The organism is Enterobacter sp. NFIX58, assembly GCF_900110475.1.
GTDB lineage: Bacteria > Pseudomonadota > Gammaproteobacteria > Enterobacterales > Enterobacteriaceae > Enterobacter > Enterobacter quasiroggenkampii.
In genome coordinates, this window is sequence record NZ_FODW01000001.1 from 913478 (window position 1) to 969586 (window position 56109).

61 protein-coding genes and 2 tRNA genes (2 of these 63 only partly in view) are annotated in these 56109 nt (G+C 53.6%); 28 read left to right on the forward strand and 35 right to left on the reverse strand.

All coding sequences use genetic code 11. The features are described 5' to 3' along the window. On the forward strand, positions 1-237 hold the end of the coding sequence (rnt, locus tag BMW97_RS04420; RefSeq protein WP_023618191.1) for a ribonuclease T. The gene continues 423 nt to the left of window position 1, outside the view; the window shows 237 of its 660 coding nt (coding positions 424-660); the start codon falls outside the window, past its left edge; it ends in the stop codon at positions 235-237. 75 nt (positions 238-312) lie between these two features. Here the strand turns inward: rnt and grxD are convergent, their stop codons facing one another. Further along, positions 313-660: a monothiol glutaredoxin 4 gene (gene grxD, locus BMW97_RS04425; RefSeq protein ID WP_003832760.1), complete on the reverse strand. Its 348-nt coding sequence runs from the start codon at positions 658-660 to the stop codon at positions 313-315. Between the two features lie 338 nt (positions 661-998). On the opposite strand from grxD, the gene BMW97_RS04430 reads away from it, so the two are divergent. Together BMW97_RS04430 and sodB are read left to right on the forward strand one after the other, a co-directional pair. After that, positions 999-1772 carry a C40 family peptidase gene (locus BMW97_RS04430; RefSeq protein ID WP_023327204.1) on the forward strand — a complete coding sequence of 258 codons (774 nt, stop codon included), beginning with the start codon at positions 999-1001 and terminating at the stop codon, positions 1770-1772. A gap of 122 nt (positions 1773-1894) precedes the next feature. Next, positions 1895-2476, forward strand: a complete 582-nt coding sequence (gene sodB, locus BMW97_RS04435; RefSeq protein WP_029739795.1) for a superoxide dismutase [Fe] — start codon at positions 1895-1897, stop codon at positions 2474-2476. Positions 2477-2514: 38 nt separating this feature from the next. Here the strand turns inward: sodB and BMW97_RS04440 are convergent, their stop codons facing one another. Beyond that, positions 2515-3681, reverse strand: coding sequence for an MFS transporter (locus BMW97_RS04440; RefSeq protein ID WP_045910324.1), 1167 nt, complete (start codon positions 3679-3681; stop codon positions 2515-2517). Between the two features lie 163 nt (positions 3682-3844). Continuing rightward, entirely contained in the window at positions 3845-3934 is a 90-nt protein-coding gene (locus tag BMW97_RS04445) for a cytochrome bd-I oxidase subunit CydH (protein WP_008500596.1), read from the reverse strand. A 297-nt stretch (positions 3935-4231) separates the two neighbouring features. Here BMW97_RS04445 and purR point away from each other — a divergent pair, with 297 nt between their 5' ends. Beyond that, positions 4232-5257 (forward strand): HTH-type transcriptional repressor PurR, encoded by a 1026-nt coding sequence (gene purR, locus BMW97_RS04455; protein ID WP_008500597.1) that lies wholly within the window; start codon positions 4232-4234, stop codon positions 5255-5257. Between the two features lie 17 nt (positions 5258-5274). Here purR and punR read toward each other — a convergent pair whose 3' ends face one another. Next, a complete protein-coding gene (gene punR / locus BMW97_RS04460; protein ID WP_045910323.1) occupies positions 5275-6186 on the reverse strand; it encodes a DNA-binding transcriptional activator PunR in 912 nt (303 codons plus the stop codon). Positions 6187-6300: 114 nt separating this feature from the next. Here punR and punC point away from each other — a divergent pair, with 114 nt between their 5' ends. Together punC and cfa are read left to right on the forward strand one after the other, a co-directional pair. Beyond that, on the forward strand, positions 6301-7500 hold the full coding sequence (gene punC, locus BMW97_RS04465) for a purine nucleoside transporter PunC (protein ID WP_045910322.1): 1200 nt from the start codon (positions 6301-6303) through the stop codon (positions 7498-7500). A 298-nt stretch (positions 7501-7798) separates the two neighbouring features. Continuing rightward, entirely contained in the window at positions 7799-8947 is a 1149-nt protein-coding gene (gene cfa / locus BMW97_RS04470; RefSeq protein ID WP_045910321.1) for a cyclopropane fatty acyl phospholipid synthase, read from the forward strand. A gap of 31 nt (positions 8948-8978) precedes the next feature. On the opposite strand, the gene BMW97_RS04475 is transcribed toward cfa, so the two are convergent. Beyond that, entirely contained in the window at positions 8979-9620 is a 642-nt protein-coding gene (locus BMW97_RS04475) for a riboflavin synthase (protein WP_008500602.1), read from the reverse strand. A gap of 225 nt (positions 9621-9845) precedes the next feature. On the opposite strand from BMW97_RS04475, the gene mdtK reads away from it, so the two are divergent. From mdtK to BMW97_RS04495, 4 genes are all read left to right on the forward strand, one after another. After that, entirely contained in the window at positions 9846-11219 is a 1374-nt protein-coding gene (mdtK, locus tag BMW97_RS04480) for an MdtK family multidrug efflux MATE transporter (protein ID WP_045910320.1), read from the forward strand. Between the two features lie 153 nt (positions 11220-11372). Continuing rightward, positions 11373-11449 (forward strand) — tRNA-Val (locus BMW97_RS04485). A 4-nt stretch (positions 11450-11453) separates the two neighbouring features. Beyond that, positions 11454-11530: transfer RNA gene (locus tag BMW97_RS04490), tRNA-Val, on the forward strand. Between the two features lie 119 nt (positions 11531-11649). After that, positions 11650-13245, forward strand: a complete 1596-nt coding sequence (locus BMW97_RS04495) for an FAD-NAD(P)-binding protein (RefSeq protein ID WP_045910319.1) — start codon at positions 11650-11652, stop codon at positions 13243-13245. 28 nt (positions 13246-13273) lie between these two features. Here the strand turns inward: BMW97_RS04495 and BMW97_RS04500 are convergent, their stop codons facing one another. Both BMW97_RS04500 and BMW97_RS04505 read right to left on the reverse strand, forming a co-directional pair. Then, on the reverse strand, positions 13274-13909 hold the full coding sequence (locus tag BMW97_RS04500) for a carbonic anhydrase (protein ID WP_045910318.1): 636 nt from the start codon (positions 13907-13909) through the stop codon (positions 13274-13276). Between the two features lie 72 nt (positions 13910-13981). Then, positions 13982-14764 (reverse strand): MBL fold metallo-hydrolase, encoded by a 783-nt coding sequence (locus tag BMW97_RS04505; protein ID WP_045910317.1) that lies wholly within the window; start codon positions 14762-14764, stop codon positions 13982-13984. Between the two features lie 125 nt (positions 14765-14889). Here BMW97_RS04505 and BMW97_RS04510 point away from each other — a divergent pair, with 125 nt between their 5' ends. Then, positions 14890-15030 carry a hypothetical protein gene (locus tag BMW97_RS04510; protein ID WP_003857665.1) on the forward strand — a complete coding sequence of 47 codons (141 nt, stop codon included), beginning with the start codon at positions 14890-14892 and terminating at the stop codon, positions 15028-15030. A gap of 92 nt (positions 15031-15122) precedes the next feature. Here the strand turns inward: BMW97_RS04510 and BMW97_RS24085 are convergent, their stop codons facing one another. After that, on the reverse strand, positions 15123-15290 hold the full coding sequence (locus tag BMW97_RS24085) for a hypothetical protein (RefSeq protein ID WP_032666818.1): 168 nt from the start codon (positions 15288-15290) through the stop codon (positions 15123-15125). 246 nt (positions 15291-15536) lie between these two features. On the opposite strand from BMW97_RS24085, the gene BMW97_RS04515 reads away from it, so the two are divergent. The 4 genes from BMW97_RS04515 to BMW97_RS04530 are packed head-to-tail and all read left to right on the forward strand — an operon-like array spanning position 15537 to position 18631. Then, positions 15537-16367 (forward strand): ABC transporter substrate-binding protein, encoded by an 831-nt coding sequence (locus tag BMW97_RS04515; RefSeq protein WP_080347292.1) that lies wholly within the window; start codon positions 15537-15539, stop codon positions 16365-16367. Between the two features lie 2 nt (positions 16368-16369). Beyond that, entirely contained in the window at positions 16370-17185 is an 816-nt protein-coding gene (locus BMW97_RS04520) for an amino acid ABC transporter ATP-binding protein (RefSeq protein WP_045910316.1), read from the forward strand. Continuing rightward, the gene (locus tag BMW97_RS04525) at positions 17185-17961 is read left to right on the forward strand and encodes an amino acid ABC transporter permease (RefSeq protein WP_045910315.1); all 777 of its coding nucleotides are present in this window, start codon (positions 17185-17187) and stop codon (positions 17959-17961) included. The genes BMW97_RS04520 and BMW97_RS04525 overlap by 1 nt, the downstream gene beginning before the upstream one ends. Then, on the forward strand, positions 17945-18631 hold the full coding sequence (locus BMW97_RS04530; RefSeq protein WP_045910314.1) for an amino acid ABC transporter permease: 687 nt from the start codon (positions 17945-17947) through the stop codon (positions 18629-18631). The genes BMW97_RS04525 and BMW97_RS04530 overlap by 17 nt, the downstream gene beginning before the upstream one ends. Here the strand turns inward: BMW97_RS04530 and fumD are convergent. The 4 genes from fumD to BMW97_RS04550 all read right to left on the reverse strand — a co-directional run bounded on the left by fumD (position 18612) and on the right by BMW97_RS04550 (position 21451). Then, positions 18612-18821 carry a fumarate hydratase FumD gene (fumD, locus tag BMW97_RS04535; RefSeq protein ID WP_023343959.1) on the reverse strand — a complete coding sequence of 70 codons (210 nt, stop codon included), beginning with the start codon at positions 18819-18821 and terminating at the stop codon, positions 18612-18614. The two genes, BMW97_RS04530 and fumD, sit on opposite strands and share 20 nt — an antisense overlap. A 110-nt stretch (positions 18822-18931) precedes the next feature. Further along, positions 18932-19744, reverse strand: coding sequence for a MetQ/NlpA family ABC transporter substrate-binding protein (locus BMW97_RS04540; RefSeq protein ID WP_008500616.1), 813 nt, complete (start codon positions 19742-19744; stop codon positions 18932-18934). 23 nt (positions 19745-19767) lie between these two features. Further along, positions 19768-20436, reverse strand: a complete 669-nt coding sequence (locus BMW97_RS04545; RefSeq protein ID WP_008500617.1) for a methionine ABC transporter permease — start codon at positions 20434-20436, stop codon at positions 19768-19770. Further along, positions 20429-21451 carry a methionine ABC transporter ATP-binding protein gene (locus BMW97_RS04550; RefSeq protein ID WP_045910313.1) on the reverse strand — a complete coding sequence of 341 codons (1023 nt, stop codon included), beginning with the start codon at positions 21449-21451 and terminating at the stop codon, positions 20429-20431. The genes BMW97_RS04545 and BMW97_RS04550 overlap by 8 nt, the downstream gene beginning before the upstream one ends. A 400-nt stretch (positions 21452-21851) precedes the next feature. Between BMW97_RS04550 and BMW97_RS04555 the strand changes: the two genes are divergently transcribed. The 4 genes from BMW97_RS04555 to lpp all read left to right on the forward strand — a co-directional run bounded on the left by BMW97_RS04555 (position 21852) and on the right by lpp (position 26715). Continuing rightward, positions 21852-23222, forward strand: coding sequence for a pyridoxal-phosphate dependent enzyme (locus BMW97_RS04555; protein WP_024909384.1), 1371 nt, complete (start codon positions 21852-21854; stop codon positions 23220-23222). Between the two features lie 11 nt (positions 23223-23233). Continuing rightward, positions 23234-24379, forward strand: a complete 1146-nt coding sequence (locus BMW97_RS04560) for a trans-sulfuration enzyme family protein (RefSeq protein WP_045910312.1) — start codon at positions 23234-23236, stop codon at positions 24377-24379. A gap of 377 nt (positions 24380-24756) precedes the next feature. Then, entirely contained in the window at positions 24757-26169 is a 1413-nt protein-coding gene (pykF, locus tag BMW97_RS04565) for a pyruvate kinase PykF (RefSeq protein ID WP_045284943.1), read from the forward strand. Between the two features lie 309 nt (positions 26170-26478). Beyond that, on the forward strand, positions 26479-26715 hold the full coding sequence (gene lpp, locus BMW97_RS04570) for a murein lipoprotein Lpp (RefSeq protein ID WP_010430241.1): 237 nt from the start codon (positions 26479-26481) through the stop codon (positions 26713-26715). A 60-nt stretch (positions 26716-26775) separates the two neighbouring features. On the opposite strand, the gene BMW97_RS04575 is transcribed toward lpp, so the two are convergent. The 7 genes from BMW97_RS04575 to sufA form a co-directional block, all read right to left on the reverse strand. Beyond that, the gene (locus tag BMW97_RS04575; protein ID WP_045910311.1) at positions 26776-27789 is read right to left on the reverse strand and encodes a L,D-transpeptidase LdtE; all 1014 of its coding nucleotides are present in this window, start codon (positions 27787-27789) and stop codon (positions 26776-26778) included. A 97-nt stretch (positions 27790-27886) separates the two neighbouring features. Next, positions 27887-28303 (reverse strand): cysteine desulfuration protein SufE, encoded by a 417-nt coding sequence (sufE, locus tag BMW97_RS04580; protein ID WP_039023841.1) that lies wholly within the window; start codon positions 28301-28303, stop codon positions 27887-27889. Between the two features lie 14 nt (positions 28304-28317). After that, complete coding sequence (sufS, locus tag BMW97_RS04585; RefSeq protein ID WP_045910310.1) at positions 28318-29538, reverse strand: cysteine desulfurase SufS; 1221 nt, start codon at positions 29536-29538, stop codon at positions 28318-28320. Continuing rightward, a complete protein-coding gene (gene sufD, locus BMW97_RS04590) occupies positions 29535-30806 on the reverse strand; it encodes a Fe-S cluster assembly protein SufD (RefSeq protein ID WP_045910309.1) in 1272 nt (423 codons plus the stop codon). Before sufD ends, sufS begins: the two co-directional genes overlap by 4 nt. Then, positions 30781-31527 carry a Fe-S cluster assembly ATPase SufC gene (gene sufC / locus BMW97_RS04595; RefSeq protein WP_045910308.1) on the reverse strand — a complete coding sequence of 249 codons (747 nt, stop codon included), beginning with the start codon at positions 31525-31527 and terminating at the stop codon, positions 30781-30783. Before sufC ends, sufD begins: the two co-directional genes overlap by 26 nt. Positions 31528-31536: 9 nt before the next feature. Then, positions 31537-33027, reverse strand: a complete 1491-nt coding sequence (sufB, locus tag BMW97_RS04600; RefSeq protein ID WP_021241107.1) for a Fe-S cluster assembly protein SufB — start codon at positions 33025-33027, stop codon at positions 31537-31539. Between the two features lie 8 nt (positions 33028-33035). Next, positions 33036-33404 carry a Fe-S cluster assembly scaffold SufA gene (gene sufA, locus BMW97_RS04605; protein ID WP_090392560.1) on the reverse strand — a complete coding sequence of 123 codons (369 nt, stop codon included), beginning with the start codon at positions 33402-33404 and terminating at the stop codon, positions 33036-33038. Positions 33405-33874: 470 nt separating this feature from the next. Between sufA and BMW97_RS04615 the strand changes: the two genes are divergently transcribed. Genes BMW97_RS04615 through BMW97_RS04625 form a run of 3 tightly spaced genes read left to right on the forward strand, consistent with a single transcriptional unit; the run spans position 33875 to position 35133 of the window. Further along, positions 33875-34399 carry a DUF2778 domain-containing protein gene (locus BMW97_RS04615; RefSeq protein ID WP_045910306.1) on the forward strand — a complete coding sequence of 175 codons (525 nt, stop codon included), beginning with the start codon at positions 33875-33877 and terminating at the stop codon, positions 34397-34399. Further along, positions 34371-34637 (forward strand): hypothetical protein, encoded by a 267-nt coding sequence (locus tag BMW97_RS04620; RefSeq protein WP_072052292.1) that lies wholly within the window; start codon positions 34371-34373, stop codon positions 34635-34637. Before BMW97_RS04615 ends, BMW97_RS04620 begins: the two co-directional genes overlap by 29 nt. 4 nt (positions 34638-34641) lie before the next feature. Further along, positions 34642-35133: an Hcp family type VI secretion system effector gene (locus BMW97_RS04625; protein ID WP_045910305.1), complete on the forward strand. Its 492-nt coding sequence runs from the start codon at positions 34642-34644 to the stop codon at positions 35131-35133. Between the two features lie 182 nt (positions 35134-35315). Here the strand turns inward: BMW97_RS04625 and BMW97_RS04630 are convergent, their stop codons facing one another. Continuing rightward, a complete protein-coding gene (locus BMW97_RS04630) occupies positions 35316-36044 on the reverse strand; it encodes a MerR family transcriptional regulator (RefSeq protein WP_039266180.1) in 729 nt (242 codons plus the stop codon). A gap of 188 nt (positions 36045-36232) precedes the next feature. Beyond that, complete coding sequence (locus tag BMW97_RS04635) at positions 36233-37453, reverse strand: diguanylate phosphodiesterase (RefSeq protein WP_045910304.1); 1221 nt, start codon at positions 37451-37453, stop codon at positions 36233-36235. Positions 37454-37792: 339 nt separating this feature from the next. On the opposite strand from BMW97_RS04635, the gene ycgZ reads away from it, so the two are divergent. The 4 genes from ycgZ to fdhF all read left to right on the forward strand — a co-directional run bounded on the left by ycgZ (position 37793) and on the right by fdhF (position 41006). After that, positions 37793-38032, forward strand: a complete 240-nt coding sequence (gene ycgZ / locus BMW97_RS04640) for a regulatory protein YcgZ (RefSeq protein WP_008500634.1) — start codon at positions 37793-37795, stop codon at positions 38030-38032. Positions 38033-38036: 4 nt separating this feature from the next. Next, on the forward strand, positions 38037-38357 hold the full coding sequence (locus BMW97_RS04645; protein WP_045910303.1) for a hypothetical protein: 321 nt from the start codon (positions 38037-38039) through the stop codon (positions 38355-38357). 29 nt (positions 38358-38386) lie between these two features. Further along, the gene (locus BMW97_RS04650) at positions 38387-38665 is read left to right on the forward strand and encodes a biofilm development regulator YmgB/AriR family protein (RefSeq protein ID WP_023327185.1); all 279 of its coding nucleotides are present in this window, start codon (positions 38387-38389) and stop codon (positions 38663-38665) included. A gap of 190 nt (positions 38666-38855) precedes the next feature. Then, the gene (fdhF, locus tag BMW97_RS04655) at positions 38856-41006 is read left to right on the forward strand and encodes a formate dehydrogenase subunit alpha (RefSeq protein WP_045910302.1); all 2151 of its coding nucleotides are present in this window, start codon (positions 38856-38858) and stop codon (positions 41004-41006) included. 66 nt (positions 41007-41072) lie between these two features. Here the strand turns inward: fdhF and BMW97_RS04660 are convergent, their stop codons facing one another. The 8 genes from BMW97_RS04660 to BMW97_RS04695 all read right to left on the reverse strand — a co-directional run bounded on the left by BMW97_RS04660 (position 41073) and on the right by BMW97_RS04695 (position 48303). Further along, positions 41073-41714 carry a LuxR C-terminal-related transcriptional regulator gene (locus tag BMW97_RS04660; protein ID WP_045910301.1) on the reverse strand — a complete coding sequence of 214 codons (642 nt, stop codon included), beginning with the start codon at positions 41712-41714 and terminating at the stop codon, positions 41073-41075. A gap of 3 nt (positions 41715-41717) precedes the next feature. Then, complete coding sequence (locus tag BMW97_RS04665) at positions 41718-42404, reverse strand: EAL domain-containing protein (protein ID WP_072052291.1); 687 nt, start codon at positions 42402-42404, stop codon at positions 41718-41720. 43 nt (positions 42405-42447) lie between these two features. Continuing rightward, a complete protein-coding gene (locus BMW97_RS04670) occupies positions 42448-42957 on the reverse strand; it encodes a fimbrial protein (RefSeq protein ID WP_045910299.1) in 510 nt (169 codons plus the stop codon). Positions 42958-43011: 54 nt separating this feature from the next. Then, positions 43012-43521 (reverse strand): fimbrial protein, encoded by a 510-nt coding sequence (locus BMW97_RS04675; protein WP_045910298.1) that lies wholly within the window; start codon positions 43519-43521, stop codon positions 43012-43014. 11 nt (positions 43522-43532) lie between these two features. Further along, a complete protein-coding gene (locus tag BMW97_RS04680) occupies positions 43533-44456 on the reverse strand; it encodes a fimbrial protein (protein WP_072052290.1) in 924 nt (307 codons plus the stop codon). An 8-nt stretch (positions 44457-44464) separates the two neighbouring features. Continuing rightward, entirely contained in the window at positions 44465-47005 is a 2541-nt protein-coding gene (locus tag BMW97_RS04685; RefSeq protein ID WP_045910297.1) for a fimbria/pilus outer membrane usher protein, read from the reverse strand. A 40-nt stretch (positions 47006-47045) separates the two neighbouring features. Continuing rightward, positions 47046-47723, reverse strand: a complete 678-nt coding sequence (locus BMW97_RS04690; RefSeq protein WP_045910296.1) for a fimbrial biogenesis chaperone — start codon at positions 47721-47723, stop codon at positions 47046-47048. Positions 47724-47784: 61 nt separating this feature from the next. Further along, complete coding sequence (locus tag BMW97_RS04695) at positions 47785-48303, reverse strand: fimbrial protein (protein WP_045910295.1); 519 nt, start codon at positions 48301-48303, stop codon at positions 47785-47787. Between the two features lie 405 nt (positions 48304-48708). Here BMW97_RS04695 and BMW97_RS04700 point away from each other — a divergent pair, with 405 nt between their 5' ends. Continuing rightward, entirely contained in the window at positions 48709-49371 is a 663-nt protein-coding gene (locus BMW97_RS04700; RefSeq protein WP_045910294.1) for a winged helix-turn-helix transcriptional regulator, read from the forward strand. An 88-nt stretch (positions 49372-49459) separates the two neighbouring features. Continuing rightward, a complete protein-coding gene (locus BMW97_RS04705) occupies positions 49460-50098 on the forward strand; it encodes a winged helix-turn-helix transcriptional regulator (RefSeq protein ID WP_045910293.1) in 639 nt (212 codons plus the stop codon). Positions 50099-50113: 15 nt separating this feature from the next. On the opposite strand, the gene BMW97_RS04710 is transcribed toward BMW97_RS04705, so the two are convergent. The 6 genes in view from BMW97_RS04710 to BMW97_RS04735 are tightly spaced (at most 57 nt apart) and all read right to left on the reverse strand, a layout consistent with a single transcriptional unit that may run on beyond the window. Then, complete coding sequence (locus tag BMW97_RS04710) at positions 50114-50755, reverse strand: helix-turn-helix transcriptional regulator (protein ID WP_045910292.1); 642 nt, start codon at positions 50753-50755, stop codon at positions 50114-50116. 41 nt (positions 50756-50796) lie between these two features. Continuing rightward, entirely contained in the window at positions 50797-51309 is a 513-nt protein-coding gene (locus tag BMW97_RS04715; RefSeq protein WP_045910291.1) for a fimbrial protein, read from the reverse strand. A gap of 11 nt (positions 51310-51320) precedes the next feature. Beyond that, positions 51321-52268 (reverse strand): fimbrial protein, encoded by a 948-nt coding sequence (locus tag BMW97_RS04720; RefSeq protein ID WP_045910290.1) that lies wholly within the window; start codon positions 52266-52268, stop codon positions 51321-51323. A gap of 1 nt (position 52269) precedes the next feature. After that, positions 52270-54807: a fimbria/pilus outer membrane usher protein gene (locus BMW97_RS04725; RefSeq protein WP_045910289.1), complete on the reverse strand. Its 2538-nt coding sequence runs from the start codon at positions 54805-54807 to the stop codon at positions 52270-52272. Between the two features lie 42 nt (positions 54808-54849). Further along, complete coding sequence (locus BMW97_RS04730) at positions 54850-55527, reverse strand: fimbrial biogenesis chaperone (protein WP_045910288.1); 678 nt, start codon at positions 55525-55527, stop codon at positions 54850-54852. A gap of 57 nt (positions 55528-55584) precedes the next feature. Then, positions 55585-56109: the 3' portion of a fimbrial protein gene (locus BMW97_RS04735; RefSeq protein WP_045910287.1), read on the reverse strand. It continues 6 nt past the right edge of the window; only the last 525 of its 531 coding nucleotides appear in the window; its start codon lies beyond the right edge, outside the window; the stop codon is at positions 55585-55587.

The window sequence follows — 56109 nt, forward strand, 5'->3', positions numbered from 1 at the left end:
CCCTTCCACCCTTTTGTCACCTTCGACACCGCCGCGCTGAGCGGCCTGGCGCTGGGACAAACGGTGTTATCAAAGGCCTGTATTACGGCTGGCATTCCGTTCGACGGCACGCAGGCACACTCCGCGCTGTATGACACGGAGCGTACCGCAGAGCTGTTCTGTGAGATCGTCAACCGCTGGAAGCGTCTGGGCGGCTGGCCGCTGCCGATGGGTGATGAGGCCGAGCGCCAATCGTAGTTCGGATAAGCGCAGCACCACCCGACAAAAAAAAAGCGACCACATAGCAGGTCGCTTTTTTATTTCCGCAGTAAATTACTCTGCGTCCGGCTCTTCCGTTTTGTACTTCGCCGCGGTTTCTTTGATCAGCTGCTGCAGTTCACCGCGCTGATACATTTCAATCAGAATATCGCAACCGCCAACCAGTTCACCGTCTACCCACAGCTGTGGGAACGTCGGCCAGTTCGCGTACTTCGGCAGCTCAGCGCGGATGTCCGGGTTCTGCAGGATATCAACGTAAGCAAAACGCTCACCACAGGCAGACAGCGCCTGAACCGCTTGCGCGGAGAAGCCGCAGCTTGGCAGCTTTGGAGAACCTTTCATATACAGCAGAATCGGGTTTTCAGCGATCTGGCGCTGGATTTTTTCAATAGTGGTGCTCATGTCTTGCTTCCTTTAACTTCTGTTACGGCATTCGTCTGACATTGTAGCGGTTCAGACTGGCATCGGAAAATAACATTTTTGTCACGTATAGACATTTTACGCCGAGTCACGAAAAGTTGCATTGCAAATGGTGTTTACCCCTGCGGCGGCCAGGGTTTTGCTTAGGGAATGGGCAAATGTACAACAGAACGATGAATTTTTTTGCACTTGCTAACGAAACAGGATTAGAGATTGAAAAATGGTATTAACTTTCTGGCTTTTTATGGATTAGAATCGACGGGCTTTGTAAATCACACGCGGGTATTATTGATGACCTGCATTTATCAGGGGACTGCCCAGTGGCGCGGATAAATAAAATCTCGATCACGCTCTGTGCTTTACTGTTTACTTCACTCACCTTCACGCCAGTGGCGAATGCCTCTCAGCAGGCGCGGCATTCTGCTGTACAAAAAAACCATCTGGTGAAAGCCACAGAACGTAAGAAAAAAACCACCGCTAAGAACGACAAGAAAAAGACAAACACACAGACTAAAAAAACCGCTTCCAGCAAGACGAAAACCACTTCTTCCCGCACTGCCCACACCGCCAAAAGTAAAGCTTCGCAAACCGCCGCTAACCTCGTGACTGAAAAATGCATCGCGCGTAAAGGCCATAAGGCGAAATGCACCAAGGTCACCAAAATAGCGGAAGTGCATAAAGTACGCGTCCAGAAAGCGCAAAAAACCGCAATGAACAAGCTGATGGGGCAGATTGGCAAACCTTATCACTGGGGCGGGACTTCACCGCGTACCGGTTTTGACTGCAGCGGCCTCGTCTATTACGCCTATAAAGATCTGGTCAAGTTCCGCATTCCGCGCACCGCCAACGAAATGTACCACCTGCGCGACGCGTCCCCGGTCAACCGTGGAGAGCTGGAGAACGGCGATCTGGTCTTCTTCCGCACGCAGGGCCGCGGGACAGCTGACCACGTTGGCGTCTATGTCGGCAACGGAAAATTCATCCAGTCACCGCGTAGCGGCCAGGATATTCAGATCACCTCTCTCAGTGAAGACTACTGGGTACGCCATTACGTCGGCGCACGCCGCGTGATGACGCCGAAAACCATTCGCTAACCCCTGCCCTGCCACACCCGTGGCAGGGTAAGTTCCTCTTTTGCATACCCTTTCAATTTGCTATCCTGTCCTTGTTGTCTGTGTGGTTATTGACAACACAAAATACAATAAGGAGAGAAGCAATGTCGTTCGAATTACCTGCACTACCGTATGCAAAAGACGCCCTGGCCCCGCACATTTCTGCGGAAACCCTGGAATATCACTACGGCAAGCATCACCAGACGTACGTCACCAACCTGAACAATTTGATTAAGGGCACCGATTTTGAAGGCAAAACGCTGGAAGAGATCGTGCGCAGTTCTGAGGGTGGCGTATTCAACAACGCCGCTCAAGTGTGGAACCACACCTTCTACTGGCACTGCCTGGCGCCAAACGCCGGTGGCGAACCTGTCGGTGAACTGGCTACCGCCATCAATGCCGCCTTTGGCAGCTTCGCGGATTTCAAAGCGAAGTTCACCGATGCCGCCATCAAGAACTTCGGTTCGGGCTGGACGTGGCTGGTCAAAGAGGCGGATGGCAAACTGGCTATCGTGTCCACCTCTAACGCGGGCACCCCGCTGACCACCAGCGCTAAGCCGCTGATGACCGTGGACGTATGGGAACACGCTTACTACATCGATTACCGTAACGCGCGCCCTAACTACCTGGAGCACTTCTGGGCACTGGTTAACTGGGACTTTGTGGCGAAGAACTTCGCCGCGTAAGAGACACGCAGAAGGGTTCGCCCTTCTGCGTTTTTGGTTTATTCCGCAGCGCAGGCTGCTTCTGGCTGTTTACGACCCGACATCATCACCAGCAGCAGGCCGAGCGCGGCAATAATCGCCCCCATCACCGGCACAAAACTGTACCCCAGCCCCCCTGAAATCACGGCCCCACCGGCCGCCGCACCGAGCGCATTGCCCAGGTTAAAGGCACCAATATTGACCGAGGATGAGAGGCCCGGCGCTTCATGCGCGACGCGCATCACGCGCATCTGCAGCGGTGGCACCACAGCGAACGTTGCAGCCCCCCAGACGACCATCGCCACCGCGGCGCCAAACTCGTTACGCGCCAGCCACGGAATGGCGATCATGATAACAATCAGCAGGATTAAGAAGCCCTTCAGCGTTCCGCTCACCGAACGGTCGGCAAATTTCCCGCCGAGATAGTTGCCAATCGAGAAGCCCACGCCAATTAGCACCAGCATCGCGGTCACAAAGAGAGGCGTTGCGTGGGTGATGTCATGCAGCACAGGTGAAATATATGTGTAGAGGGTAAACATCGCCCCTGCCCCCAGCACGGTCGTAAGCAGCGCAGAGAGCACCTGCGGGCGCACCAGCACCGACAGCTCTCTGCGTACGTCAGGGCGTTCACCCGCGCTGCCTTTTGGCAGGGAGAAGAACAACGCCACCATCGCGACTACGCCCAGTCCGGCCGTCGCCAGGAAGGACATCCTCCAGCCAATGACCTCGCCCAGCCAGGTTGCCGCAGGAACGCCGCCAATGTTAGCAATGGTCAGGCCCATAAACATGGTGGCCACGGCGCTGGCCTGCTTATGTTTTGGCACCACGCTTGCCGCCACAACCGACCCCAGCCCAAAGAACGCGCCGTGGTTGAGGCTGGTCAGAATACGCGACAGCATCAGCGTGGTGTAGTCCGGCGAAATGGCCGAAAGCACGTTACCGAGGGTGAAAATCGCCATCAGGAAAATGAGCGCATTGCGGCGCGCGCGGTGCGAAAGGAGAAGCGTCATTAGCGGCGCCCCCACCATCACGCCGATAGCGTAGGCGCTGATTAACATGCCTGCCGCAGGGATCGAGACGTCCACGCCGCGGGCGATGACGGGCAGTAACCCCATCGGGGAGAATTCAGTGGTGCCAATCCCAAAAGCGCCAATCGCCAGGGCCAGCAGGGGAAAATTGATTTTCATGCGTCAACTCCGGATGCCGTGTCATGTGGTGACACAGAACAAAGAAGCGGAAAGCATGACATCAATCACAAAAAATGAGAAGTTAACAAAATGGCAAAAGATTTTTGCCTTAGGAGTAACAATCGGGGTGAGCGGGAGGGAGAAGGCTCTCCCTCCGCGTAAATCAGTGCAGTGCGGCCGTCAGACCCGCCGCGACAATCAGAGCCAGCACAACAACGGTGGTGAACAGCGAAAACTTCAGATCGGAACTCATCAATTTTTCTCCTTTTAATCCCCCCACGAAAAGTGAGCCTGCTCATTTTTGCATAATTTACGTCAAAAATCTTCCTGGATTTAGGCTGATAAACACTTTACCTCTTCCCCTTTTCATCAAGATAGGACAAAATTCCACGCTAAATTTATTAGCGTACCGGCCATTGACCCCCTCCTGACGTCCCGTGTCGTTTTCCCGGCGTGCCGCAATTCAAGATTGCGTGATAAGGGTGAGAGAAGGCAAACGTTTACCTTCAAGTTTTTCAGGAGTTTAGGATATGGTCTGGAGTGACATTTAATGGCAACAATTAAAGACGTAGCAAAACGCGCAAACGTTTCCACTACAACCGTATCACATGTAATTAACAAAACCCGCTTCGTGGCGGAAGAGACGCGCAACGCCGTCTGGGCAGCGATCAAAGAGCTGCACTATTCCCCAAGTGCGGTTGCGCGCAGCCTCAAGGTTAATCACACCAAATCCATTGGATTGCTGGCCACCAGCAGTGAAGCGGCCTATTTTGCCGAAATCATTGAAGCGGTAGAGAAGAACTGCTTCCAGAAAGGCTATACCCTGATTCTGGGCAACGCATGGAACAGCATAGAAAAACAGCGTGCCTACCTGTCGATGATGGCGCAGAAGCGCGTGGATGGCCTGCTGGTGATGTGTTCCGAGTACCCGGAATCCGTGCTGTCGATGCTCGAAGAGTATCGCCATATCCCCATGGTGGTCATGGACTGGGGTGAAGCGCGCGCGGACTTCACCGACTCCGTTATCGACAACGCCTTTGAAGGCGGTTACATGGCGGGTCGTTACCTGATCGAACGCGGTCACCGCGAGATTGGCGTGATCCCGGGTCCGCTGGAGCGTAACACCGGCGCGGGCCGTCTGGCCGGTTTTATGAAAGCGATGGAAGAAGCGCTGATCACCGTGCCGGAAAACTGGATCGTGCAGGGCGACTTTGAGCCGGAATCAGGCTATCGCGCAATGCAGCAGATCGTTTCCCAGCCGCACCGCCCGACCGCCGTTTTCTGCGGGGGTGACATCATGGCCATGGGTGCGCTCTGCGCCGCCGATGAGCTGGGCCTGCGCGTACCGCAGGATATTTCCGTGATCGGGTATGACAACGTGCGTAACGCGCGCTTCTTCACCCCGGCGCTGACAACCATTCACCAGCCAAAAGATTCGCTGGGCGAAACGGCCTTCAATATGCTGCTGGACAGAATCGTCAACAAACGCGAAGAGTCGCAGTCCATTGAAGTTCACCCACGCCTGATTGAACGCCGTTCCGTTGCGGATGGTCCGTTCCGCGACTACCGTCGTTAATCCTTTGACGGGGCCAGCTACGCTGGCTCCCGTAACCATTCCCGGTTTAGCGTTTCGCTGTCTCCCAGATAATCCAGCAGCCAGGCCATGGCGGGCGAGACATCATTTTGTTGCCAGGTCAGGCAGCAGGCCGCGTCCGGGAACGGATTCTCCAGCGTCAGTTCAACCCATTCTCCGGTATCGATGCGCGGACGCGCAAAATGAACGGGCACCATCGCGACGCACAGCCCGGCGCTGAGGCACGTCGCCGATGATTCCCAGTCAGGAGCCACCACCCGCCGCTGGTTGTCCAGAAGCCAGGTGATACGCTTGGGCAGTGAACGGGACGTATCCTCCAGCACCAGCGAGGGCCAGTTACGCAGCGTATCGTCGCTCAGCGGCCCGTCCATCGCCGCCAGGGGATGATCGCGTGCCACCACGCATTTCCAGCTCAGCATCCCCATGTCGCGAAAGGCGTAACGTCCCCCAACCGGGATCGCCTGCGTAGCGCCAATCGCCATCTCCGCCCTGCCGTCCGCCAGCGCATCCCACACCCCGTTGAACACCTCCTGCGAGACCCGCAGCTCAACGTCAGAGAAATGACGATAGAAATCCACGATCATCTGCCGGGTGCGTTCCGGCTTCACGATGTTATCCACCGCGATGGAGAGATGTCCCCGCCAGCCGTTGGCGATCTGCTGGCACTGTTCGCGGGTGATCTGCATTTTTTTGATAACAGAACGCCCTTCCTTCAAAAACCACGCGCCTGCGGGCGTTAATTCCACGTCGCGATGCCGCCGTTCAAACAGCGGAACCGCCAGCCACTCCTCAAGCTGACGCACCGTGTAGCTGATGGCCGAAGGGACGCGGTGCAACTCCTGCGCTGCACCGCTAAAGCTGCCGTTACGCGCAACAGCATCGACCACTTCAAGAGAATAATCTGACCACATTTTCTGCCTGCAAAAAATTTGAATGCACCCGCCAAATATTAGCGTTTCACAAGCCGCTTTGCACTCCCTACACTCTGCGCCAACGTACACCTGCCTCCTCAGGAGAATAAGAGAATGCAACCCAGGAAAGGATTTTTAGTCTGGCTCGGCGGCTTAAGCGTGCTGGGCTTTTTGGCCACCGACATGTACCTGCCCGCGTTTGCCGCGATGCAGGAAGACCTGCAAACCCCTGCGGCGGCCATCAGCGCCAGCCTGAGCCTGTTCCTTGCCGGTTTTGCTTTCGCGCAGCTCCTGTGGGGACCGCTCTCGGATCGCTTTGGCCGTAAACCGGTACTGCTGCTGGGTCTGGCCATTTTTGCCGTGGGCTGCCTGGGGATGTTGTGGGTGCGCGATGCTACCTGGCTACTGGTGCTGCGCTTTATTCAGGCCGTGGGCGTCTGTGCTGCGGCGGTGACCTGGCAGGCGCTGGTGACCGACTACTATCCGGCTAACCGCACAAACCGTATTTTCGCCACTATTATGCCGCTGGTGGGTCTTTCCCCTGCCCTGGCTCCGCTGCTGGGCAGCTGGATCCTCGCACACTTTGACTGGCAGGCCATTTTTGCCACGCTGTTTGCTATCACGCTGGTGCTGATGCTGCCGGCGTTTGCCCTTAAGCCCGCGCATAAAAAAGAGGCGCATGCCGACGCGAAGCCGATTACCTTCACCTCCCTGCTGAGCGCCAAGGCGTATCGCGGGAATGTCCTGATTTATGCCGCCTGTTCGGCCAGCTTCTTCGCGTGGCTCACCGGCTCGCCGTTTATTCTGCACGATATGGGCTACAGCCCGGCGGCCATCGGTCTAAGCTATGTTCCGCAGACCATCGCGTTCCTGGTGGGCGGGTACGGCTGCCGCGCGGCGCTGCAAAAATGGGAAGGCCAGCAAATGCTGCCATGGCTGCTGGTGCTCTATGCGCTGAGCGTCATCGGTACCTGGGCCGTCGGGTTTATTCCGGGCGCGGGCCTGGCTGAAATTTTGATTCCCTTCTGCGTGATGGCCGTGGCGAACGGGGCGATTTACCCGATCGTGGTGGCACAGGCGTTACGTCCGTTCCCGCAGGCGACAGGCCGCGCCGCCGCGCTGCAAAATACCCTGCAGCTGGGTCTGTGCTTCCTGGCAAGCCTGGTGGTCTCGGCGCTGATTGCGACACCGCTGTTAACCACCACCAGCGTGATGCTGGTCACCGTTGCGCTGGCGGTATTGGGTTACCGCATGCAGGCGTCCGCGCAGCGTGAGCAGGATAGCGGTGCGCAGGTGGAAACCTCGCATGCCTGATTGCGCCAGAAATCATGTTACATTTCAGTGATTAGGTTGCTAACAATTTTCTATTGAATCACCAAATTTTGAGGCCTATACTAAATTTGGTTCGATTAAATACGATAAATATTAAGTGTTAACGGGAGCCGGAGTGCTTCCGTTTTACCATGGAAGGCATTTCGGCAAGGGTTATCTCCCTTCCTCTGTTCTACGTCGGATACTAGCCTCGCGGTATTTACCGTGAGATTTCTCACAAACCAAAAAAAGCGTCTACGCTGTTTGAAGGTTCTGATCACATCAGGGTGATGGAGAAGCTATGAGTTCATCGTGTATAGAAGAAGTCAGCGTTCCGGACGACAACTGGTCCCGGATCGTCAGTGAACTGTTAGGTCGAGCAGGCATCACTATCAACGGATCTTCGCCATCCGATCCCCAGGTTAAACATCCCGACTTTTTTAAACGCGTGTTGCGGGAAGGGTCGTTAGGCCTGGGAGAAAGTTATATGGACGGCTGGTGGGATTGTGAACGGCTGGATATCTTTTTTGCCAGCGTGTTGCGTGCCGGTCTGGAAAATCAACTCCCCCGTAATCTGAAAGACACCCTGCGTGTCGCCTCTGCCCGACTGTTTAACTTGCAAAGTAAAAAACGCGCCTGGATCGTCGGCAAAGAGCATTACGATCTCGGCAATGACCTTTTCAGCCGCATGCTGGACCCTTTCATGCAATACTCCTGCGCCTACTGGAAAGACGCGTCGACGCTTGAGGAAGCACAGCAGGCCAAGCTGCGTCTGATCAGTGAAAAGCTGCAGCTACAGCCCGGCATGCGCGTGCTGGATATCGGCTGCGGCTGGGGCGGGCTGGCGTATTTTATGGCGAAGCACTATGGCGTCAGCGTGGTCGGCGTGACGATCTCAGCGGAACAGCAAAAAATGGCGCGAGAGCGCTGTCAGGGTCTTGATGTGGATATCCGGCTGCAGGACTACCGTGACCTGAACGAGCAGTTCGACCGGATCGTTTCCGTCGGCATGTTCGAGCACGTGGGGCCAAAAAACTACGATACCTACTTTGAGGTGGTGGATCGTAATCTGAAACCGGACGGGCTCTTCCTGCTGCACACCATCGGCTCTAAGCGGACCGACAATAATGTTGACCCGTGGATCAATAAATACATCTTTCCGAATGGCTGTTTACCGTCCGTTCGCCAGATCGCCAACGCCAGTGAATCCCATTTCGTGATGGAAGACTGGCATAACTTTGGCGCGGACTACGACACCACCTTAATGGCGTGGCATGAACGTTTCCAGAAAGCCTGGCCCGAGATTGCGGACAACTATTCAGAACGATTCAAACGGATGTTTAGCTATTATCTGAATGCCTGCGCGGGGGCGTTTCGCGCACGGGATATTCAGCTCTGGCAGGTGGTATTCAGCCGGGGGATCGAACACGGACTGCGTGTCGCACGCTAAAAAAATAACCCCGGATAGCCGGGGTTATTTTTTATTCTTCTTCTGCGGTCTTTATTATTGCGGCTTCTTTAGCTGCCAGCACGCGTTCAACCGTATCCACCACCGCCTGGGTTTGCGGATCGATTTCGATATTCACGCGATGCCCCAGTTTTTTGGCGCCCAGCGTGGTGCGCTGCAGCGTTTCAGGAATTAAATGCACGCAAAAACGCGTTGGCGTCACTTCTCCCACGGTCAGGCTAATCCCGTCAATGCCAATAAATCCTTTATAGAGGATGTATTTCATTAATGACGGGTCCTGCATTTTAAACCAGATTTGACGGTTATTTTCCGAGGTCACGATTTTCGCCACTTCGGCAGTGGTCATGATGTGCCCCGACATCAAATGGCCGCCAATCTCATCGCTGAACTTCGCCGCGCGCTCAACGTTGACGGTATCGCCTACCACCAGCTCGCCCAGGTTAGTGATCCGCAGCGTCTCTTTCATTAAATCAAAGCTAATCTGGTTGCCGTTAATTTCGGTCACGGTCAGGCAACAGCCGTTATGGGCAATCGAGGCGCCGGTTTCGATACCCTCAAGCATATATTCCGGCAGCTCAACAACATGAGTACGGAAATTAGGTTTTTCATCAATGGACACTACTTTGGCAGTGCCCTGCACAATACCAGTAAACATGCTTACAACTCCTGTTTTTTCCGAACGGTGATGACACCGTTTAATCCCTCCACAATAACAGTTGGAAAAACAGGTTGCCAGCGGAGCGCATTTTCTGGCGATTTTTTCACTAGATAAATAGCTAAAGCCCGCTACAATAGCTGGCACCCCCCTGCATTTTCTTCTTGCTGCCCGTTTCGGCGGCTTTTTTAGTCTCTCAAATAACTACAAAATAAAGGTGTTCACGTGCAGAAGTACATGAATGAAGCGCGCCAGTTATTGGCACTGGCTATACCAGTGATCATCGCGCAAGTGGCCCAGACCGCAATGGGATTTGTGGATACGGTAATGGCAGGTGGCTACAGCGCCACCGACATGGCGGCCGTGGCTATCGGCACGTCAATCTGGCTTCCGGCCATCCTGTTCGGTCACGGTCTGCTGCTCGCGCTCACGCCTGTTATCGCTCAGCTCAATGGCTCAGGCCGTCGCGAGCGCATCGCCCATCAGGTTCGCCAGGGTTTCTGGCTGGCAGGGTTTGTCTCCGTGCTGATCATGGTGGTGCTCTGGAACGCGGGCCATATCATTCGCGCTATGCATAATATTGACCCGGCGCTGGCGGACAAAGCCGTGGGCTATCTGCGCGCGCTGCTCTGGGGCGCGCCGGGCTATCTCTTTTTCCAGGTGGCGCGTAACCAGTGTGAAGGCCTGGCGAAAACCAAGCCCGGCATGGTGATGGGTTTTATCGGGCTGCTGGTCAACATCCCGGTTAACTATGTCTTTATTTACGGTCATTTCGGGATGCCGGAGCTGGGTGGCGTCGGCTGCGGCGTGGCAACGGCAGCCGTTTACTGGGTCATGTTCTTCTCGATGCTTACTTTCGTGAAGCGCGCCCGCTCCATGCGCGATATTCGTAACGAGAACAGATTCAGCACGCCGGACTGGAGCATCATGACGCGTCTGGTGCAACTAGGGTTGCCGATTGCCCTTGCGTTGTTCTTTGAGGTGACCCTTTTTGCCGTGGTCGCCCTGCTGGTCTCCCCGCTGGGCATTGTGAACGTCGCCGGGCACCAGATTGCGCTGAACTTCAGTTCCCTGATGTTCGTCCTGCCGATGTCGCTGGCCGCGGCAGTGACGATCCGCGTGGGCTTCCGCCTGGGGCAAGGCTCGACGCTCGACGCGCAAACCGCCGCGCGCACCGGACTGGGCGTCGGCGTCTGCATGGCCATTTGCACGGCGCTTTTTACCGTTGCGCTGCGCGAGCAGATTGCCCTGCTCTATAACGACAATCCGGAAGTCGTCGCGCTGGCATCGCACCTGATGCTGCTGGCCGCGATTTACCAGATTTCGGACTCCATTCAGGTGATTGGCAGCGGCGTGCTGCGCGGCTATAAAGACACGCGCTCCATTTTCTTTATCACCTTCATCGCCTACTGGGTGCTGGGTCTGCCGTGTGGGTATATTCTGGCCCTGACCGACCTGGTGGTGGACCGCATGGGACCGGCGGGGTTCTGGATGGGCTTTATCATCGGCCTGACGTCGGCGGCGATTATGATGATGATGCGCATGCGCTTCCTGCAGCGCCAGCCATCCACGATCATTTTGCAACGCGCTGCACGTTAAATACGCAGTAGCCGCCACCCGGCGGCTACTTTCTCTTCACTTTGCGCGGTAATACAGCAATCGCGTGAAATCAGAGAGAAAATTGCATTTTCCCTCTTGCCACCTCGGTGCTGTGCCGCTAATATTCGTCCCCGTTGTCACCGACAACACGTTGCGTTCATAGCTCAGTTGGTTAGAGCACCACCTTGACATGGTGGGGGTCGTTGGTTCGAGTCCAATTGAACGCACCATTCTGCGTCCGTAGCTCAGTTGGTTAGAGCACCACCTTGACATGGTGGGGGTCGGTGGTTCGAGTCCACTCGGACGCACCATTTCAGTCCTGAAATGGTGCAAATTCTCCTCTGATAGCCTGAATTTTCTTAATCCTTTATTTTCATCATTATTCTCCTGCTACGCTTTTCCTATGGAAAAAAACACAGGAAACGTGTCGATGAAGAAGATCGCGATTATCGGCTCCGGCCCCACAGGGATTTACACCTTTTATCACCTGCTTCAAAACAGCACGCCGCTCTCCGTTTCCGTTTTCGAACAGGCTGATGAAGCCGGCGTGGGCATGCCCTATAACGACGACGATAATTCCCGACTGATGCTGGCGAACATTGCGAGCATTGAAATCCCGCCTATTTTTATGACCTATCTCGACTGGCTTAAGGAACAGAGCGACGCCCATCTGGCACGCTTTAAGGTGGATAAAGCCAGCCTGCATGACCGACAGTTCCTGCCCAGGCTCCTGTTGGGAGAGTACTTTCGCGACAGTTTTCGTTCAATCGTAAAAGAGGCGAAAAAGCTGGGGTTCGAGGTTAAGGTCCATGAATCCGCGAAGGTCACCAACATCATCCCTTCGACAACCGGCGTGACGATTTCGGTCAACGACCGCACCTTACCGGATCAATTCGACCTGGCGGTTATTGCCACCGGCCACGTCTGGCCAGAGGAGGATGAAGCCACGCGCACGTTCTTCCCAAGCCCGTGGTCCGGTCTGATGGACGCCCGCATTCCCCCTTGCCGCGTGGGCATTATGGGCACCTCCTTGAGCGGCCTGGACGCGGCTATGGCGGTGGTGATGCAGCACGGTGCGTTTCGTGACGGTAAATTCATCCTCGACAAAAGCAGCGAAGGGTTACACATTGCACTGATGTCCCGGACGGGCATTCTGCCGGAAGCCGATTTTTACTGCCCTATTCCTTACGAGCCGCTGTCGGTATTGACCGAATTCGTGGTGGAAAGCGAGATCGCCAAAGGACCGGATGGCCTGCTTGACCGCATTTTTGCCCTGATGGTCAAAGAGCTTCAGCTTGCCGATCCGGCGTGGTGCGAGAAGATTTCTCTGCATACGCTAAATGCGGACACTGTTCGTGAGGCCTGGTTTGAGGATCGTCAACGCCACGGCCCCTTTACCTGGGCGGAAGAGAATCTCAACGAGGTTGAACGCAATAAACGCGAACGCCGTACCGTGGCGTGGCGCTACACCGTGCTGCGGCTGCATGAGGTCGTTCAGGAGATCGTTCCCCATCTCAGCGAGCAGGACAGAAAACGCTTTAAGCAGGGCCTGGCTCGGGTATTTATCGACAACTATGCCGCCATTCCTCCGCAGTCTATCCGCAGGCTGCTCGCACTTCGCGAAGCCGGCATCATCAGCGTGGCCGCGCTCGGTGACGACTACACGCTCGACGTTGGCAGCGATCGAACGGTGATAACCACAAAAGAGACCGTCTATCGTTTCGACGTATTTATTGACGCACGCGGACAAAAGCCGCTCAAAACGAAAGATCTGCCCTTCCCGACGCTGCGAAAACAGCTGGAAGCGACCGGCGATGAGATACCCGATATCGGCGAGGATTACACCTTAAAAGCGCCTGACACCGTTCGCGGGCGCATCGCCTTCGGTGCGATACCGTGGCTGATGCACGATCGTCCCTTCGTTCAGGGGCTGGTGGAGTGTGCAGAGATTGCAGAGGCGATGGCGAAAGCGGCGGAAAAACCCGCGTCACGCGTGCGGCGGAGATTACCCTATTTTGAATACTGACAGGGCATCCGTGCCCTGCTGTTGCGGGTTACTCGAAGAAGACTTCCGGGTTTTCCGACAGCGAGACGAAGCTTTTCGTCGTTTTATCCAGCGCGAGGATTTCGCCGCTTTCAATGTCGTACACCCAGCCGTGCAGTCGGATGGAGTTATTACGCAGGCCCACCGCGACGGACGGATGGGTCTTGATGTTGCTCAGTTGCGCAAAGACGTTTTCCTGCACCATCGCATTCACTTTATCGATCGGCTTATCCCAGGTTTTCTTCTCTACCACGGCTTTTGCCGCGTCGGAATAGCGCAGCCAGTGTGACACGGCAGGCATCGGCTCCAGGTTCGCGTTATCGGCAATCGCCTTCATCGCACCGCAGTTGGAGTGACCGCAAATCACGATATCCGTGACGCCCAGCGCCACGACGGCGTATTCGATGGTAGCGGACACACCGCCTGGCTCCGGTCCGAACGGCGGCACAATGTTGCCAGCATTACGAATGACAAAGAGTTGTCCTGGCTCTTGCTGGGTGACCAGTTCCGGGACCAGACGGCTGTCGGAGCATGAGATGAACAGCGCTTTGGGATTCTGGCTGGACGCTAAACTGCGGAAGAGTTCTTTACGTTGCGGGAAAATCTCTTTTTGAAAGCTGAGAAAACCTTCAATGATATGTTGCATAGCAATGTCTCTTTTATCTGTTTTAGTTTAGGTATGATCGAGATCACACTCGTAAAGTTTACCCATCGTGGTTTACTTCAGACAAGCAATATATTTCTGGCCCGACCGCTGCACAATCTCGTCCGCGTTAGCGAGGATGTTCTGCCCTTCGAACGCGCCGTACAGACGTTCAAACGTTCTGCCTTCCAGATGACTCACGACGGACGCCACGGTGCGGGCCGGCAGCGGAAGATAGTTCGGGTAGCTCCACATAAACGAGACGGCGTCTTTACCCGGCGTGACCTGCAGAATATCGCCCACCAGCAGCACCCCGTCCCCCTCCTGCCAGTGCAGTACCGTTCCCCCGGCAAAATGCCCGCCCAGACGCAGCAGGGTAACCGACGGGAAAATCTCCAGCGCATCGCCTTCCCAGAAATGAATGGCCGGGCTGTCGCGCATCACCCACTCTCTGTCGCTGGCGTGCAGGTACACCGGCGCGTCAAACGCCGCAGCCCACTCCTGCATCGTGGTGTAATAATGCGGGTGTGAAATCGCAATCGCGCTGATGCCGCCAAGGGCGTTAATAAGCGTTTTGGTTGCCGGGTCAATGTTGGCGATGCAGTCCCAGAGGATATTGCCGTGCGGCGTTTGCAGAAGCAGTGCCCGCTGGTTGATAGCAAACGCCGGGACCGTTTTGATACCGAACAATCGCGGCTCCAGCTGCTGCCATTTGTTGCTGTGCGTCGCGTTGACGGTATCGAGATCGGTCCACGCCTGCCCCGTGATGGGCACATACTGGCGTTCATCCTCACAAATTGGGCATCTGTCCGGCTGCATATCGTAGGCGGTTCCACAGGTTTTACAGAGTGTAATCATGTGCTCTCCTCAGCGATAAAGCACTGAGTATGGCAGGGATTATCCTTATGTGCTGCGAGGTACATTGCTGGCTTTTTTTGCCCTATACTGTGCCAGTATCGAAAACTGAACAGAGCAGGTGCAACATGGAAATTGATCTCGATAACTTAGTGTTTAACGGTCTGGATGAAGCAGAAGAGCGTAATGCAGAACGTCTGGACGACGCGGATAAAAAAGCGCAGGCGATTGTCGCCGACGACGACTGCGGCGACGCCTGCAAGATCTAATAAAAAAGCACCGGGAAACCGGTGCTTTTTTATTTCACTCGTTAAACGTCACGCACACTTCGTTCCAGTACGTTTCGCGCGTGCGGCGCAGTTCAGCGTGGCGTTTTATCATGGAACCACTCCGGGTCAATGTTGGCAACGTCTACGCCATACAGGCTGGCGACAGGCAGTATCGACTCAAGAACACGTTGCGCGCTGTTCTCCGCATTCGCTGGCCGGGCCGCAAAAAACCGCCGTAACGTGCTGATCCATTTTTTCATCGTCTTACCCTCTCTCGCCGTATCTGCCTTCAGTTAAGCACCCCTATCCCGTGCAGGGGAAATACCAAAATCCACTGTCGATGTGCAGGATCTGCAAATAGCACCCTCGTCCTTTTCACTCTTCATTAACACCTTGTTCACTAATGCTTTTTTGCTCATAGCAAAGAACGATTTCTTATTTGGCGATAGCTTTCCCTTATGGGAGCGTAACGGGGTAAAACAAAAACAACGGGATGGCGAATGACTATGGCAGCAAAAATGAAAGGGTTTAAAAAACGGACGCTGGCTCTGGGCGTAGTGGCAGCCTGGGGCCTGTTTTCAGCGCAGGCGCAGGCCGATCAGCTGGCGGATATCAAGGCAGCAGGGGTGGTGAAAGTGGCCACGTTTGATGCCAACCCGCCGTTTGGCTCGATTGATGCCAAAACGCATGAGATCGTGGGTTACGACGTGGACTTCGCCAAAGCGCTGGCAAAATCGCTCGGCGTGAAGCTTGAACTGGTTGCCACCAATCCGGCCAACCGCATTCCGCTGCTGCAGTCCGGCAAGGCCGACCTGATCGTGGCGGATATTACTATCACCCCGGAACGCGCACAGGTCATTGATTTCTCGACGCCTTACTTCGTCACTGGCCAGCAGTTCCTGGTTCCGGCGAAATCACCGGACAAGCTCGATGACTATAGCCGTGCGCGCATTGGCGCAGTCAAAGGCACAACGGGCGAGCAGGCGCTGCACCAGCGTTTCCCGCAGTCCCGCGTCCTCTCTTATGACGACATTCCCCTGGCGCTGACCGCACTGCGCAACGGCAACGTACAGGCCATCACTCAGGACAGCACCATTCTGGCCGGTCTGCTGGCGCAGGCGCCGGACAAAGCCAACTTCAAAATCCTGCCCGACCTGCTCAGTAAAGAAGAGATCGGCGTGGGGGTGAAGAAAGGTGAAACGGCACTGCTGAAAGCCGTCAACGACGAGCTGGTTAATCTCGAGAAGACCGGTCAGGCGGCAAAAATCTATGATGTCTGGTTTGGTCCTGGCACCCCTGCTCCACAGCCTCGCGGCTTTAAAATAGAAGCCAGGTAATTATGCTCTCAGGTTTATTTTCACACTCCGCGGCCGGTGCCGCGGATTTTTCACATCTGGAACAGGCCAGCGTCGAGTTTCGTCATGTGGACAAACGCTACGGTGACCATCAGGTTTTGAACGACATTAACCTCACCATCACGCCCGGTGAAGTGGTTGCTATCCTCGGCCCGTCGGGTTCCGGTAAATCCACCCTGATTCGTCTTATCAACCAGCTTGAACCCCTGAGCGGCGGAGAGATCCTGGTCGACAACAAGCCTACCGGAAAGCTCTCCGGTAGCGGGCTGCGCCAGCTGCGAAGCCGCGTGGGGTTTGTATTCCAGCAGTTCAACCTTTATGCCCATCTCACCGCCAGCCAGAACATTACCCTGGCACTGGAGCACGTTCACGGCTGGAAGCCAGAGCCAGCCCAGGCGCGCGCGCTGGCCCTGCTGGAGAAAGTCGGGATGCTGGAAAAGGCCCACCATTTCCCGGCAGAGCTATCCGGCGGACAGCAGCAGCGCGTGGCGATAGCCCGCGCCCTCGCCTCTTCACCGCAAATCATTCTTTTCGATGAACCCACCTCCGCGCTGGATCCCGAGATGATTGGTGAGGTGCTGTTTGTGATGAAAGCCCTCGCCCACAGCGGGATCACGATGATCGTGGTGACCCATGAGATGCAGTTTGCCCGGGAAATTGCCGACCGGATTGTCTTTATCGACGGCGGGCAAATTCTGGAAACCGCGCCGCCGGCGCAGTTTTTCAGCCAGCCAGCGCATCCTCGCGCGCAGCGGTTCCTGCAAAAGGTGCTGGACCCGCTGCATCAGGAGCATCTGTAATGCCCGCGCTCGACTGGCAGGGAGTACTGACCGGACAGCCTCTGCAGTGGATACTTTCCGGATTTCTTACCACCCTGTGGGTGACGCTGGCGGGGATCGCGCTGGCCAGCCTGCTCGCACTGCTCTTTATGCTTCTGCGCCTTTCAGGCGGACGCGTCGGGAAAGCGATCGTCAGCGGCTGGGTATCACTGTTTCGCAATACGCCGCTGCTGGTGCAGCTGCTGTTCTGGTATTTTGCTGCCTGGAACGGGCTGCCGCAGGCGTTTCGCGACGTGGTCAACGCCGATCACAGCTGGTCCATTCTGCCCGGCGACGTCTGGTGGTTTACGCCCGAATTTTTATGCTCTGCCTGGGGGCTGGGCGTTTTTACCTCAGCGTTTTTAATCGAAGAAGTGGAAGCCGGGTTGCGTTCTGTGCCAGTCGGGCAACGGGAGGCGGCGCTCGCCCAGGGATTCTCGGCATGGCGCGTATTTCGCTACATCCTGCTGCCGCAGGGGCTGGCTAACGCCTGGCAGCCCGTTGTGGGCCAGTATCTCAACCTGATGAAGCTCTCCTCGCTCGCCAGCGGGATTGGCTTTGCCGAGCTCACCTACCAGGTCAGGCAGATCGAAAGCTTTAACGCGCACGCGCTGGAGGCATTTACCCTCGGTACTGCACTCTATCTGCTGATCGGTCTGGTCATGGGAATGGTGCTGGTCCGCCTTGGGCCGCAGGCGAAACGTAAACGCCCGATCGTCGCCACCACAGGGAGTGAAAAACATGATTGCCGGACTTAATGTCATCACCGATAACCTCGATTATCTGCTGTGGGGACGCGCGGCAGCCGGTGAACCGGGAGGCGTACTGCTTTCGTTAATGATGGCAGCAGGCGCTGCGGTTATCGCTCTGCCCGGAGGGATACTGCTCGCGTGCCTGGCCTGGCGCTTTACCGGGCTCGTGCGAAAAGTCCTCTTTTTATGGGCAGAGCTGATTCGCGGGATCCCGCTCATCTTCGTGATTTTCTGGATGTGGTATCTCCTGCCGCTCATGGCCGGGGGCGATCTGCCCGGGGCGCTGACCGTCACGCTGGCGCTGGCCTGGTTTACGGCGGCCACCGTGATGCACTCAGTGCTGGCCGGACTGAGCGCGCTGCCGACCGGGCAGTTCGAAGCCGCGCTGTCACAGGGATTCAGCACGCAGCAAACCCTGTGGCGCGTGCTGCTGCCGCAGGCGCTGAGGAATATTCTGCCGTCGCTGGTGGGGATTTTTATCAGCCTGCTGAAGGATACGTCGCTGGCGTTTATCGTGAACGTCCCGGAGCTGACCACGGTGGCGGGACAGGTCAACAACCGGGTGCAAATCTACCCGGCGGCCATTTTTATCTTTACGGGCGTGGTCTACTACCTGCTCTGCTGCTCGCTCGAGCAGCTTGCGAAACGCTGGCGCCTTACCCGGCCAGCGCTTTAACCACCGTTTCCATTGCCTCGGTTGTCAATGCACTGCGTTTCACGCGCTGGTTCGCCAGCGCGGTACGCAGTACCCCGGCAATGACAATATGCTTTGGCTCCTGCCCTAAATCACGCATCTCAAGCACGACCTTCCCGACCACCCGGCACATCTCCTGATACAGCGCTTCATCTTTGGTCACGTTACCCATCGTCATCACTCCATTGCCTGTTAAACGTTGAGCTTAAATGATTCTCCTGCCGGATACAAAAAAGAAGCCCGGCGAGGAACTCGCCGGGCTTCATCTGTAAAATCAGCTAATTAGTTGTTAACTGGAATGACCGCGCCTTTGTACTTGGTGCGGATCCAGTCCTGAATCTCTTTCGAGTGCAGCACGTTCACCAGCGCAACGATGTCTTTCTTCTTCTCGTCACCGCGATGCACGGTGATGATGTTGGCATACGGGTTGTTTTCACCGCTCTCAACCGCAATCGGGTCGTGAACCGGATCCAGACCGGCGTCAATCGCGTAGTTGGCGTTAATCACCACCGCATCGCCTTCGTTGTTGTTGTACATCTGCGGCAGCAGAGACGCTTCAACGTTAGGCGTGAACTTCAGCTTTTTCGGGTTCTCGACGATGTCGCTGATGCGCGCGGTCACTTTATCGATGCCCGGCTTCAGCTTGATCACGCCCTCTTTCTCGAAGATGGAAAGAATACGACCCTCTTCAGAAACCGCGTCACGCATGATGATCTTGCCACCTTCCGGCAGGTCTTTCAGCGACTTGTATTTTTTGGAGTAGATGCCGATTGGCTCAATGTGGATCGCGCCCGCACTGACAAAATCGTAGTCCTTATCGCCCGCATGATCTTTCAGCACGCTGTTCAGGTAAGGAATGTGCTGGAAATAGTTCGCATCGATGTCATGACCCGCCAGCGCGGTGTTCGGCAGAATGTAGTCCTGGAACGGTTTAATCTCCAGGTCGATACCCTGCTTCGCCAGAATCGGCTTTGCCTGCTCCAGAATTTCGGCGTGCGGCGTATTGGATGCCCCCACGGTCAGGGTGTCGGCCCAGGAGGCGAAGCTCAGGGCGCTCAGGGTTGCAGCGGCGATCAGTGTCAGTGTCTTTTTCATGATGTGGTTCCTGTGTGTATTTATTAGCGTTTATCTAACAGTGAAGTAATGACATCGCCGCAGAACTGGATAATGAAAACGATGATCAGAATGGTCACCGTTGCCACCAGCGTGACGTCACCATGGTTGCGCTGGAATCCTTCCAGATAAGCCAGATTTCCCAAACCACCGGCGCCAATCACCCCCGCCATGGCGCTGTAGCTCACCAGCGCAATCAGCGTTACCGTAATACCCGATACCAGTGCAGGTGATGATTCCGGCAGTAAAACCCGAAACACGAGCGTGCTCAGTCGTGCGCCCATCGAGCGCGTCGCTTCAATCACGCCTTTATCCACTTCACGCAGGGCGATCTCAACCAGGCGTGCGTAGAACGGTGCGGCACCCACAATCAGGGCCGGCAGCGCCGCGTTGGCGCCAAGAATGGTGCCGACAACGGTCTTGGTGAACGGGATCAGCAGCACAATCAAAATGATGAACGGAATCGAGCGGAACACGTTCACCACAATCGAAATGACGCTATACACCGTGCGGTTGTGGAACAATCCGCCGCGCGCGGTTAAAAACAGCGCCAGACCCAGCACGATGCCTAATACAAAGGTCGCCACACCGGAAAGCGCGGTCATGTACAGCGTCTCCAGCGTTGCCGCCCAGAGCTGATCCCACTTGAGATGCGGAAAGAGATTCTCAGCCATGTTTAATCACCTCGCCTTCAATATCGCTGTGCTGCAGGTCGGCGAGGATATTGTTCAGTTGTTCATCAGATGCCACGACGTGCACCCAGAGTTGACCAAACACGCCGTGAGCGGTTTGGGTCATTTTTCCGTGCAGGATGTTAAACGGCAGGCCGTAGCGCAGCGTCAGTTCGCCCACAATCGGTTTGTGCGTGCTGTGCCCAGTAAAGGTCAGCCTGATGACCGTACCTTCCAGATCGTTTGCCAGTTCGGTATTGAAGGTTTCTTCTTCAGCGTACTGGCTCACCTGACGAACAAACTGCTGCGTAATCGGCTGCTGCGGATGGGTAAAGACGCTCAACACGTCGCCCTCTTCCACCACTTTACCGTTCTCCATCACCGCCACACGGTCGCAGATTTTGCGCACCACGTGCATCTCGTGCGTGATCAGCACGATGGTCAGCTTGAACCGACGGTTAATATCCAGCAGCAGATCGAGGATCTGATCGGTGGTCTGCGGGTCAAGCGCGGAGGTGGCTTCATCGCAGAGCAGCACATCCGGGCGATTAGCCAGCGCACGCGCAATGCCCACGCGCTGCTTTTGCCCACCGCTCAGCTGTGACGGATAAGCATGCTCGCGACCTTTCAGGCCAACGAGTTCAATAAGCTCGGCCACGCGGGCCTTTATTTCGGCTTTCGGTACGCCAGCAATTTGCATCGAGAACGCAATATTCTCGCTGACCGTGCGCGACCACAGCAGGTTGAAGTGCTGAAACACCATGCTGATCTTCAGACGCGCCTGGCGCAGTGCTTCACCTTTTGCGGCAGAAATGTTCTGCCCGTTGATGGTTACGCTGCCGCTGCTCGGTTTTTCCAGACCATTCAGCAGGCGGATAAGCGTACTTTTACCTGCGCCGCTGTAACCAATGATCCCGTATATCTGTCCCTGTGCTATCGTCAAATTGACATTATCAACGGCTGTGAGTGCCACCTTTCCGTTGTCAAAAACCTTCGAAATATTGCTCAGTACAATCATTCTTATTCGTTATCCGTGCCGCCCGTGGCGGTTTAGCAGTATGGATGTCCAAACGATAGTAAACAGGCGTTATCAGCTTTTAAATGAACAAAAAAGAATGTGTTATAACTTTCGGCAATAAACAGCGGATTTACCGGGTGCGAAGCATTTAGACCAATTTCAGCAATGATTATCTGCCGGATGCATATCCGCTGGCGGACGGGCGCAAAAAACGGTCATTTTTGCAGCATTTTATCCCGATATAGCCATCCTCACATCCAGACAACTTTACGTCTTGCTGTCCTTCCATCCAGAAATGGCATTTATATTCCTTTCTGTTCTAAACGGCAGTGAATGGTTCTTTATTGAGAAAATTTCATCGCCCTATCATCCCGTCATGACATCCAGAAAGGAAAACATCATGACGATTTATCACTCCGTCACCGAACTGATTGGTCGTACCCCGCTGATCCAGCTGCATAAGCTTGATACCGGTCCCTGCTCGCTGTTCCTGAAGCTGGAAAACCAAAATCCGGGCGGGTCGATTAAGGATCGCGTTGCGCTGTCGATGATTAACGAAGCGGAACGTACCGGCCAGCTGCAGCCAGGCGGCACGATTATTGAGGCCACGGCGGGCAATACCGGTCTCGGCCTGGCCCTGATCGCCGCCCAGAAAGGCTACTCGCTGATCCTGGTGGTGCCGGACAAAATGAGCCGCGAGAAGATTTTCCACCTGCGCGCGCTGGGTGCCCAGGTGGTGCTGACCCGCTCCGACGTCAACAAAGGCCATCCTGCCTATTACCAGGATTACGCCCAGCGTCTGGCGAACGAACTGCCTGGCGCGTTTTACATCGACCAGTTCAACAACGAAGCCAACCCGCTGGCGCACCGCACCACCACGGCGCCGGAACTGTATGAGCAGCTTGACGGCAAAATCGACGCCATCGTGGTGGGCGTCGGCTCAGGCGGCACGCTGGGCGGCCTGCAGGCGTGGTTCGCCGAGCACTCTCCGCACACGGAGTTTGTCCTGGCTGACCCGGCTGGATCCGTTCTCGCCGACCAGGTGGAAACCGGACGCTACCACGACGCGGGCTCCTGGCTGGTTGAGGGAATTGGCGAAGACTTTATTCCTCCGCTGGCCCACATTGAAGGGGTGAATCGCGCCTGGCGCATCACCGACCGCGAGGCCTTCACCACCGCGCGCGAGCTGCTGAAAACGGAGGGCATTCTGGCGGGCTCCTCCAGCGGCACGCTGCTGGCGGCCGCGCTGAAGTATTGCCAGGCGCAAACCACGCCGAAGCGGGTGGTGACCTTCGCCTGCGACAGCGGCAATAAATATCTCTCGAAGATGTTCAACGACGACTGGATGCGACAGCAGGGGCTCATCACGCGTCCTCAGGCCGGCGATCTCTCTGACTACATCGCCCTGCGCCACGATGAAGGCGCTACCGTCACCGCTGCCCCGGACGACACGCTCTCCACTGTCCTGGCGCGCATGCGTCTGTATGACATCTCCCAGCTGCCGGTGCTGGAGAACGGCAAGGTGGTGGGCATTATCGACGAGTGGGATCTCCTGCGGCATATCGGCGGCGACGGCGATCGCTTCGCGCTGCCGGTGACGGCAGCCATGACGCGTCAGGTCGAGTTCCTTGATAAACACGCGCCGGAAAGCGCCCTGAACGCCATCTTCGACCGCGGCCTGGTGGCCGTCATTAATGACAACGACCGTTTTCTCGGTCTGATTACGCGCAGCGACGTTCTGACCGCCTGGCGCAACCGTCTACAGCAATAAAGGAATCAATGATGAAAAATCTGGCCACCCTCAGCGTACACAGCGGCGAATTCAACGACCAGCACGGCGCCGTCATGCCGCCGATTTACGCCACCTCGACGTTTGCGCAACCCGCGCCCGGGGAGCATACCGGTTATGAGTACTCCCGCAGCGGCAACCCTACCCGCCATGCGCTGGAAACGGCGATTGCCGAACTGGAAGGCGGCACGCGCGGCTACGCTTTTGCCTCCGGTCTGGCGGCTATCTCCACGGTGCTCGAACTGCTGGATAAAGACAGCCATATTGTCGCCATTGATGACGTTTACGGTGGGACGTACCGCCTGATCGAAAATGTGCGCAAGCGCAGCACCGGGCTGCAGGTCAGTTGGGTTAAACCGGACGACCTGGCCGGGCTCGAGGCCGCCATTCGCCCACAGACGCGTATGGTGTGGGTAGAGACGCCGACCAACCCGCTGCTGAAGCTGGCCGATCTGGCGGCCATCGCGGCAATCGCCCGTCGTCATAACGTCATCAGCGTGGCGGATAACACCTTCGCGTCGCCGGTGATCCACCGTCCGCTGGAGTCCGGTTTCGATATCGTGGTGCACTCTGCCACCAAATACCTTAACGGCCACTCTGACGTGGTGGCCGGGCTGGCGATTGTCGGGGACAACAAGGAACTGGCGGACAAGCTGGGCTATCTGCAAAACGCGGTGGGCGGCGTCCTGGATCCGTTCAGCAGCTTCCTGACACTGCGCGGTATTCGCACGCTTGCGCTGAGGGTCGAAAAGCACAGCACCAACGCGCTGGCGATTGCGCAATGGCTTGATCAGCATCCTCTGGTCGAAAAGGTATTCTATCCTGGCCTGGAATCACATCCACAGTACCAGCTGGCCCGCACGCAGATGGCGCTGCCCGGTGGCATGATTTCCGTCGTGGTAAAAGGCGATGCGCAACGCGCCACCGAGGTGATTCGCAACCTGAAGTTGTTCACTCTTGCGGAAAGTCTGGGCGGCGTGGAGAGTCTGGTAAGCCAGCCTTACAGTATGACGCACGCCTCGATTCCGCTGGAACAACGCCTGGCAAACGGCATTGTGCCGCAGCTGATCCGCCTGTCGGTGGGAATTGAAGATCCTAAAGACCTGATTGCAGACCTCAGCCAGGCGCTGCAAAAATAAGCAAACGGCGGCAGGTTACTCACCTGCCGCCACAAGTTGTCATCATGGCTTAACGCCTTGATAACAATATTATGTGAAACAGCATTGATTATTTCTGAAACACCGTTTCCATTTTCCTTTTATCTTAAAATCAGCGTATAATGCGCGCCAAATCCCTGGTGAATGGTTTCAGCGCTTGGAATACAAAAAACAACGTACAACTTCTCCTCTCCTTCGTTGGGCTGTCACTCAGGCACACTTTCTTCTGCACGCTCATTTGATGTCTCCTATCCTTAGTGCGTGTCATATACTCTTTTGCAACACAGGTTTGACTCCGCGGCGGTGCGCCCCCGGAGCGAGATTTCCATATCCTTCCCAACTTAAAGACTAAGACTGTCATGAAAAAGACGAAAATTGTTTGTACTATCGGCCCGAAAACCGAATCTGAAGAGATGCTGAGCAAAATGCTGGACGCCGGCATGAACGTGATGCGTCTGAACTTCTCCCACGGTGACTACGCAGAGCACGGCCAGCGCATCCAGAACTTGCGCAACGTGATGAGCAAGACCGGTAAAAAAGCGGCCATCTTGCTGGATACCAAAGGTCCAGAAATCCGTACCATCAAACTGGAAGGCGGTAACGACGTCTCTCTGAAAGCGGGCCAGACCTTCACCTTCACCACCGACAAATCCGTCGTCGGCAACAGCGAAATCGTTGCAGTGACCTACGAAGGCTTCACCAGCGATCTGTCCGTCGGTAACACCGTGCTGGTCGACGATGGTCTGATCGGTATGGAAGTCACCGCTATCGAAGGCAACAAAGTTATCTGTAAAGTGCTGAACAACGGCGACCTGGGCGAAAACAAAGGCGTTAACCTGCCGGGCGTCTCCATCGCGCTGCCAGCCCTGGCTGAAAAAGACAAACAGGACCTGATCTTCGGCTGCGAGCAAGGCGTTGACTTCGTCGCGGCCTCCTTCATCCGTAAGCGTTCCGACGTGGTTGAAATCCGTGAGCACCTGAAAGCGCACGGCGGCGAGAAGATCCAGATCATCTCCAAAATCGAAAACCAGGAAGGCCTGAACAACTTCGACGAAATCCTCGAAGCGTCTGACGGCATCATGGTTGCACGTGGCGACCTGGGCGTTGAAATCCCGGTTGAAGAAGTGATCTTCGCGCAGAAGATGATGATCGAGAAGTGTGTGCGCGCGCGTAAAGTGGTTATCACCGCAACGCAGATGCTGGACTCCATGATCAAAAACCCACGCCCAACCCGCGCTGAAGCAGGCGACGTGGCAAACGCCATCCTCGACGGTACTGATGCGGTTATGCTGTCCGGCGAATCCGCGAAAGGTAAATACCCGCTGGAAGCGGTCGGCATCATGGCGACCATCTGTGAACGTACTGACCGCGTGATGACCAGCCGTCTGGACTTCAATAACGACAGCCGCAAGCTGCGTATCACCGAAGCAGTATGCCGTGGTGCAGTAGAAACCGCTGAGAAACTGGAAGCCCCACTGATCGTGGTTGCCACTCAGGGCGGTAAATCTGCGCGCGCCGTGCGTAAATACTTCCCGGATGCGACCATCCTGGCCCTGACCACCAACGAAACCACCGCTCGTCAGTTGGTGCTGAGCAAAGGCGTCGTTGCGCATCTGGTTAAAGAGATCGCCTCTACTGACGATTTCTACATTCAGGGTAAAGCACTGGCTCTGGAAAGCGGTCTGGCACAGAAAGGTGATGTTGTGGTCATGGTTTCTGGCGCGCTGGTACCAAGCGGCACCACCAATACCGCATCTGTTCACGTGCTGTAATAATTCCCGAACGAATTAATTTGGATAAAAAGCGCCCGCCGGGCGCTTTTTTTATTCCTGGCATTAGCCAAAGTCATTCAAAATGCAAATCGGGTTTTTCTATTTAATTGCGAATTATCTAAGATGAATCCGATGATAAATGCCTTTTTTTCCTTAGATTTTTACCCGAAACGGGCTGATTCGATGCTTCTTTGAGCGAACGATCAAAAATAGGTGTATTCCCATCAAAAAAATATTCTCAACCCAAAAAACTTTGTGTAATACTTGTAACGCTACATGGAGATTAACTCAATCTAGAGGGTATTAATAATGAATCGTACTAAACTGGTACTGGGCGCGGTAATCCTGGGTTCTACTCTGCTGGCTGGTTGCTCCAGCAACGCTAAAATCGATCAGCTGTCTTCTGACGTTCAGACTCTGAACGCTAAAGTTGACCAGCTGAGCAACGACGTGAACGCAATCCGTTCCGACGTTCAGGCTGCTAAAGACGACGCAGCTCGCGCTAACCAGCGTCTGGACAACCAGGCTACTAAATACCGTAAGTAATAGTACCTGTTAATAAAATGGCGCACATTGTGCGCCATTTTTTTTGCCTGAGTTAAACGGCTACTGCGTCACCTTCTCCCCTTCATCTTCCGCTACCGCAGCAGATACCCGGCTGTTCTGCACCGACAACACGCTATTGCTGGCTGACGGGCCGCTACCGGCCGACACGATAACCGGGATCCCGGCGCGACGTGACAGGGCTTTATCAATTAGCGCCTTATCGCTTCCCGCCTGGGAAACAAAGGTCGCAAACTCGGAGGAATGGGTAATGGGCGAGACCTGTGGATTTTCCCCTTCTACCTGCGCCAGCGGACGGTGGACCTCAATATAGCGTTTACCATCCGGCTCAACGGAAAACTTCACGGGTTCATTAATAATCTGCACCCGCGTGCCCACCCGCACCTGTTCGAACAGGGCCTTAATGTCCGGGGCGTTCATCCGCATACAGCCAGAGCTGACCCGCAGGCCGACGCTGTCCGGCGCGCTGGTACCGTGGATAAGATATTCCCCATTCCCCACGCCTAAACGCAGCGCGAAGCGTCCCAGGGGGTTATTTGGCCCGGCAGGAACCACCGGAGGCAGTTTAATGCCCTGCTCCAGAGAGCGTGCTCTGATGCCCGGCGTGGGTGTCCAGGTCGGATTAGGGATTTTCTGGCTTACCCGCGTGGTCGTCACCGGTGTTTCCAGCCCCAACTGACCAATGCCCAGGGGGAAAACCTGAACAATGTTTTGCCCCGGCGGGAAGTAGTAGAGCCGAAGCTCAGCGAGATTTACCACTATTCCCTCGCGGGGCGTATCCGGCAACAGCATTTGCGACGGAATGGTTATCACGGTTCCCGGCGCAGGGTTTACCGGCGCAATGGTATTGTTGGTTTCCAGGATCACCTGCGCCGCCGTATTAAACCGACGGGCAATGGTCTGCAGCTTATTATCCCCTTCCTGTATCGTGTAGGTTTGATTTTGCCCAATCAGACGACTGCCTGCGGGCGGCAACGGATAGTCCATCGCACGGGCCGAATTAAGGGCACCGAGCGAACTGAGGAGTAATAGAGTAATGAGAGACGCGCGCTTCATGCTGAGATTCCTTATTCACTGACAGAACGCCAGAAAGCTGAAAAACCAGCGAGGCGGGAACCACCTCGCGAAACAGAATGAATGCAGTTATGTAAGTCTAGCTAAGGATTGCAGCTTTGGCGCGGATGGCGCGAATCATCGCTTCCAGTCCCTGAGAACGGGACGGGGTGAGGTGTTGGGTTAAGGCCATTTTTTCAAACCACGGACGGACATCAAACGCCACAATATCCTGCGCCGACATCTGCTGGTAAAGGCTAAAGACGACGGCAATAAGCCCTTTTACAATGGCGGCATCGCTGTCGCCGCGCAATTCGATCGTGCCGTCATCAGACTGCGCCATCACAATCCACACCTGGCTCTGACAGCCCTGAATAGTGTTCTCTGCACTGTGCGCCTCTTCACCGAGCGGCGGTAAGCGCTGTCCCAGCTCAATGATATAGAGATACTTCTCTTCCCAGTTTGCGCAACGCGAGAAGTTGCGCAGTAATTTATCTTTGTCCGGCAGCTCTGCCATCTTTCGCCTCTCCGTTAGCCCAGCAGCTGATGAATGCGCTTAAGCCCCGCCACCAGCCTGTCGACCTCTTCCGTCGTGTTGTACATCACCAGCGATGCGCGGCACATTGCCGGTACCTGGTAAAACGCCATCAGCGGCATGGCGCAGTGGTGCCCGGTACGGACCGCCACGCCGTAGTTATCGAGAAAACTGCCCACGTCATAGGCATGGTGTTTCCCGAGATTAAACGCAATCACCCCTTGCCGATCGGCAGGCCCGTAGAGGGTCAAATCCGGCACGCTGGCAAGTTCCGCCAGCGCGTAGTGCATCAGCAGCTGTTCGTACTCCTGAATGGCGTCCAGGCCGATGCCAGAGACGTAGGAGACCGCCGCCCCCAGCCCGATAATCCCCCCGGTGTTGGGCGTGCCCGCCTCAAAACGCCACGGCGCGCGCGCATAGGTCGTGCCTTCCGTCAGGCTGACAGTGGCGATCATCGACCCGCCCCCTTCCCACGGCGGCATCGCCTGCAGGATCTCTTCTTTCACATACAGCACGCCGATCCCGGTCGGCCCATAGAGCTTGTGGCCTGAAAAGACGTAGAAATCACAGTCCAGCGCCTGGACGTCAACCGCGTGGTGCATCACCGCCTGGGCCCCGTCAATCAGGACCTTTGCCCCCGCCTGATGGGCCTTTTCGACGATCTCTGCCACCGGGTTTTCTGTCCCCAGCACGTTGGAGACCTGGGTAACCGCCACCAGCCGCGTACGGTCATCCAGCAAGAGGTCAAGCTGCTCAAGCTGAAGCGTCCCGTCAGCGTTTAGCGGGATCACCCGCAGCTGGGCGCCCACGCGCTCGCAGAGCATCTGCCACGGCACGATATTGGCGTGGTGCTCCATCTGGGTGATGATGATGTTATCCCCCGCGTGGACCTGCGCGTTGCCCCAGCTGTTAGCGACAAGGTTGATCCCTTCGGTGGTCCCGCGAACAAAGACCAGTTCTTCCGGCGAGCGGGCGTTAAGGAAGGCGGCAAGCTGCGTGCGCACGTTTTCCATCCGCTGGGTCGCCTCGGCGCTCAGGGTATGAATACCGCGATGCACGGCGGCATAGCCGTGGCGATAGAACTCGGCTTCGGCATCCACCACCTGATTCGGCTTCTGCGCGCTGGCCGCGCTGTCCAGATAGGCCAACGGCAGACCGTTTACTTCACGGGTCAGAACCGGGAAATCTGCCCGTACTTTTTCGACGGGAAAACTCATGCTTCGCCTCCAGGCAGGCGCTGACCGATCCGATCCAGCACCTGCAGTTTTAACTGACCATCGTGCAGCGCTTCCGTCAGTTCGGCGGCAAACGCGTAGATAATCATTTTCTGCGCCGCCTGCTGGTCGATACCGCGCGAGCGCAGGTAGAACATCTGCTCGTCGTCGATTCGCCCGACCGTCGCACCGTGGCTGCATTTGACGTCGTCCGCGTAGATTTCCAGCTGCGGTTTGGTGTCCACCTCCGCCAGTCGCCCTAACAGCAGATTGTTGTTGGTCATCTGCCCGTCGGTTTTAATGGCGTGCTGCGCCACGTTAATCAGGCCGTTAAACACCGCGCGCCCTTTATCACTGACGATGGTTTTGTGCAGCTGGCGGCTGTTGCAGTAGCCTTTGTTGTGCTCCAGCCACGTGCGCGTGTCACACACTTCCGATTTAACCGGCATCGCCAGGCTGTTGATGCGCAGCGTGGTGTTTTCCCCGTTAAGCTGCGTGCTGGTGTTGTGGCGCAGCACCGCCCCGCCGAGCAGGAAGCTGTGGCTGTACGCGGCGGCATCCTGGCCCAGGACAATGTCGTTATGGGCAAAGTGGTGGCTCTGCGCATTCTCAAACGCCAGCTTGACGTGGTGAAGTTGCGCATTCGCGGCAACGTTCATCGTCAGACGCGACCCGGTAAAGTGACGCGTCTCATTGAGGCTGACGTAATGTTCGATGACCGTGGCCTCCGCGCCCTCCGCCAGCTCAAGATGGTGACGATAGTGCGCGGTATTGATTTCATCGCCGTCCAGACCCTGAGTGATATGCATCAGCAGCAGCGGCTTTGACGGACGCTGGTTACGCTTCACGGCGATATGCGTCACGCTGCGGGCCAGGCTCTCGGTAAGGTGCAGGAAAACCTCGGGCTGAACCGGGGCGCTCAGGCGCTGGCGATCGTCGTTTATCTCAATCTCAAAGCCGCTCTCCTGGACCGTGTCGCTCAGTTCCGGACGGAACTGGCCATCGACAAACACCAGGCGCACGGCATCGACACGCAAGGCCAGCGCGTCGCGCTGCGCTGGGGTGAGATCCGCCAGACGGGTAACAAACTCGGCGTTCAGCAGGCCATCAAGCGGGGTATATTTCCAGTTCTCATGCTTACGCGTCGGCAGGCCAAGACGCAGCATCTGCTGCAGATGCTGCTGCGCCTGCGCCGAGCGTGTGCCGCCCTGGGCTTCAAACAGCCGGTGCCACTGCTGGAGCGCATTACTGCTGTTCGGTAAGCCAGCCATAACCCTGCTCCTCCAGTTGTTTAACCAGCGTAAAATCACCGGATTTCACAATGCGCCCCTGGTAAAGCACGTGGACGTAATCCGGCTTGATGTAGTCCAGAATGCGCTGGTAGTGGGTGACGATAATAAACGAGCGATTGCCGTCGCGCAGGGCGTTGACGCCGTCAGCGACAATCTTCAGGGCGTCGATATCCAGACCGGAATCGGTCTCATCAAGAATGCACAGCTCGGGCTCGAGTACCGCCATCTGCAGAATGTCGTTACGCTTTTTCTCGCCGCCGGAAAAACCGACGTTCACCGAGCGGGTCAGCAGATCTTCCGGCATTTTCAGCAGCCTGATCTTCTCTTCCATCAGATCCTGGAAGTCGAAGCGGTCCAGCGCCTCCAGCCCGCGATACTTGCGCACCGCATTCAGCGCCGTTTGCAGGAAGAACTGGTTGCTGACGCCAGGAATTTCGACCGGGTACTGGAAGGCCATAAAAATGCCCTCTCCCGCACGATCTTCCGGCGACATCTCCAGCAGATCTTTGCCGTTAAACTCGACCGAGCCGTGGGTCACTTCATAATCTTCGCGCCCGGCCAGCGTCGCAGAAAGCGTACTTTTCCCGGAACCGTTCGGCCCCATGATGGCGTGGACTTCGCCCGGCTTAACGTCAAAATTGAGGCCACGCAGGATGGTTTTATCTTCTACGCTGACCTGTAAATCTTTAATGTTTAACATGTGCTTTCCTTAACCGACGCTGTGTTCAAGACTAATGGCGAGGAGTTTCTGGGCTTCAACGGCAAATTCCAGCGGCAGTTCAGAGAACACGTCCTTACAGAAGCCGTTGACAATCATCGAGATGGCGTCTTCTTCGCTGATCCCGCGCTGCAGGCAGTAGAAGAGCTGGTCTTCCCCAATCCGTGACGTGGTCGCCTCGTGCTCCAGCTGGGCCGTGTTATTACGGCATTCGACGTACGGGAAGGTATGTGCGCCGCAGTCCGCGCCAATCAGCATCGAGTCACACTGGGTAAAGTTTCGCGCATTGGTGGCCGTCGGCATGATTTTCACCAGCCCGCGATAGCTGTTCTGGCTGTGTCCGGCGGAGATACCTTTCGAGATAATGGTCGATTTGGTGTTTTTACCAATGTGGATCATCTTGGTGCCGGTATCCGCCTGCTGATGACCGCTGGTGAGCGCCACCGAGTAAAACTCGCCGATAGAGTTATCCCCGCGCAGGATGCAGCTCGGGTATTTCCAGGTGATGGCCGAGCCGGTTTCGGACTGGGTCCACGACATCTTGCTGTTTTCCCCTTCGCACAGCGCACGCTTGGTCACGAAGTTCAGGATACCGCCAGTATTGCCGTCGCCCGGGAACCAGTTTTGCACCGTCGAGTATTTCACCTCGGCGTCTTTATGGATGATGACCTCCACCACCGCCGCGTGCAGCTGATAGCTGTCGCGGACCGGGGCGGAGCACCCTTCGATGTAGCTGACGTAGCTCCCCTCATCGGCCACCAGAATGGTACGTTCGAACTGGCCGGTTTTTTCGGCATTAATACGGAAATAGGTGGAAAGCTCCATCGGACAGCGCACGCCTTTCGGCACGTAAATAAAGGTACCGTCCGAGGCCACCGCCGCGTTAAGCGCCGCAAAGAAGTTATCGTTTGAAGGCACTACGGTCCCGATGTACTTTTTCACCAGTTCGGGATGATCGTGAATCGCTTCGCCGAAGGAGCAGAAAATGATCCCCTGCTCTGCCAGCTTCTCGCGGTAGGTGGTGGCCACCGAGACCGAGTCAAAGATAGCGTCCACCGCCACCTCTTTCCCTTCGCGCACCGGTACGCCCAGTTGGTTAAAGGCTTCTTCCACCTCTTTGCTGAGGAAACTGTTCTCCGCGCCGGTTTGCTGCACCGCGCCGGGCTGCGAGGCGCAGGTGTCATCACAGCTGCCGCAGGACGGCGCGGAGTAGTAGCTGTAATCCTGGTAGTTCAGCTTGTCATAATGCGCTTTCAGCCAGTGCGGCTCTTCCATCTCCAGCCAGGCGCGGTAGGCACTCAGGCGAAACTCCAGCATCCACTCGGGCTCGTTACGTTTCGCCGAAATAGCCCGCACGACATCCTCGTTGATGCCTTTTGCCAGCTCATCGGTCTGCAGCTGGGTGAAGAACCCCTCTTTATAGTTGAGGTGCCCGCCGCTCCAGGTATTTACTTCACTCGTTGCTTCAGTATTACGAGACATAGTTCCGCCTATACCCCAAAGCTTTCGCCGCAGCCGCATTCGTTCTGGGCTTTCGGGTTATGAAATTTGAATAACTGATTTAAGCCTTCGCGGACGTAGTCCACTTCGGTGCCATCGATAAAGGGCATGGCCTGCAGCGCGACGTACAATCTTGCGCCGTCGGTCTCGAACACCAGGTCATCTTTCTCGGGTTCGGTGACGGTATCAAGCACGTAACCGAAACCTGCGCAGCCGGTCTGTTTGACACCTAAACGCACGCCAAGGATCACGGGCTTTTTCGCCACCAGCTCGTGAATATGTGCCGCCGCCGCTGGCGTGAGCGTTAACCCGCGCCAGGCGAAATCGGCAGGATTAAAGGTTTCTGAATGCAGTTCCATAGGTCCACCTCATCTGATAAGCCATCAGGGCATAACACCATGTTAGTGATAACGATTATCACTTCAACCCTCTGTCAGCAGGGGCATTCGGCTAAACCGCCCTTTTTGCCTACTTTTATTAAGCATAGACCCTGTGACAAGATGCAGGCAGGATGGATTTAATTGTTCAATGCATTGATTAATAATGCATTTCGTCGTGGGGTTTGTGGCGGAGAGGTGAAAAGTAAAATATGCATCGGAAATGCCTATTTTTGAGATAGCCGCTTTGATTATCGTGAACTCAGTCTAACAGATGCGATTTGGCGCACTAAAAGAAGGCCAGGGCTTCAGGTGCCCGGCCAGCAAGCGCTCCTCAGCAGTAGACAACCTGTTGATGCGAGTCTTTTTCTGAAAATCATACACTCACTCTGGATCACATTATTAATCACTGTAGCATTAACCACACTCTTGCAAAGGAAGTAAGGTGGCATATGGCGTTACAGGGAAAGATGATTCTGAATGGCGCAGATTACGCGCCTTTCAATCTGTATGGTGTGGGCGTGTTCATGGCGCATTCCGGGTTGGGAGCCAACAGAAACAATGCCAGTTGCGGACATGTCGCCAATACTGGCCCTATTCCCCCGGGGAAATACTGGATTGTTGATCGCAGGGAGGGTAACTGGTTCTCCCAAAAAAAAGAGGAGATTCACGATGCAGCTAACAGATTTATTGGCCGAAATGCTTTTGGTAAATCTGACTGGTTTGCTTTGTGGCGTGATGACTGGGGTATAGATGATTACGCATGGATAGAAAATGTAAAACGTGGAAATTTCCGACTACATCCCGGCACGGTTTCAAAGGGATGCATAACTATCGCCAACATGTCTGATTTTGCGATGATTCATAACGCGCTAATGAGTACATCGCTTATTCAGGTTCCATGCATGCGGTCACTCATGGCGCGAGGATGGGTGGAGGTAGTAGCGGGTGGCTACATTAAAAATCCTTGCTCGTAGGGCAAGTAAAATTATTTATTTTCTCATTTTATTATTTGCGATAGGCCATATACTACCGGGTCCTGAGTCATATATTAACTATGATTTAGCCCGAACAACAGCAATCACTATCACCGGAAATGAAAATGCTGAATCTATGTATGATGCTTATTCATTCATTGACTGGCTTGCAATGCTAATCATCACTACCTCTTTCTATATTTTAACAATGAAGTTAACCAAAAAACTAAGGAAATAATAAAATGCCTATACCTCCCTATATGTGGCTTAAAGACGATGGCGGTGCAGATATCAAAGGATCTGTTGACGTACAAGATCGTGAAGGAAGCATTGAAATTATCGGCCTGAGCCATGGTATAAATTTGCCCGTTGACAGCGCTAACGGCAAAATCACCGGCACCCGCCAACATTCATCTATGATGATTGAAAAAGAAGTTGATAGCTCTACGCCATATCTTTACAAGGCTGCAGCAACCGGGCAAACGCTGAAAAGCGCAGAAATAAGGTTTTATCACATCAATGATGCAGGCCAGGAGGTCTGCTACTATACCGTTCTTATGGAGAATGTGAAATTAACTGGCGTCCACTGCAGCGTTCCAAATGTTAAGCTGGCGGGAAACGATAAAATGAATCACATAGAAAGCGTCAGCATTCAATATGAAAAAATCACCTGGAGAATTCTTGACGGTAATATTCAATTTTCAGATGCATGGAATGAGCGCCATACTCGCTGAGTATTAATAAGGGGACACAGTCCCCTATTGAACAAGTAGCCAACTGCAAAGCCCCAGAAAAAATTAGATGTTCTTTAAAATTAGCCGGGTAAATCTCATCTGCAGGAATAATGCCTATTCTTGAGATAGATTTTGCATGGAAAGAGACAAAAACAAAAAAAGGCCCTCAAGGCCTCTTACACTCAATGATGGAATGAGACAGCAAAACCCTGCTCACGCCAGTGGTCGAGCTGTTCCTGCTGTCGAGGCGTTGGCGATTTCCCCGTCCAGACGAAGATTTTCTGCCCCGGGAAAAGCTCGGGACGCGGCGAATCAATCGGTTCTGCCAGGACATCAATGTGCCAGCCCTTCTGCGATAAGCGCGCGGCTTCAAGCCACAGATGGGTGCGGTCATCACACTCCCAGCCAATCAGAAGCGCATCTTTACCGGCTTTTTTGCGGGACTCTGCCAGGCTTGCGATCGCGAATTCGATCAGGACCCCGTCAAACAGGCTCGCCATGTGACGCACGGTATTTTGGTCCTGGTTCATCCGCTGACGGACGGGAGAAATAATATTGTCAATCAGGGCGTCTATCGGGTGATCGCGGCGGAACTCACCGACTTTGGCACGCAGCTTTGCCGGGCTGGCATAGCGCAGAACGGTCATCATCTCTTCCTGGAACGAGACCCAGTTACCCTGAGTCAAAACTTCCTTGTTTTCCAGCAAGGCTTTTACTTTCCCGACCGAAACGCCACTCTTCATCAGGCGTTTGATCTCTTCGATACGCAGGATATCTTCATCGTCAAACTGACGATGACCCCCTTCGCTGCGCTGCGGCTTCAACAATCCATAACGGCGCTGCCAGGCACGCAGCGTAACGGGGTTGATACCGCATCGTTCGGCCACTTCGCCGATACTGTAATAGGCCATTAACTCCCTCACGCTCAGAACTTCCATACCTAACTGCACCAACCTTATCAGATTGTACACACCATTTGTATAACTAAGACCGCATTTTGAACGGGTGAATGGCTTACGACGCCATTCACCTGTTAATACATTGTTGTATAAAATTTACCGTTCGTACAGTTACGTCTGTCCGATTGTGTACAGCTTTATCACAATTCGAACTTTTTCTCCGGCCACGCAATGGCTGGAATCCCGCCGTGCCGGGGGCTGGCAAAAAGATGCCCCTGGAACTGGGAAATCCCCGCAGATTCCAGCCACATCCACTCTTCCGCCTTCTCTACTCCAACCGCGCAGAACTGGATTTCAAGCGAGGAACAGCATTTGATGATGGCCTGAATAATGGCCTGTCGGGGGCCACTTTTATGCACGTTCGCGACCAAATCACGATTAATCTTAATTCTGTCAGGCTGGAAGTGGGCCAGTAGCTGCAGCCCGGCAAAACCGGCACCAAAGTGATCGATCGTCACGCTGATACCCGCGCTTTTTAACTGCCTGACCGAATCCGTGAACTCATCAAAGCGGGAAATGGCTTCGCTCTCGGTGAACTCCACCACGATTTGTTCAGGTACAAAACCGTTTGCTTCGATCGCGGTAAGCAGAAAATCCACGGCGTTGGGAATGTTAACCAGCGTCATAGGCAGCAGGTTAAGGGATAACGTCTGGTCCTGTAACCCCAGCGCGCTGGCCATGGAGAGCGCCACCTGCTTGCTTTGCAAATCGGAAGCGTAGACTTCCTCATGCGGAAGGCTGGCGAAATAAGCCCCCGGCGAGTCGCCGGACGGGGTGCGGAGAAGCGCCTCCCAGGAGACAACCTGCTGCATAAATGGATCGACTATCGGCTGGAACGCGAAGCTGCAATCCGCCCCCTTCGCGACCACCTCAGGTTGCGCGGACAAGCGCGTTTCTTCGCGAACGAATTCCCATGAGTCCGCAGGCGGCAGTTCAAAATAGTTCGCTTTTTCCGTGGCCTCGACAAAGGTGCGGAAAAACTGCAGAGGGCGGTCGTTATACGTCAGCTGGTAGCGTGTCGTCCCCTTATTGAGCACCTGCTGCAGTACCTCGTCCCTGTCGAAGTGGCGCAAATCAAAAAGCTCCATACCTACGTTGCCAAAACGCCGGACAGGCCCGTGATCGCGCATTAACTCGACCACGTTATGGTGGCGCGGGTCGTTGCAGATCTGCTCATAGATAGCCGAAACGTGCTCAACCGGCCCTTCCAGCAGTTGAAAAAAATGTGTGCCGTTAAACAGCAAGATCCCCGTGACATTGGATTGCCGATTTTTACGATTTGCAGCAGCGACCATTGCTTCCAGCGCTTTCACTGGAACGTCCTCGCAGATATGACTGCGGTAAATGATGGTTGTGAGCATGCTATTCCTGGGGGTTAGGGTTTTGGCCACGAAAGACGTGGGTAATGTTCATTTATAGCACATTAATTGCCTGACAAATAATTTACATCTCAACCATTTACGGCAGTTAATGAGACCTTTTGACTCGGCTGTACAACTTACCAGCACCTGCGCTTTTTGTACAATATATCCTGCACTCGCCCCCCATCACAACGCCAACCCAACGCAATGAAAAATAAATGATTTATAAGATATATCGTAAAAAATCTAAAAAACTGTACATTTTAGATGTACAGATTTGGAAATTATGTATACCTTAAATGTAACGTTACTGATTACAAAATTTTACAGGAGCGAAACATGCAGCAGAAAGGTTACGTCGCAGATTCCGCAGCAGCAATCGCACAGTACTTCGAAAAAGCCGCGCTTCCTACCCAGCAGGAAACGCTGGGCCAGGTGGTTGTTGAAATTCTCAGCGACGGGCGAAACCTTAATCGCAAATCGCTTTGTACAAAATTGCTGAGTCGCCTCGAAAAGGCCGACGGCCCGGAAGAGGAAGAGCATTACCACATGCTGCTTGGTCTGCTCTTCGAACGGTAAGGATATGAATAGCAGTAACGCAGACCGACTGATAGACCAGCTTATCGGTGAAGCCGTTCTCTCTCTTCTGAAAGAGCGGGGACCGGTGACAACTGAAGGCTTGCTACAGCGTCTGCGGGTCATGAAAGAACATGAAAAGGATCCCCAGCGGCGGGAGACACTTGCGGTGGTGATTGCCGAGATCGGCTCAAACAGCACCGCCTTTACACGTCGCAGAACCGCGCAAGGACGAACGAAAAGAGAGGGATCTCTCAACGATACCCGAGACAATGTTGTGCCGTTATTTGGAAGTGGAAAACCGTCCGATCCCAAAAAAATACATTGACTGCAATTTAACAGCTACGGTGAGAACAAATGAGACAAAATATTCAGCTTCAACCCGAATACCACTCTGCTTTTTTAGACAGTGCGCTGGCGGAGTATTTCCGCCATGCAGGCGATCGTTTTGCTGAAGAGTCCGCTATTTTTTCTACTGCAGTACGCTGTGTTCTGGCCTCCGAAGGGCATCTGTCCAATAAGGCGATCATCCTCTGGCTCATTCAGACGCTGGAAGCCACCAACGACGTGGTTCAGGCGGATGTGATTCGCAAGACGCTAGAAATCGTGGTGGGTTACACGATGGACGATCTCTGAGTTCCTGCTCGCCACGCCCCCTAACGTGTCATCGTCAAAACTGACGATCGGCCTGACGATGACACGCGCCCTCCCCGCATAACGCCTTGTAATCCACGCAAAATCAACCTGGCACGGTTCCTGCTTATTTACTCATACGGGACTGGGTTTCCAGTCAACTTTGCTTCATTTCTTAACAGGTCTGTTATTGATGAAAAAGATCGCCAGCGTCTGCCCGTACTGCGGTGCAGGCTGTAAATTGAACCTTGTCGTTGAAAATAACCGTATCATCCGTGCCGAAGCGGCAGCGGGAGTCACAAACCAGGGCACTTTATGTCTGAAAGGATTTTACGGCTGGGACTTCCTTAACGATACCCGTCTGCTCACCCCTCGCCTCACCCAGCCCATGATCCGCTACCGCAAAGGCGAAGCCTTCACCCCCGTTACCTGGGAAGAGGCGATCCGCTACACCGCCCACAGGCTCAGCAGTATTAAAGCGCAGCACGGGCCGCGGTCGATCATGACCACCGGCTCCTCGCGCGGAACCGGCAATGAAACCAACTATGTGATGCAAAAGTTTGCCCGCGCGGTGCTGAACACCAACAACGTGGACTGCTGTGCGCGCGTCTGTCATGGCCCGTCCGTCGCCGGTTTACAGGAAACGCTCGGTAACGGCGCGATGAGCAACTCCATTAGCGATATTGAAAACTCAAAATGCCTGCTGGTCTTTGGCTATAACTGCGCGGACTCCCACCCTATCGTCGCCCGCCGCGTGCTGAAAGCGCGTGAAAACGGCGCAAAAATTATCGTCTGCGATCCGCGGCGTATTGAAACGGCGCGTATTGCCGACCAACATCTGCAGCTGAAAAATGGCAGCAACATGGCGCTGGTGAACGCCTTTGGCTATGTGCTGCTGGAAGAAGAGCTGTACGATAAAAACTACGTGGCGCGTTTTACGGAGGGGCTTGAGGCCTACCGGCAAACGGTAAAAGACTATGCGCCGGAAAAGGTCGAACATCTTACCGGCATCCCCGCCCGTGACGTCCGCCAGGCAATGCGCACCTTCGCGGCGGCCCCTTCCGCCACCGTGATGTGGGGGATGGGCGTGACCCAGTTTGGACAGGCTGTGGATGTGGTCAAAGGGCTGTCCAGCCTGGCGCTGCTGACCGGGAATCTCGGTCGCCCTGCCGTCGGCGTCGGGCCGGTGCGCGGTCAGAACAACGTACAGGGTGCCTGCGATATGGGCGTTCTGCCGAATATGTTCCCCGGCTATCAGGATGTGACCGATCCGGCGGTCAGGCAGAAGTTCGCCGACGCCTGGGGAATTAACGTCAATGCGATGGACGATCGCGTCGGGACGCGCATTACCGAAGTGCCGCATCTTGCTCTGGAAGGCAAGGTCAAAGCCTATTACATCATGGGGGAAGACCCGCTCCAGACCGAAGCCGATCTCGGCCTGGTGCGCAGCGGTTTTGAGGCGCTAGATTTTGTCGTGGTTCAGGACATCTTTATGACCAAAACGGCAGAGGTGGCGGACGTTCTGCTCCCGGCCACCTCCTGGGGTGAACACGGCGGCGTCTTTACCTGTGCCGATCGCGGCTTCCAGCGTTTTGGCAAAGCCATCGACGCCAGCGGCAACGTGAAGCGCGACTGGGAGATCATCAGCCTGCTCGCCACCGAGATGGGCTACCCGATGCATTATGACTCCAACCAGCAAATCTGGGACGAGATGCGCGCGCTGTGCCCGCTCTTCTACGGCGTTACGTATGAAAAAATGGGCGAGATGGGCCACGTGCAGTGGCCCTGCCCGACGCTGGATCACCCCGGTACGCCGTACCTGTACAAAGACAATCAGTTCGACACGCCGAGCGGTAAAGGGCAACTCTTTGCCGCACCGTGGCGCGCGCCGGCGGAAACCCCGGATGCGGATTTCCCGCTGGTGCTGTGTACGGTACGCGAGGTGGGACACTACTCCTGCCGCTCCATGACCGGGAACTGCGCCGCGCTTCAAAGCCTGGCCGACGAGCCGGGTCGGGTGCAAATGAACCCTGCCGATGCAGAAAAGCTGGGCATTACTGACGGGCAGCTGGTCTGGGTACGTTCACGTCGCGGGAAAGTGATTACCCGCGCCAGCATCAGCGAGCGTATCAACGCCGGGGCCGTCTATATGACCTATCAGTGGTGGATTGGCGCCTGCAACGAGCTGACCCAGGACAACCTCGATCCCATCTCCAAAACCCCGGAAACGAAGTACTGCGCGGTGCAACTGGAGGCGATTGAGGACCAGCGCTGGGCGGAGGACTATGCCGCGTCGGCGTATCAGTCCATGAAGTCGCGGCTGATTAACGCGGTGAATATCTAAGGGAAACACCCTGTAGCTTCTGATCTACCCGGCCCAAGGATAAGTGTTTTTGGCGCCGGGTAAACACTAACGAAACTGCTCTAATGCTTCGCGAAACAAATTGGGGTTACAGCGTTTTTCCAGTAAGCGGTTCAGGAGCTCAAGCAACTCGTGTTCACTGCTCAGGTTGAACTTATGCATAACAGCATACTTATGGGCATAGATCGTCTTTGGCGTGAGCATCATCTCTCTGGCTATGTTTTTGACGGATTCCCCCTTGTAAAGACCGGCCATAATATTGAGTTCGCGCTGTGATAACGTTTTATGCTTACAGCTTTCACAGGCTTTTAAAAAGACAGGGATAGCTGACGCACTGTAGGCCACCCATGCCTGACGGAATACCCTTTTCAACAGATAGAGTGGTGCTGAGCGTGATACAAAATAAGTCTGCTGAATGCAGAACGGTAAAAATGATGATGACGGTTCTTCCGCTTCAGTAATACCAATGATGACGCATTTACGCGCACTTTTTAATTCTGGAAAGCAGGTATGGTGTTCACCCTTACTGAACGCATAAACGATAATTTCCGCCCGGGCAATATTCTCAGGCACATAGCCTTTGAGAAAATTGACATTTTTCGCATATTCATTTTTAAAAAAATCGCCAATAAATGACCTAAGGCTATGGTGATATAAAAAATCTTCTTCTTTAATTAAAACATTTATCATTTATCAGACCGGGACATAATCAATACTGAACCTTTTCTCAGGCCAAAGAAATCCTTGCATTAAATTGCATCCTGTACCCTGAGCCAATGCAAGTAGTTCGTTATCTTCGATGCCCTCTATAAGCACCTGCTCTACCATCAACGAGCAGTAGGCAATCATTGACTTTAATACCCATGGGGAACCTCTGTTTTCCCATAGGCTCATTTTATCTACCTTGACACCGTCAAATAAACAAATGCGTTCACCCAGCAGTGACAAATGCTCATGTTTAATATCATCCAGCCATATCTTTGCACCTGTATTTTTTATTTTTTGATGCATGGAGTAAAAAACCTCCTGTTCTTTTTTTGACAATGAAATAAAATTACAGGGATCTTGTATCTCAATAACAATGCCAGAGTGCAGGCTGGGCAATAGTTCATCAATCAAAACTGAACGGCAGAGTAATTTCGCAGGCACATTAATAAAATAGGCTTCACTGTCTACACACAGAGAAGCTATACGCAACTGCCAGCGTAATAAACGAAAGCTAGCATTTAAAGACATCTTTTCAAAAAAGGTTTCGCAGTCGATCCCCTGGCGTAAGGCACTTAGCATTTCCCATGCCTTTATCTTTTTTTCCTGTGAAGAATAGATAGGCTGGAACCGAACACCACATATAGCATGCTCAAGCAAGGAATTTATCAGCATGGAAGTCTCAAACTTATTTTTCTTGGAAAAGATATTTCAGCCGTTATTGATAGGTAAAATCAACGTTCATTACCGACAGGAACGTTCCGGCAGTGGAATTTCCTTGCGGCGTAAACATTCTCGCTGACAGCGGAAATGTTGAACTGCGCGTGCTGCTATCGACATTCACCTGCATTGTGCTGTTTACGCTATATGTTGTCGCATGATCCCTGCTGGCGATACGTAATGCAACATTGTTGCTGGTCCCGCTGTTTTTCCATGCGGTGGGATCTTGCGTATCGGCATTGCCCGTAAATTTGGCCGTTACGCTACTGGTGCCTGCAGGACAGCTTTGCACCAGTAGATCAAAGTCAGACCAAACGCCTCCATCACCGGCATTGATGAGATTCTGCTTGGTATCTTCCCCCAGATTGACCACTTTAGAAACGGTGCCCGTGTCAACGACACACGGGCTGGCAATGACCTGGCCGGAAATATTAATATTGGAGTCCGCTCTACCCATTAGCGGTAAGGTTAAAAAAACCAATACGATCGAATAATTTTTTATAAACATAGCACACCTCTGGCACCCGCTTATAAGCGGGCGTTCAGCTTTAATCATAATTAATCAGTTATATTGCATGGTGGCAACAATAACGGAATTAATGGTTCCCGGCATGACGCTACCCGATGCAGAATAAGCTTTTGCCTGCATAGCTAACGAGGCGGTACGATCGCCTTGAACGGTTTGGGTCACAGAACTCCCGTTCCCCAACAGATTGCCATTGCTGGCCTGATACAGCCCCACCGCTACGTTAGTCGCGGTCCCTGTGCTCTTATAATAGTTGGCACCTGCGACAGGGTCCGGCGTTCCGCTGAAGGTTACTTGCACACTACTCGTTCCTACAGGGCATGCTGTTATCGGAAGAGTAAATGCCACGGGGGTAGAGGTTGCTCCCGCACTGGCAAGTGTAGAGGCCTGAATAGTCGAACCTAAATCCACGTTCAGGTTGGCACTTCCTCCATTGATTACGCAAGGAGAAGCAACAATAGTACCCGTAACGTTAATATTTACCGTATCAGCCGCCATGGATGAAAAAGATACCATCGCCGCAATAGCCATAAGTTTAAAATTCATGATTTACCCTCCTATTGATAAGTAATATTTAATGTTGCGGTTGCATTCGCCGTACCTGGACTCACTGCCGTCTTAGTTTGATAATAACGGGCTACGATTGGGAATGACTCCAGCCCACCGCCAGATTGCTTAAGGAAAACGGTATTATTAAGATTGAGAGGTGTGCCACCATATAATATTTGCACCCCCACTCCCTGTGCCACCCCCGGACCACCCTGGCCCGATAAGGCTAAAACGCTGGTATTGGCCACATCAGGGTTTTGCTGTCCACTTAAAGAAATGTTGATATTTGCGCCAGGATTGCAGCTCAATCCGAGATTCTGGGCAACCTGAGCATTGGCTGGCGTTGTACCCACTGTTGAGCCAAAACTTGTCGCAGGGATATTACCTATCGGAAAACTCAGCGAGCCCGAAGAAAGACTGCAGGCAAGTGTCGTAATGCTTCCGCCAGTAATGTTCCATGTCGCAATGAAAAATTGGTTTGAAATAGATATGTTAGCAATTTGTCCACTGCGAAGTGCACCTGATACAGCTGGAGCGGTAGTCCTGACCAACTCAACTTTATACATATAAGAAGCACTATAGCTGCCAATAGTAAATGACATCGGAAAGTAATGATGGAAACCGCCGCCTGAATCATTTTCTGACACACGAATGCCGTATCCACTTACGCCTATATCATAGAGACTATTCCCAAGGGAACTACCACTCATCGCTTCCTGATAATTATTCGTGGAATCAGTACATGAGAAATTCACATTGTAAATACCCGACTGTGCAGCGACAACCGTTCCCGGCGCCACATCGCGCTGCGCAGTAATTGTACTAAAATTCAAATTAAAGTTTTGCGCAGAGATATTGTTCGTACAGCCTGCAAAGCTTTCTACGGATATTAATGTCAAAAGCAACAGCAAAAAATATTTAAATGCATTCATTTTCTTTCCTATCGACAGACAGTACTGACAACCGCAATGTTATTTTTAACATCAGTAGGTTTTAAAATATATGAGGCTTTACACTGTTTATCACTACCCTCACCCCACTGAGCAATTAGGTCGACATTCTCGCCTAAGCCTGTGAGATAAACCTGTCCATTATCACCGACAATAAAGCCACTGTTTTTAATCCCATTGACGCTGACAATCGCCCCAAATGGAACAGGCTTTCCGTTACCACGCAATAACGTAAATAATGCACGTTGACCGACGTTGGCAGTGTATTCAGCGCGAACAACAGCCCCACGCGTTGGCACAACGGTTCGGGTCGTGAGATCCAGTTCTACATCATCGGACATACTTTCTGGATCGATTACAATATCGTTTTTACGGTAGACGTTGACGTTATTTACCGTTGTATATCCCCGATAGTCCGTTTTCGCGCCCGTTTGGTTTCGTACCGTCAGACCTTTCGCCCCCGGGACTTTTACCAGGACGTTCGTTTCTCCCAGCGGTTGCGATAACGTCACGCCGTCAGCATGCGCGATGACGCCGCCCTGAATACCATAGTTCAGACGCTTATTATTCTGGTCGTAGCTGTATCCGGCCGTCACCTCACCATAGGTACCCTTGTAATCACCGTTCACGTTGCCGCTGTATCCGACATTGTCACTACCGTACCCCTGTTGAACGTTCCAGTTCAGGGCATTGTTATCCAGCGCGGTCCCGTTGATGCCAACCGTATGGGTCGTTCCGTTATTTTTACTGTTATTAACGCTGTAGTTTGCCCACGTCTGCGGCAGGAATTTATCCAGCGGCACGCTAATGTTAAATGCCACCATCCGGTCTTTGTCATAGCTCGTAGGGTTACCGTATGTACCAGGCGTCCCGTTACGCGTTGAGGTATACGTCAAACCGTAGCTGATGCCGTTCCAGAAATTGTTATACCCCAGACTCCAGGACTCCATCGCTCGCCCGGAATTCCAGTAATCTTCACGAACGGCGCTCACCATGATCGAGCCTAACGAACCGCCAAGAGACTGGTTCATTGTCAGCTCCATACGGTTACGACGTCTGTTTTGCATCACACCGTTATCGCCATAGGAATCAAGTACTTCCTGCATGCCGTAAAAGCCTTTGGTCGAATAGCGGTAGCCTGCAATCGCAAAGTTAGTGCCGGTGTCGACAAAGTTTTTACTGTAACGGGCGCGCCAGGACTGGCCGCTATCGCTCGGCAGATTTTGTGGGGTAGACCATGCCTGAATGACGTCGACAGAAACTGCGCCGAGATCTCCCATATTCTTGCCCATACCGGCAGCGACCGACTGGTAGTGGCTCGACGTTTGACCACCGCCGTAAGCCGTCAAGCCATACGGTAAGCCATAGATGCCCGTAATTTGCGCAAACGGCGTCTTATCTACACTACCGTTGTAGGAACGATATTGCCCACCCGTGACGGCGTACTTGAATCGCCCTTCTCGCTGCAGTACGGGCAGTGACGCAAAGGGAACGGTAAACTGTTGAATGCTACCGTCGGCCTCTTTTATCGTGACCTGCAGATCGCCAGCTCCCCCTGTCGGATACATATCCGTAATCTCGAAGGCGCCAGGCGCAACGTAGGTCTGATAAATCTCATACCCATTCTGACGGACAATAACCTGCGCATTGGTACGCGCGATACCGCGGACGACGGGTGCGTACCCTTTGAGTGAATCGGGTTGCATATCATCATCGGAGGCCAGCTGCGCACCGCGGAACGGCATGCTGTCGAAAACATCAGCAGGCGCAGTGCTGTCCCCGAGCGTCATCTGCGCTTTTAGCGGTACGATCGCGCGCTGGGCGTAGGTATAAACGCTATCCCATTTGTCCTTGCCATCTTCATCTCGTGACCAGGTCGTGTAGTTGCGCAGACGCCATGGCCCGATGTTGATTCCCGGACGCAAATTAGCGTACTGCGTGTTGCTGGTATCACTGCTCCCGTTGCGCGAGCGGTTATTGGCCCCACTCAGGCTGTAGTTGAGCAGTGCAGCCGTGATTCCATCATCCCACTGTTCCGGTGGAACGTATCCGCGGGCCTGACGAGAAATTGCCGCCTGAGGGATACTGATAAGCAGACGCTGCGCGCCAAACTGAAATTCAGTGGATCCGGAAGGTATCGCGTGCAGGTTCGCACAACGCTCGTTGTCCACTGCCAGCGCCGGGAACAGCTCGGTTTTTACGCCCCATTCTTTAAGCTGCTCCACGGTCAGACAAGGTTCTAATTTCCCCTCATCATTGGGAGCACCTGAGGTTTTGAATTCGATATCTCGCGTATCAACGAGTTCGTTATCCAGCATCACATCGACGTGATAGGTTCCCGGCGCCTGCGAGCCCGCTTCAAACGCAGCGAGATCGGCTTTACCCCCATTTTGCGGATTATCGAGTTCAACCAGGTCCGGGTTGAAGTAATCACGCGCCATGGCATTCTGCATTGAGCCAGCAAGGGCAAATGCAATTAATAAAGCCAATCGCGCAGGTTTAAAATTATTATATTCCCTTACTATCATCATTCACGTCACCTTGGAAACGACATTCCAAAACCAATTATTTTCACAAGCTTGCGCTTTGCACGTCACTCACCGCCCCATAATCATTAATGACTTTATAATTAATAGAGGTTGAGTTAGCGCCAGCAGGCAGCGTGAAATTCATTGATTCCCCAGGAAGTACATACGAAACATTTTCAATTTTTTTACCACCCAGACTGATTTCATTGAAGTTAATGACATAGCTGGTTGGGTTGGTAACCTGAAGTTGGTTTCCATTGCGGCGCCAGGTTAACTGATGACTCAACTCCTGCGGCTGCTGAGATTTTAATCCTGCCGGACGATAAATCAGCTTAATGCGCGTTTTGATCGCAATTTGCAGCGTATTATCTTTTTTGGGCGCTGACGGTATCGCTTTAATATTTAGCCAGTAAAGACTTTCCTTATCCTGTGGCAAGTTGCCTGTCACTACGACACGCTCAATATTTTGCTGGCCGCCATCGAGTCGATACAACGGAGGGGTGATAATAAAAGGAGCTTTCTCAGCGCCACCATTTAATGTTTCAACCCACGACTGAATAAGGTACGGCGTCTTATCCGGGTTGTTAACATCAATGGAAGCTTCTTTTTTATTGCCATCATAGACGACACGCGTTCCGCCAATAATGACACCCGCATTGGCAAAGGACACGCTTGCTGAAATTACTGCGCAGGCAATTAAAGTTTTGCTAAGAAAATTCATTTTACACCTCGATAAAAAAGGGCCGTATACCGGCCCTCATATATGTTTCCGGTCAGGAAGATTACTGGTAGCTAACGGAGAAGTTAGCTACACCGTTTGCTGGACCTACGCCGACAGTTGCAGACGTTGCTTCGTACTGAGCAAAGAAGTCCAGTGTGTTTGGTACAGTTTCAGCCAGGCTGTATACGTGGCTGTTTACGCCCGCCAGCGGCAGATCCTGGCTATCAGCCGTCATCAGGTTAATAGCAACGCCCGTTGCGCCACCGGTTACAGCCAGCAGGTTGGAGTTTGCTGGGTCCGCAGAACCGTCAAACTTGATAGTTGCACCTGTTACGGTTGCCGGGCAGTCAGTCAGAACGATAGAGAATTTAGTCGCAGCGGTTTTATCGCCAGCAGCGGTAAATTCAGATTTGCTGTAACGGCCCAGATCAACGGTCTGGTTTACAGAACCCGCGTCAACGGTGCACGCTGCATCGATGATTTCGCCGGTGAAATTAACGGTACCAGCAGCAGCGAAAGCATTAGACATGGTCAGAGCAGCAGTCGCAGCGAAAGCAGCAGCAATAATATTCTTTTTCATGATTTAATTTCCTTAATAACTTTATAAATTACCGAAATTTAGGCGGCAACATCCAGATGGATTTAGACCATTTATTTTTTGCGCCAGATATCTCATTTCCAACGTGCAGTAAGCAGAACGCAAAGATATTTATTCGATAACTTTGTTTTCATCCTCTCACTTGCTGAGGCGAAATTTACAGAAGTTTAATTTTTCCGACAAATGGTTTTTAGCCCAACAGTGGACTTTAATTTTAACTATTATTTAACACGCAAATTTGTTTAAGTGGGCCATTTCAAATTATTAAATATTTGTTAATGGGCGAGTCCATTATGAAACCAACCTATTATTTATTTACACTCCCCTCGGATAGATAATCTCTGGCGCATCTTTTGACAAACATAAAGAGCGTCTGGAGTGATTAATATGAATACTAAAATGTCAACGGGAGAAATCACTGAGGTTACACCTTCTCATGCATTCAAGCCCGTGAGTGATATCGATAAAATGATTGAACAAATCGCTCCCTTTGCCACACGTTTTAATGCGAATAAAGGCGAAATCCTGCGCTATCATTCCGGTAAAAAAAGAACCTGCTATATACTTCATCAAGGCGGCGTCACGCTGAACCGTCGAGGCGATGGTATGGTGCTTAACTCTGAACAAGCGACTTTCATTATGGGGATCAGTAATCAGTTCTCTCAGACCGAAAACCTTTACGTCCGAGTGAATGAAAATGCTGTGATGAGTCGCCTTCCACTGGAACGCTTCAATCTGCTTATCGAGAGTTTTGGACTGTGGGAAAGCTTATGCAAGTTAGTGATTTACACCGCTTCTCGCGTTTACGAGCATTGCACGTTGATATCGCAGATGTCCTCATATGAGATAATCCGGTTCCAGTTGCTTGAGCTGATGAACGAATCGGAGCGAATTCGCAGCAATATTACCGCAGCGAATTACATCCAAAGCAGAACCTACCTGTCTCGTAGCGGTATAATGCGGATTCTTGCAGATCTTCGTGATGCCGGATGCGTTGAACTTAAACGTGGAATTTTGATTTCTATCAATCACTTACCGCTGAAATACTGAACAAAAATGGCGCCTCAGGAAGACTCAGCAGGATCCACGCTATACTGAATCCCATGACTACTGGAAGGTTTGACGGACAGGCGCGCGTATGCTCGATGAGTTCTCCACAAAATGGGTATGTGATCCTTCATCAGCGACAAAATTGCTGATCGATTATCTTAAACACGGTTCAGATTTGAAAAGAGTGCTACCACGCCGTCGATTAAATTTTGTGGTTGGCAATGAACGTCTCTGTTATATATTACTCAAAGGACGCGTCATGATTCACCGCGGCAACGACGATTTAGCGATGGCAACGGTTCAAGGACCCGCGGTGATCGGCCTCAGTAATCTGCATCAGACCCAGATGCGCGGCTATATCAAAACGTTTAATAACTGTGACATCGTTACCCTCAAAATGGATTTCGTTAATACGACTATTACGAATCATAAGCTTTGGGAGCCCCTGGCATATCATCTGATGGGCCTGGCAGGTAAGCTATTTCACAGTTATGAAGATTTAACGGGACCTTCCGCTTATGACATTGTAAGCGCACAACTTTATGCCCTCTCAAACGAAGAATCCTCATTCAGGCTCAACGTTACTGCAGAAAGCTATATCAGAGATAAAACCCACCTCTCCCGTAGTGGCGTGATGCGCATACTGTCGGCATTAAAAGAAGGCGGCTATATCGAAATGCAAAGAGGAGTGTTACTCAATATTGTTAAATTGCCTGAAAAATTTTGATAGATAATGACTGGGTCATGCGTCATTGTTTTCCAGGAATTCGCGAAGCAGGTTCGGCCGGCTCTTTTTCTCCATCAACCTTCTCAGCAATGCGATCATCTCGTAATCGTTTCGCAGATTAAATTTTTGCATCATTATATATTTGTGGGTAAAGACCGTTTTCTCGCTCATCTCGAGCGCGTGAGCGGTCTGCATAACCGACAGCCCTCTGTAAAAATTCACCATAATACGAATTTGTTGCCGGGATAAACTTTTATGCTGGCAGTTGAAACAGTTCCTTTTGGTCCACGTGTAACCCGGTAGTCGCGTCCTGAACCACGCGATAAACAGTTCGCCACTGATTCGATCAATCGATGCACGGCGAGGAAGTAAAATGATGTCCTGAAAGCAGGAGGGCAACGCCGAAACCGACTGCTCATCGTCGACGAACCCTATCACAATCCCTTTTTGCCGGGCCAGTAACTCGGGAAAACAGGTCAGTGTCTCACCCTGACATAATGACAGGATAATAATATCGGCCTGACTGACATTTTCATGGGTTAAGCCAGGATTAAATGTGATAGTGCGATGAAAGTTATGCTTAAAAAAACTCTCTAAAAAGTCCTGCAGCCCAGCCTGAAAAAACAGATCCGTTTCCTGAATCAGAATATTTAACATAGTTCATACCAACATCTTTAATAAACAGGTATCACTGACATTCAGTTGTACTGCATCGTCATCACGACAACGGCACTGATGCTTCCAGGCGTAATACCGCCTGAAGCGGATTTTATCCAGGCCTGCATAGGCATCGTTGCAGTGCTGTCTGCCGCAATGGCCTTTGTGATGCTGGAGCCCGTCCCTTTAAGCGAGCCGGTTGCGGCGTCACTCATGGCGACGGCAACGCCGGTGGCCGAGCCGCTGTTCATGTAGTAGTCCGCGCCTGCTGCGGGATCAGGGGTTCCTGCGAACGTCACCGTGACGCTGCGGGTTCCCAGCGGACAGCTTGTAAAGAGCAGATCGAACGCAACCGGGTCTGACGTGGACCCTGGCGTCACCATATTGGAAGCCTGAATATTGCCGAGGTTGATATCCAGATTCGTATTCCCCCCGTTAAATACGCAGGGCGACGCAACAATATTTCCCGTTACGCCGATATTGACCGCATCGGCGGAAAACGCCTTCCAGCTCAACAGGGCAAGCAGGAGAGTTTTTTTGTGCGATATTTTCATCTTCTCACCGGCTACTGGTAGGTTAAATTAAGCGTGGCCGAAGCGTTGGCCGTTCCCGACTGAACGGTCCCCAGCGTTTGATAATAACGGGCCGTTAATGGGAGTGTTTCGACCCCACCCGCGGACTGTTTTAATAGCAGGCGGCTGTTCATGGCTAGCGGAGTACCGTTATAGAGGAGCTGAACGCCCACCCCTTTTGCCGTTCCGGTATTACCCTGCCCCGTAAGGGCCATCACGCTGGTATTGCTGATATCCGGGTTTTGAATGCCGCTTAACGTGACGTTAATATTGGTCCCGGCGCTGCAGTTTAATCCGAGATTCTGCGTATTTTGCGCCCCTGCCGGCGACGTTCCCACGCCTGCGTTAAAGGAAGAGGCAGGTATATTTCCAATGGCGAAGGTCAACTGTGGCGTATTGATCGTGCACGCCAGGGCATTGATCGTTCCGCTGCTCAACTGCGTCATCAGACCATCGCGATAAATAGCGTCGCTGCCCTGAAGGGTTACCACACCGATTACGCCGGGCGTGAGCGCCCCTGAGGAAACCGGCCCGGTCACCACCAGTTCAATTTTTCCGCCATACCAGTCGACGTATGAGGTTTGTGCGTTATATGAGAATGTATTGCTCGGGTTTTCGAAATAATTGTTCGATGAAAATCGGATCCCAATCCCGCTGACGTTGGTGTTGTAAACATGATTCCCATAGGTACTGAGCGTGGCGCCGTTATAACGCATGCTAAAACCCAGCATTAATGGATTGCTGCAGCCGGTGAGATAGGATCCCGTGTTTGACGCTGCCCCGGAAAATATCACCGTTCCCACAGGCGCATCGCGCTGCACGGTGAGGGTACCTACCGACAGCGTAGACGTCTGCGGTACGATCGTCGTGCACGTCCCGGCGTGGGCATAATTCCAGCCCGCAAAAAAACAGAGCAACAGCATAAATTTCATCGTTTTCATCTTAAAGTTCCTGACGGCAAAGGGCGTTAATGAGGGTGACACCACCGTAGGTGGCCTGTTTCGGCAGGGTGAAATCCACGCGACACTGCTGGGCGGACTGATTTCCCCATGCCACGACCAGTGTCCCCTGCTCGCTCATGCCGGTTAAATAGACCTGTCCTCGATCGCCAACGATAAAGCCACCGCGACCGTCTTCGGCGAGCGTCACCACCGCCCCAAACGGAACGAAGCGGCCGTTGTCCATCAGGGTCATCAGCACCTTGCGCCCCACTTTGGAAAGGTAATCAGCCCTGACGACCGCCCCTCGCGTCGGCGTGACCGTACGCGTATTGATCTCCAGCTCAACGTCGTCAGGCATATTTTCTGGATCGAGCGTGAGGTCGTTTTTACGGTACACGGAGAGATTGCTGACTATCGTAAAGCCCCGGTAGTCCGTTCGCATGCCGGACTGGTTTCGAATATCCACCCCGTGGGCGCCGGGTGCCTTAATCAGGGCATTGGTTTCCCCCAGCGGCTGGGAAAAGGTGATACCGTCCGCGTGGGCCAGGATCCCCCCCTGCAGGCCGTAGTTCAGGCGCTCGCTGCTCCTGTCGTAGCCATAGCCCGCAGTCACTTCGCCGTAGGTACCTTTGTAGTCACCGTTCATGTTGCCGGTATAGTCGACGCCGTCCGTACCGTAGCCCTGCTGCACGTTCCAGTTCAGGGCATGGTTTTCCAGGGCCACGCCGTTCATACCCAAGTTGTGCGTGGTGCCATTATTCTTGCTGGCGTTCATGCCATAGTTTGCCCACGTCTGCGGGAGGAATTTATCCAACGGCACACTGACGTTAAATGCCAGAAGCTGATCGTGGTCATACGTTTTGCTGCTCCCGCTACCATAAGAGGCTGTGCTAGCGTTTCTGCTGTATGTCCAGGTCACGCCATAACTGATGTTATGCCAGTAGTTGTTATACCCGACGCTCCAGGACGCCATCGATTTACCCGAATTCCAGTAGTCTTCCCGCGCGGCGCTGAGGGTCAGGGAACCTAAATCCCCGCCCAGCGTCTGGCTCATGGTCAATTCGGCGCGGTTACGCCTCCTGTCCTGCAGCGCGGCACTGTCTCCCCAGGAATCCAGCACTTCCTGCATCCCGTAGTAGCCGCTGGTCGAATAGCGATACCCCGCAATCGAGAAGTTCGTTCCGGTATCGATAAAGTTCTTGCTATACCGCGCGCGCCAGGACTGCCCGCTGGTTTTTGCCGTGTTATCCGGTGTAGACCAGGCCTGGGTGACGTCGGTGGAGAGCGCACCAAAATCCCCCATGTTTGTCCCCCCGCCAACGGCGAACGAGCGGTACTTGCCCGATCCCTGCACGCCACCGTATAGCGTCAGGCCATGCGGGAGACCATAAATACCTGTCAGTTGCCCGAAAGGCGTCTTTTCCACGCTGCTGTTGTAGGCGCGATACTGACCGCCCGTGATGGCATACTTCAGACGTCCTTCGCGCTGCAGCACCGGCAGTGAGGCGTAAGGCAGTGTGAAATGCTGTTCGCTTCCATCCGCCTCTTTGATTGTCACGTCAAGATCCCCGGCACCGCCCGTCGGATACATGTCGGTAATCTCAAACGCCCCCGGGGCGATGTAGCTCTGATAGATCTGATAGCCATTCTGGCGCACCACCACCTGCGCATTCGTGCGCGCAATACCGCGAACCACGGGCGCGTAGCCCTTCAGAGAATCCGGCAGCATGTCATCGTCGGATGCCAACTGACCGCCGCGAAAAGGCATACTGTCAAACACGTCAGCCGGGGAAGAGCTGTCGCCGAGTGTCAACTGCGCCTTCAGGGGGATAACAGCCCGCTGCGCATAGGTGTATACGGTGTCCCATTTATCCTGACCCGACGCCTCCCGGGACCAGGTTGTGTAGTTGCGCAGGCGCCACGGCCCAATGTTGATCCCCGGACGCAGGTTGGCATACTGGCTGTCAGTTCTGGCAGCCTCACCGGTTTTCGCCCAGGTATTGGCCCCGCTCAGGCTGTAATTGAGCATGGCGGCATTGATACCCTCGTCCCACATTTCCGGCGGCACATAGCCACGCGCCGGTATATCGATAGCGGCCTGCGGAATACTGATAACCAGACGCTGCGCGTTGAACTGGAAATCCGTCGAGGACAGCGGAATGGCCATAAGATCGGCACAGGTGCTTTTCGCTGAGGCCAGCTGAGGAAACAGCGCTGTCTTCACGCCCCACTGTTTTAATTGTTCAATGCTCAGGCACGGCTGTAATACGTCATTTCCGTCGGGCGTTTTCGCTGCGTCAAAGGTAATATCCCGGGTCTCAATGAGCCGATCGTCAAGAATAATATCAACATGGTACGTACCCGGCGCCTGAGAGCCTGCTTCAAACGCGGATAAATCGGCTTTCCCCATGCCAGGGTTATCCAGCTCAACCAGTTCAGTATTAAACGTTTCGCTGGCATAAAGCGTGGGAGAAGACCCCGTCATCGCCAGAGCGATGAGTGTCGCCAGGCGTCGTACTTTATGATGTTGTATTTTCATTGCGGATGACCTGAGTAATGCGGATATTACCGTTTGCCAAAATCACAAACTGGCTTGATGCAACGCGCCGGGGCTTCCATAATCGTTGATAACTTTAAACGTCAGCGTATTTCCGCGGGTTCCATGAGATAACGGGAATCGGGCCGACGCGCCGGGTAATACATACGAAACACCGTCCAGTTTTTTTCCGCCCACGGATATTTCATTAAAATTGATGACATAGGGAGTCGGATTCTTTACCTGAATTTCATTCCCGTTGCGTTGCCATGTTAATTTTCCGGCCTGATCTTCGGGCGTTGACGCGTGAAGACTTGCCGGGCGATAAATCAACTTGATACGCGTTTTAACTGCAATTTGCAGTGAATTAGCCTGTTTCGTTGCAGAAGGAATGGCTTTTATATTGAGCCAAAATAAACTTTCTTGTTCCTGAGGGAGTGACCCGGTCATGACAATGCGTTCGATATTTTTCTGGCCACCATCCAGTCGATAAAGCGGAGGCGTAATGATTAAAGGTGCTTTATCTGTTTTCCCCTCCGGCACGTCAATCCACGACTGAATTAAAAAGGGCACGCTATCGGCATTGTCCACGCTAATGGATGCTTCTTTTTTTGCACCGTCGAAAATAACGCGCGTGCCGCCAATAATGACGCCAGCATGGGCCATTGAAAATGTCAGCGGTAACGCTGCCGCGGCCAGGCCGATTGTTGTGATAAAACGCATTGAATACCTCATAAAACAAAGGGGCCGGGTGGCCCCATACTGATTACTGCAAAAGGCTTAGTTATAAACCACAGAGAAGTTAGCAACCGAGTTAGCCGGGCCCGCGGTCACTGATGCCGCAGTTGAAATATACTGAGCATAGAAATTGAGCGTATTATCAGCGGTGCTGCTCAGCACATAGGAATAGCTGTTGCTACCATGCAGCGGCAGATCGGCCTTATCGGCCGTCATCAGGTTGATGGCCACGCCCGTTGCTGCTCCCACAACGGAGGAATCAATCGCCAGCAGGTTTGCGTCGGTTAAATCTGGCGTGCCGTCAAAACGCACCTTCGCGGAGGTAACGGTCACCGGGCAATTTTTCAGTACGATATCGAACTGCGTCGCTGCGGTTCTGGAACCCGTTGTCGGAAATTCCGTTTTATAATAATCGCCGAGAACCACGACCTGATTCTGAGATGCCACATCTACATCGCAGGCATTATCCAAAATATTACCGTTAAAATTAACCGTACCTGCCGCCGCGAAAGCCTGAGTCATTGTCAATGCAGAGCCTGCCGTAAAGATGGCAACAATAATTTTCTT

Bases quoted from the DNA above. Each gene is read 5' to 3' on its own strand.
- grxD (WP_003832760.1), bottom strand. From the start codon at position 660: ATGAGCACCACTATTGAAAAAATCCAGCGCCAGATCGCTGAAAACCCG.
- sodB (WP_029739795.1), top strand. From the start codon at position 1,895: ATGTCGTTCGAATTACCTGCACTACCGTATGCAAAAGACGCCCTGGCC.
- BMW97_RS04440 (WP_045910324.1), bottom strand. From the start codon at position 3,681: ATGAAAATCAATTTTCCCCTGCTGGCCCTGGCGATTGGCGCTTTTGGG.
- BMW97_RS04445 (WP_008500596.1), bottom strand. From the start codon at position 3,934: ATGAGTTCCGATCTGAAGTTTTCGCTGTTCACCACCGTTGTTGTGCTG.
- purR (WP_008500597.1), top strand. From the start codon at position 4,232: ATGGCAACAATTAAAGACGTAGCAAAACGCGCAAACGTTTCCACTACA.
- punR (WP_045910323.1), bottom strand. From the start codon at position 6,186: ATGTGGTCAGATTATTCTCTTGAAGTGGTCGATGCTGTTGCGCGTAAC.
- punC (WP_045910322.1), top strand. From the start codon at position 6,301: ATGCAACCCAGGAAAGGATTTTTAGTCTGGCTCGGCGGCTTAAGCGTG.
- cfa (WP_045910321.1), top strand. From the start codon at position 7,799: ATGAGTTCATCGTGTATAGAAGAAGTCAGCGTTCCGGACGACAACTGG.
- BMW97_RS04475 (WP_008500602.1), bottom strand. From the start codon at position 9,620: ATGTTTACTGGTATTGTGCAGGGCACTGCCAAAGTAGTGTCCATTGAT.
- BMW97_RS04495 (WP_045910319.1), top strand. From the start codon at position 11,650: ATGAAGAAGATCGCGATTATCGGCTCCGGCCCCACAGGGATTTACACC.
- BMW97_RS04500 (WP_045910318.1), bottom strand. From the start codon at position 13,909: ATGCAACATATCATTGAAGGTTTTCTCAGCTTTCAAAAAGAGATTTTC.
- BMW97_RS04505 (WP_045910317.1), bottom strand. From the start codon at position 14,764: ATGATTACACTCTGTAAAACCTGTGGAACCGCCTACGATATGCAGCCG.
- BMW97_RS04510 (WP_003857665.1), top strand. From the start codon at position 14,890: ATGGAAATTGATCTCGATAACTTAGTGTTTAACGGTCTGGATGAAGCA.
- BMW97_RS24085 (WP_032666818.1), bottom strand. From the start codon at position 15,290: ATGAAAAAATGGATCAGCACGTTACGGCGGTTTTTTGCGGCCCGGCCA.
- BMW97_RS04515 (WP_080347292.1), top strand. From the start codon at position 15,537: ATGGCAGCAAAAATGAAAGGGTTTAAAAAACGGACGCTGGCTCTGGGC.
- BMW97_RS04520 (WP_045910316.1), top strand. From the start codon at position 16,370: ATGCTCTCAGGTTTATTTTCACACTCCGCGGCCGGTGCCGCGGATTTT.
- BMW97_RS04525 (WP_045910315.1), top strand. From the start codon at position 17,185: ATGCCCGCGCTCGACTGGCAGGGAGTACTGACCGGACAGCCTCTGCAG.
- BMW97_RS04530 (WP_045910314.1), top strand. From the start codon at position 17,945: ATGATTGCCGGACTTAATGTCATCACCGATAACCTCGATTATCTGCTG.
- fumD (WP_023343959.1), bottom strand. From the start codon at position 18,821: ATGGGTAACGTGACCAAAGATGAAGCGCTGTATCAGGAGATGTGCCGG.
- BMW97_RS04540 (WP_008500616.1), bottom strand. From the start codon at position 19,744: ATGAAAAAGACACTGACACTGATCGCCGCTGCAACCCTGAGCGCCCTG.
- BMW97_RS04545 (WP_008500617.1), bottom strand. From the start codon at position 20,436: ATGGCTGAGAATCTCTTTCCGCATCTCAAGTGGGATCAGCTCTGGGCG.
- BMW97_RS04550 (WP_045910313.1), bottom strand. From the start codon at position 21,451: ATGATTGTACTGAGCAATATTTCGAAGGTTTTTGACAACGGAAAGGTG.
- BMW97_RS04555 (WP_024909384.1), top strand. From the start codon at position 21,852: ATGACGATTTATCACTCCGTCACCGAACTGATTGGTCGTACCCCGCTG.
- BMW97_RS04560 (WP_045910312.1), top strand. From the start codon at position 23,234: ATGAAAAATCTGGCCACCCTCAGCGTACACAGCGGCGAATTCAACGAC.
- pykF (WP_045284943.1), top strand. From the start codon at position 24,757: ATGAAAAAGACGAAAATTGTTTGTACTATCGGCCCGAAAACCGAATCT.
- lpp (WP_010430241.1), top strand. From the start codon at position 26,479: ATGAATCGTACTAAACTGGTACTGGGCGCGGTAATCCTGGGTTCTACT.
- BMW97_RS04575 (WP_045910311.1), bottom strand. From the start codon at position 27,789: ATGAAGCGCGCGTCTCTCATTACTCTATTACTCCTCAGTTCGCTCGGT.
- sufE (WP_039023841.1), bottom strand. From the start codon at position 28,303: ATGGCAGAGCTGCCGGACAAAGATAAATTACTGCGCAACTTCTCGCGT.
- sufS (WP_045910310.1), bottom strand. From the start codon at position 29,538: ATGAGTTTTCCCGTCGAAAAAGTACGGGCAGATTTCCCGGTTCTGACC.
- sufD (WP_045910309.1), bottom strand. From the start codon at position 30,806: ATGGCTGGCTTACCGAACAGCAGTAATGCGCTCCAGCAGTGGCACCGG.
- sufC (WP_045910308.1), bottom strand. From the start codon at position 31,527: ATGTTAAACATTAAAGATTTACAGGTCAGCGTAGAAGATAAAACCATC.
- sufB (WP_021241107.1), bottom strand. From the start codon at position 33,027: ATGTCTCGTAATACTGAAGCAACGAGTGAAGTAAATACCTGGAGCGGC.
- sufA (WP_090392560.1), bottom strand. From the start codon at position 33,404: ATGGAACTGCATTCAGAAACCTTTAATCCTGCCGATTTCGCCTGGCGC.
- BMW97_RS04615 (WP_045910306.1), top strand. From the start codon at position 33,875: ATGGCGTTACAGGGAAAGATGATTCTGAATGGCGCAGATTACGCGCCT.
- BMW97_RS04625 (WP_045910305.1), top strand. From the start codon at position 34,642: ATGCCTATACCTCCCTATATGTGGCTTAAAGACGATGGCGGTGCAGAT.
- BMW97_RS04630 (WP_039266180.1), bottom strand. From the start codon at position 36,044: ATGGCCTATTACAGTATCGGCGAAGTGGCCGAACGATGCGGTATCAAC.
- BMW97_RS04635 (WP_045910304.1), bottom strand. From the start codon at position 37,453: ATGCTCACAACCATCATTTACCGCAGTCATATCTGCGAGGACGTTCCA.
- ycgZ (WP_008500634.1), top strand. From the start codon at position 37,793: ATGCAGCAGAAAGGTTACGTCGCAGATTCCGCAGCAGCAATCGCACAG.
- BMW97_RS04645 (WP_045910303.1), top strand. From the start codon at position 38,037: ATGAATAGCAGTAACGCAGACCGACTGATAGACCAGCTTATCGGTGAA.
- BMW97_RS04650 (WP_023327185.1), top strand. From the start codon at position 38,387: ATGAGACAAAATATTCAGCTTCAACCCGAATACCACTCTGCTTTTTTA.
- fdhF (WP_045910302.1), top strand. From the start codon at position 38,856: ATGAAAAAGATCGCCAGCGTCTGCCCGTACTGCGGTGCAGGCTGTAAA.
- BMW97_RS04660 (WP_045910301.1), bottom strand. From the start codon at position 41,714: ATGATAAATGTTTTAATTAAAGAAGAAGATTTTTTATATCACCATAGC.
- BMW97_RS04665 (WP_072052291.1), bottom strand. From the start codon at position 42,404: ATGCTGATAAATTCCTTGCTTGAGCATGCTATATGTGGTGTTCGGTTC.
- BMW97_RS04670 (WP_045910299.1), bottom strand. From the start codon at position 42,957: ATGTTTATAAAAAATTATTCGATCGTATTGGTTTTTTTAACCTTACCG.
- BMW97_RS04675 (WP_045910298.1), bottom strand. From the start codon at position 43,521: ATGAATTTTAAACTTATGGCTATTGCGGCGATGGTATCTTTTTCATCC.
- BMW97_RS04680 (WP_072052290.1), bottom strand. From the start codon at position 44,456: ATGAATGCATTTAAATATTTTTTGCTGTTGCTTTTGACATTAATATCC.
- BMW97_RS04685 (WP_045910297.1), bottom strand. From the start codon at position 47,005: ATGATGATAGTAAGGGAATATAATAATTTTAAACCTGCGCGATTGGCT.
- BMW97_RS04690 (WP_045910296.1), bottom strand. From the start codon at position 47,723: ATGAATTTTCTTAGCAAAACTTTAATTGCCTGCGCAGTAATTTCAGCA.
- BMW97_RS04695 (WP_045910295.1), bottom strand. From the start codon at position 48,303: ATGAAAAAGAATATTATTGCTGCTGCTTTCGCTGCGACTGCTGCTCTG.
- BMW97_RS04700 (WP_045910294.1), top strand. From the start codon at position 48,709: ATGAATACTAAAATGTCAACGGGAGAAATCACTGAGGTTACACCTTCT.
- BMW97_RS04705 (WP_045910293.1), top strand. From the start codon at position 49,460: ATGCTCGATGAGTTCTCCACAAAATGGGTATGTGATCCTTCATCAGCG.
- BMW97_RS04710 (WP_045910292.1), bottom strand. From the start codon at position 50,755: ATGTTAAATATTCTGATTCAGGAAACGGATCTGTTTTTTCAGGCTGGG.
- BMW97_RS04715 (WP_045910291.1), bottom strand. From the start codon at position 51,309: ATGAAAATATCGCACAAAAAAACTCTCCTGCTTGCCCTGTTGAGCTGG.
- BMW97_RS04720 (WP_045910290.1), bottom strand. From the start codon at position 52,268: ATGAAAACGATGAAATTTATGCTGTTGCTCTGTTTTTTTGCGGGCTGG.
- BMW97_RS04725 (WP_045910289.1), bottom strand. From the start codon at position 54,807: ATGAAAATACAACATCATAAAGTACGACGCCTGGCGACACTCATCGCT.
- BMW97_RS04730 (WP_045910288.1), bottom strand. From the start codon at position 55,527: ATGCGTTTTATCACAACAATCGGCCTGGCCGCGGCAGCGTTACCGCTG.